The sequence below is a fragment of the Streptomyces spirodelae genome, assembly GCF_017676385.1.
In the GTDB taxonomy this organism is placed as follows: Bacteria; Actinomycetota; Actinomycetes; order Streptomycetales; family Streptomycetaceae; genus Streptomyces; species Streptomyces spirodelae.
Genome location: NZ_JAFFZN010000009.1, coordinates 167530 through 213817 on the forward strand (window position 1 = coordinate 167530; position 46288 = coordinate 213817).

Sequence of the window (46288 nt, forward strand, 5' to 3'; positions counted from 1 at the left end):
CACGTCCGTGTGCACGATGAAGCGCTTGGCGGCGATGCACGACTGGCCGTTGTTCTGGACCCGCGCCGTCACCGCCGTGCGTGCCGCGGCGTCGATGTCAGCGGAAGGCATCACGATGTAGGGGTCGCTGCCGCCGAGTTCGAGCACGGTCTTCTTGACCTCGTCGCCCGCGACCGAGGCGACCGACCGGCCCGCCCCTTCGCTGCCGGTGAGGGTGGCGGCGACCACGCGCGGGTCGCGCAGCACCGACTCGATCGCGCCGGAGGAGACCAGCAGGGTCTGGAAGCAGCCCGGCGCGAAGCCCGCCCGGTGGAACAGGTCGCCGAGGTACAGCGCGGTCTGCGGCACGTTCGAGGCGTGCTTGAGCAGCCCCACGTTGCCCGCCATCAGCGCGGGTGCCGCGAACCTGATCACCTGCCAGAGCGGGAAGTTCCACGGCATCACCGCCAGCACCGGGCCCAGCGGGCGGTAGCGCACCCTGGCCCGTACGGCGCCCGAGTCCTCGACGTCCTCGGCGGCCGGATACTCGGGTGCCAGCAGTTCCTCTGCCCGCTCGGCGTACCAGCGCATCGCCTTGACGCACTTGGCGGCCTCAGCTTCCGCGGCGGCCAGCGTCTTGCCCATCTCCGTCGTGATGACCCGCGCGACCCCGTTCGCCTCCCGCTCCAGCAGGTCGGCGGCCCCGTTCAGCAGCCGGGCACGCTCCTCGAAGGTGGTGGTGCGGTAGGTGCGGAAGGCGGCGTCGGCGTCCGCGAGTCGCTCTTCGATCTCCTGCTCGGACAGCGGGTCGAACGTCTTGAGGGTCTCGCCGTCAGCGGGGTTCACCGTGGCGATCGGCATGGCTTGCGGCCTCTCAGCGGTGGGGGCCGGCCCAAGAGCCGGCCCTCGGGGTCTTCAGGATTCCGTGGCGGGCGGTACGTCCTCGGGGTCGTAGTCGTCCAGACCGGCATCCACCCGCTCCTCCTCCGTGCGCTTGGCCAGCGCCTCGTCGTCGGGCTTCTCCGGCATGCCGCCGTGTATCCGGCGTTCCTCCGGTCCACGGATCTGGTCGGGTTCGCTTCCTGCCTGGTCCGGCTGGCGCTTGGACATATCCAGCTCCTCACCTCAGGTAGGGGTATTCAGATCATGGAAGGTTTTTGAGGTCATTCACGTCTGTCTCGGGTATCCCCTGTTTATCCAGGGAACACCCATTTGCCCGGTCGTACCAAGCGGAGCACGACGCGCTCCACCACCCCCCGCCCCCGTCCCGGCCTGTGGCACGGCCCGGCCTGGGTCCCGACCGGCCTCAGGTGTTCGCCGGGGCCGAGCTGATCTCGCTCAGGGCCGAGTCAGGGTCCCGGTCGACCGCGAGGTCGCCCAGGGCGACCATGCCCACCGCCTCCCCGTTCTCGACGACCGGCAGCTGCCGCAACGAGTGGCGGCGCATGAGCACGGCGGCATCATCGGTACCGTCGCCGGGGGAGACCGTCACCAGCCGGGGGCTGCACACCTCCCGCACCGTCGTATGCAGAGGGTCGCGGCCCTCTGCCAGCACCCGGACCGTCAGGTCACGGTCGGTGACCAGGCCGCGCAGCTCGTCCCGCTCGGTCACCAGCACGGCGCCGATGTCCTCGTCACGCATCCGCTGCGCGACCTCACCGACACCGGTCAGGGTGCCGACCGCCACCGGCGCCGCGGTCATGATGTCGCGGACCCGCTGGGTCATCACCGTCCTCCTTCCCCATCGGTGGCCGGCGGCTCCGGCCGCCGCCGGACGGGCCGTACGTGGCCGGGCCGCCCCTGTGGACCGGGCCGGGTACCCGCGTCGCGGCGTGTCACGCCGTGCGTCCTGGGCTCCCGCGACCGGGTACTAGGGTCACCGATATGACGCAGCTCGCCCCATCTGATCGATCAGGCCCGGACGGCACCGAGCCCTGGCCGCTGCGGGACTACGCCTTCATAGGCGACGGGGAGCGCGGCGCGCTGATCTCACCGCGCGGTGGGCTGGTATGGCTGTGCGCGCCGCGCTGGGACAGCGACGCGGTCTTCTCGCAGCTGATCGGCGGCGCCGGGCAGTACACCGTGAGACCCGCCGACAACTGGCAGGTCAGCGGCGGTTTCTACGAGAACGGCACGCTCGTGCGGGTCAGCAGGTGGGTGACCTCCGGGGCCGTCTTCGTCACCCGGGACGCGCTCGCCCTGCCCGCCGACCCCGAGCGGCTGGTGCTGCTGCGCCAGGTGACCCTCGAGCGCGGCCCCTCGTCCGGCGCGGGGGTGGCACTGGTGCTCGATCCGCGGCCCGGCTTCGGACGCGCCGAGCTGAACGGCTGGCAGCTGTCCCGGGAACCGGTCGGCCCCGGCGGTGCCGCGTCGGACGACGCGGCACCGGTGTGGACGGCCTCCGGCGGCGGGCTGCGGATGCGCTGGGCGGGCGCCCCCGAGGCGCGCCCGGGACCCGACGGCGCGCTGCACGGCACGTTCACCCTGCGCGAAGGCGAGCGGCGCGACCTCGTTCTGGAGATCACCACCGAGCGCGCCGCCGGCACCGGCAGCCTGGAGCCGCACGGGCTGTGGGAGGAGACCCAGCGCCGCTGGCGGCAGGCCGTGCCCGAGTGCGGCAACCTGCTCGCGCCCCGTGACGCCCGCAAGGCGTACGCCGTACTGCACGGGCTGACCAGCGGCGCGGGCGGCATGGTGGCGGCTGCCACCACCTCACTGCCCGAGCACGCGGGCGAGGGCCGCAACTACGACTACCGCTACGCCTGGCTGCGCGACCAGTCCTACGCCGGCATCGCGGTGGCCGCGCACGGGCCGCATCCGCTGCTGGAGAGCGCCTGTGACTTCGTCACCGCGCGCATCCTGGAGGACGGCGACGCGCTGCGCCCCGCCTACACCGTCACCGGCGACCCGGTCCCCGAGGAACGGACCCTGGGCCTGAGCGGCTACCCCGGCGGGAGCGACCGGGTGGGCAACCAGGCGGGCAGGCAGTTCCAGCTCGACACCTTCGGCGAGGTGCTCCAGCTGTACGCGGCGGCCGCCCGCCACGGGCACCTGGAGGACCGCGACGTCCGGCGCGCCGTCGAGGTCGCCATCACCGCCGTGGAGCGCAACTGGGAGCGCCCCGAGGCCGGGATGTGGGAGCTGGAGGAGCGCTGGTGGACGCACTCACGGCTGAGCGTGGTGACCGGACTGCGGGCGCTGGCGGCCCAGTTGCCCGAGCGTGAGGCCGCACGCCCCCGCGCGCTGGCCGAGACGGTGCTGGCCCAGGCCCGCGCCCGCTGTCTGCGCCCCGACGGAGTGTGGGCCCGCGCCGCTGACGACCCCGAGGTGGACGCGGCGGTCCTGCTCCCGCTGGCCCGCGGCTGCCTGCCCATGGACGATCCGAGTACGGCCCGCACAGTCAGGGCCGTCCAGGACGAGCTGGCCGAGGACGGTTTCGTCTACCGCTTCCGGCATGACGGCCGTCCGCTCGCCGCCGCCGAGGGCGCCTTCCTGCTGTGCGGCTTCATGATGTCTCTGGTCACCAACCACCTCGGCGACCGCCCCTCCGCGCTCCGCTGGTTCGAGCGCAACCGCGCCGCGTACGGGCCTCCGGCCCTGTACGCCGAGGAGTTCGACGTCGAGCAGCGCCAACTGCGCGGCAATCTGCCCCAGGCGTTCGTGCACGCGCTGCTGCTGGAGAACGCGGTCCGGCTCGCGGACTGACGGAGGGCTCCCCCGGCAAGAGTGTTTCTCGCCACTTGCGAGCCGGACTCGTGGCGACCGACCGTACCCTCGTGACCAGCCTGTCCCGGCAGGGCAAGGTGGCCGTGCGAGCGACGAGGATGATGTCCGTGGATGCCAGCAGCCGTATCGAAGCGCTGTACGCCGAGGTTCTGCGCCGTAACCCCGGGGAGCCCGAGTTCCACCAAGCGGTACGGGAAGTGCTGCACAGCCTGGAGCCGGTGCTGCGCAAGCGCCCCGAATACGCCGAGGCCCAGCTGGTGGAGCGGCTGGTCGAGCCCGAGCGGCAGCTCCTCTTCCGGGTCCCGTGGACCGACGACGCCGGCGAGGTGCACGTCAACCGCGGCTTCCGGGTGGAGTTCAGCAGCGCGTTGGGACCGTACAAGGGCGGGCTGCGCTTCGTCCCGGATCTGTCGCTGGGCACCGTCAAGTTCCTCGCCTTCGAACAGATCTTCAAGAACGCGCTGACCGGACTGGGCATCGGTGCCGGCAAGGGCGGCGCCGACTTCGACCCCAAGGGCCGCAGCGACGCGGAAGTCATGCGGTTCTGCCAGTCCTTCATGACGGAACTGCACCGCCACCTCGGCGAGCACACCGACGTACCCGCCGGCGACATCGGCGTCGGCTCCCGTGAGATCGGCTTCCTCTTCGGCCAGTACAAGCGGCTGACCAACCGCTACGAGGCGGGCGTCCTCACCGGCAAGGGCACCGGCTGGGGCGGCTCCGAGGCGCGCACGGAGGCCACCGGGTACGGCACCGTGCACTTCGTCCGCGAAATGCTCGCCACCCGCGGCGAGGACCTCGCCGGGCACCGCGTCGTCCTCTCCGGCTCCGGCAACGTGTCCCTGTTCGCCGTCGAGAAGGCCCAGGCGCTCGGCGCGCTGGTCGTCGCCTGCTCCGACTCCTCCGGCTACGTCGTGGACGAGGCGGGGCTCGACCTCGACCTGCTCAAGGAGATCAAGCTGGAGCGGCGCGGTCGGCTCGACACCTACGCCGAGGCCCGCCCCTCGGCCCGGTTCAGCGCCCGCGGCTCCGTCTACGACGTGCCCTGCGACATCGCGCTGCCCTGCGCGACCCAGAACGAGCTGACCGAGGACCACGCCGTCAGCCTCGTCAAGAACGGCGTCAAGGCCGTGGCCGAGGGCGCCAACATGCCCTGCACGCCCGACGCGGTCGGTGTGCTGCGTGAGGCGGGTGTGCTGTACGGGCCGGGCAAGGCGGCGAACGCGGGTGGCGTGGCCACCTCCGCGTTGGAGATGCGGCAGAACGCGGCCCGCGAGTCCTGGACCTTCGCGGAGACCGAGTCCCGGCTGGCCGCGGTGATGCGGGCGATTCACACGGAGTGTGTGACCGCCGCGGAGGAGTACGGGAGCGCTGACGACTATGTGCTCGGCGCGAATGTCGCCGGGTTCCGGCGGGTTGCGGAGGCGATGCGGAGTCAGGGCGTCGTGTAGGGCTGGAGAGGGGCTGCCCCTTGCCCGCCGTCGCAGGCCGCGGGGTCAGGGGATGCGATGCCTCGCGATGTGGCGGGCCGGGAACGTGGTGGGGGCCGCCCGCAATTGGTCGAGGGTGCGGTGCGCGAATGTCACGCCGGACTCGGCGATCTCGTGCAGCGGCGCCAGAAAGCGCACCGCATCATGGCGTTCGGTGCCGGCGGCGACGCGGGCCCGCAACCCCGCCTCGCTCAGTCGCAGAAGCTCGGCCGCGATCTCCCGTACAGGGCGCCCCGCGATCTGGGCGTCCAGCCCGCGGCGGGCGATGTCCCGCAACGCGGCCCGGTGCGCGTCGGGACCGACACCCCGCAGCAGCTCCCAGGCCGCCGCGCGGGACGCCGGATGGTAGCCGAGCCCGGTCCAGAAAGCGGGCACCGCGTAGCGGGCCTCGAACGGCGGGCCGTCCACCGCGCGCAGCTCCAGGGTCTCGCGCAGCCGCACGTCGGAGAAGATCTGCGACAGATGCGCGCGCCAGTCGGCGAGCTGCGGCCTGCTCCCGTCCTCGAACCCGCGCCGCAGCAGGGTGCCGAAGGGGACCCGGGGTGCAGCCTGCCGACCACCGCCGGGTGCCGCGCGGTGGATCATCGGCAGGTTCAGCGCCCAGTCGATGAACATCTCCACATCCACGTCCTCGCGCAGCATCATCGGGATCACACTGGTGCGGGACGGATCGCAGCGGCTGAGGTAGTCCATCCGGCGGGAAAGCTGCCCGCACGGACGGCCGCCCTCCAGCGGCGCGTTGACGAACAGGGCGGCCGCCGGGGTGGAGGCCGCCGCCAGCACCCGTAGCTTCTCGGTCAGATCAGCGGGCGAGGTGAAGTCGAGGGACACCTGCGTCGAGAGGGCCAGCGACATCACCTGCACCCCGCCGGCGCCCGGTCTGCCCAGCCGCTCGAAGTGGCGCCGCATCAGCGGGGTACGTGAGTGCGGTACCCACTCCACTTCCTCGGGCGCGGTGAACGGGTACTGCGCCCCCGGGACCAGCGCGAAGCCGAATCCGCGTGCCGCCGCAGCCACTCGGCGCAGCCCACGATCGGTCACCTCGGCGAGGTCGGCGACGCAGGAGCACGGTGGCGAGGAGTACTCGACCGCGCCGCCGTGCTCCAGCGAGACCGTGCCGCCCTCCGACAGCCGCACCGCGACCAGCGCACCGCGGTCGTACTGGGGTTCGGTGTCCGGCTGGTCGGCGACGAGGTGCTCCAGCAGGGCGCGGACCCCGCGCGGCCCCTCGTACGGCACCGCGGCACCGGTCCGGGGGTCCAGCGCGGCGGTCTCCACCTCGATACCGACCAGTTCGCTGCCGTCGGCGCCCCCCTCGATGACGTCGCGCAGCTCGGCCCGGGAGAGTGACGGTGTGACGGGGGCGAGAGCCATGACGCACCTCGGGGATCGGCCAAGCTGTCGGCGGACGGGAGAAACGGAACCATCCCGCAACCTCATCCGCCGTATACCCCGGCGTACGGCTCCACCAGGTAACCCCTTCAGTGGACACCCGCCGGCCGCTCACACCAGCCAGGCACCCGCCGTGACCAGCCCGGCCGTGGCGCCCGCCGCCGTCTGCGCCACTGTGTGGTACGTCAGCGCGATCCGGGACCAGCACACCGCGACCACCAGCGGCCCGGCAGCCGGCAGCCACCAGGGCGAGTGCACCACGGCGAGCATCGCCACCATGGCGGCCGCCACCGCCGAGTCCACGCTGATCTTCCAGAAGGCGTTGACCGTCAGCAGGACCACCGTCATCGTCCACAGCGCCACCATCGCGATCAGGATGTCCCGCGGCGCCCGGCCCAGCACCATCACCAGCGCGCCCAGCCCCACCGAGCCCAGGATCACCAGGAAGATCGGCAGCCGCTGTGTGCGGTCCACCACGTGCCGGTCGCCCCAGGTGCCGCGCCTGCGCTCCCACTCGATGTAGGAGGCAGGCACGATGCCCGCGCACAGTGCGGCGAACAGCCCCCAGGGCACCCCCGTCCAGTTCCCCGCCGCCGCGACGCCCAGCCCGGTCAGCCCCGCCAGCAGCGCGTTGCGGGGCTGGAGGACATCGGTGACCAGGCGTGCGGCTCTCACTGCGCGGGCTCCTCGGGGGAAGGGCGGACCCGCCGCGGGCGGCGCAGCAGGCGCCACCACGGTAGCCGGGCCCCGCGACCGCCCCTGACGGGGCGCGACCCCCTACGCCGGGTAGGCCATGTACAGCAGGGCCGCCAGGACGCCGCCGAGGAGAGGGCCGACGACCGGCACCCAGGAGTACGCCCAGTCGGCCTTGCCCTTGCCCTTGATCGGCAGGACGAACGCGTAGGCGATGCGGGGCCCCAGGTCGCGGGCCGGGTTGATGGCGTAGCCGGTCGGTCCGCCCAGCGAGGTACCGATCACCAGCACGACGAAGGCGACACCCGCGTACCCCAGCGCGGAGTTGCCGAAGTCGGGAATCTCGCCCTCGCCCTTCCAGGGCCCGGCGACGGGCGAGAACAGCACGAAGGCCACCAGCACGAAGGTGCCGAGCACCTCGGTGACCACGTTCCAGAAGCTGTTGCGGATGGTGGGCGCCGTCGAGAATATGCCGAGCGTGCCCGCGGGGTCGTCGTGGTCGTCGAACTGCAGCTTGTACGTGGCCCAGCACAGCACCGCGCCTATTATGCCGCCGAGCATCTGCCCGAGCAGATACACGGGCACGTCCGACCACGCGGTCTTGTCGGCCACGGCGAGAGCGAGGGTGATGGCCGGGTTGAGGTGCGCGCCGCTGGGCGCCGCCACGCTCGCGCCGGTGAAGACCGCGAAACCCCAGCCGATGTTGATGAACAGCACGCCCCCGCCGTTGCCGTTCGTGCGGCGCAGTACGTGGTTGGCGACAACGCCGGTACCCAGCATGATCAGCACCGTGGTACCGAGTAGTTCCCACAAGAAGATCGAGCCAGCGCTCATCCGCTACCTCCACAACGTCGCGGCTCAACACACCGTTCACTCGACGGCGATGGGCGCGCACCCTACTTGCAGAACAGTGGCCTGCTCCAGCCTGATGACCAACAATTCCGCAAGCAGGGATTGAGCTCGGGGGCGGAAGCGGTCGCCGAACTGCATGCAGTGGGAGGTGAGTTGTGGGCGGCGCACTGTCCTTCCCGGTGGCGGTGCTCACGGCACCCGCCGGCTCCGGTCACGTACCCGGGCCGCGCGCCACCCACAGGTCCACCACGTAGGTCTCTTCCACCAGCTCGTCGGGGAAGAGCGTCTGCAGCCGGGCGTGTTCGGCCGCAACGAACTCCCGGGTGCGCTCCTCGTCCATCACGAGGAAGCCCGAATGGCTGATCAGATTGCCCAGGTGGGTCTCCAGCGACACGGTACGGCTCCACCGCAGGTGGCGACGGACGACGTGGAGCCCTTCGAGCCCGGCCTTCCGTACCGCGCCGGGATGGTCGAGAGGGGTGAGGGAGGGCGAAGTGGCGCCGGTGTGGCGGGTGATGCGCTCCGTCTGCTCGGCGATCCAGGGCACGTCATGCGCTGAGGTGTTCCACCAGATGACGAGCGAACCGCCCGGACGCAGCACGCGCAGCGCTTCGGGAACAGAACGCGTGGTGTCGGTCCAGTGCCAGGACTGGGCGTAGGTGAGCAGATCCCGACTCCCGTCCGCCAGCGGGAGCGCGTTGGCGTCGCCCCGCACCAACGGCGCGTCCGGCAGGGTCTTGCGGAACCGTGCCGCCATGCCCGCGCCCGGCTCGACGGCGACCACGTCGGCACCGCGCTCCAGCAGCTGCGCGGTCGATATGCCCGTGCCGGCCCCGATGTCGCCGACACGCGCACCTGCCAGCGGTATACCGGCCAACTCCTCGATGGCGTAGAAGAGTTCGCCAGGGTAGGACGGTCGGTAGGTTGCGTAGCGGTCTGCCGCCGCATTGAACGATGTCGCACGGGATCGAGAAGTCACCGCCCCATCCTGCCCCGGCCCGCACTCTGTTATCGCCCGGCACGGCACCGGTCGGCTGCCGCGGAGGCGCACGCCGCGTACGGGCGCCACCCCCGGGCGCCCGTACGCCGCCGACCGGGTCCTGTGCGGCGGGGAGGGGGCCCTTGCGGCTCGTTGCGGGGTGCGGGTGTGTCGTGGTTGCGCGCGTGGTTCCCCGCGCCCCGACGGGGCACGCGCAATTCCCCCAGCTACCGCTGTGCGCCGCGCAGGAGCGCGGCCTCATGGGAGGGGAGGAGGCGCAGCGCCTCGTCCCGGCTGAGTCGGCGTGTAGTGGCCGGAAGGTGGGACACGGCGACGTCGGCCGCGAAGAGATGGGTGATCAGGGCGCGGCCGCCGGCGGGGCACCCGGTGCTCTCGACGGCCAGCAGCCGCCCCACGCCGGTCGGCCCGTCTGCCGGGTGGCCCAGTTGGGTGCGCAGGGCGCGGGCCGCGGCCTCGCCGGGTGTCTCGGTCGCCGCCACCGGGGCGCCCGGCAGTCGCCAGACGGAGCCGCCGCCCCATCCGTCGTCGTCCCGCCCGCCCCCGGTGTGCCCCGCGTCCCGCACCAGGACGCGGCCCGTCCCGTCGGTGACCAGTACAGCGGCGGTGACCGCCGGACCGGGCAGCAGGGCGCGGCGGTCCCGGTCGGTGAGGGGCGCCGGATGGCCGTCGAACAGGTGTGCCGTATGGGCGCCGTGTTCGGCGGTGAGCGCGGCGGCGGTGCGGCGGCGCAGCCGCTCCGGGAGCCGGGTCAGGGCCTCGTCCTGGGTGACGAACTCGGCCGCGCGCAGTTCGTCCCGCTGGAGGCGCAGGTCGCGGGCGGTCACCGGGTGCGGCAGGTGGACGGCGTACACACAGGCGGTCAGTGCCCTGCCGTACACGGTGGCGGGCACGTTGTCGACGGCCAGCAGGCGGCCGACGCGGAGCGAGGCGGGCCGCAGCTCCTCGTGGAGCTCCCGTACCAGCCCGTCGACCAGGCCCTCGTCGTCGACCATGCCGCCGGGCAGGTCCCAGCCGGCCTTGTAGACCGGGTCGACGACCAGGAGACGGCCCCGTTGGTCACGGATCACAGCGTCGACGGCGGCGGCGGGTGCCGGGTGCGCCGCGAGGTAGGCGGCCAGCTCGTCCTGGGGGCCCGGCGACGGGACCGTGCCGGGTGTCCGGATGGCCGGAGCGAAGGCGGGTGCGGTGGTGGTGGCAGGCGTACGGGGTGTCGACGTCATGCGGCCCTCCTCGTGTCCGGTGGCGGAGGCGGGCCGGTACGGTGTGCGCGCCTCCTGCGTAAGTCAACTGACCCGCCATGTCATTGGGTACGCCGCTCGTTCGGCTCAGCGGTGGCGCCGCCAACCGTGTTCCCCGGGCTGCTGCACGGAAAGAACGGGCATAGCGTCATCTTTCAGTCGGCATCGGCCGACGCCGACCGGACATCGACGGCACCGACCGGACGACGAGGGGAACGCTACGGTGAGCGAACAAGTCAGCGGGCGGCTCGACGGGGGCGAAGCCCCGGCCGCGGGAACGGCGACGGCACCCCGCCCGCACATCCGCGTACGGCCGGGATGCGTCGCCGGACACGAGGGCCCCGGACACGAGGGCGCTCCCCGGTCCGTACACCCCGTCGTGCAGATCTTCGAGGACGCCGCGCGGGCCGTGCCCGGCTATCCGCTCGCCCCCTTGGTGACCGACGAGTTCTGCATCCTGATCGGCCCCGGCAACGCCGCCACCTTGATCGCCGTCTACTTCGACGACGTGGCCACGCTCTGGGTGGACCAGTACATGTGGAGCGAGTACGAGTGGTCCGACCGGGACACCGGCGAGCTGGGCTTCCTGGCCGAGGCCGTGGCGGCGGTGCAGCGCGGGGACGGGGCCTGGCACTTCCGCCAGGACGACGGGCGCCTCGTCCACCTCGGCGGCAGGATCGGCAGCCAGGTCATCGGCTCCGGTGGCGTCCACCCGCCGCCCCTCACCCTCCCGCTGATCCCCTGGCCCTCCCAGCTGGGTCCGGCGCCGGCCGGTACGGGCTGAGCCGAGCCGGGCGGCGTGAGGCGAGCCGAGCCGAGCGGGGCGGTGCTCCCGGTGCGGATCCGTGTGGTGCGCGAGACAGTGGGAACGCGGCAGATGCCAACGGAACGCGGCACGGAACGTGAGGACCAGGCGTGAGTGGCGACGACGACGCGCTGAAGACTTACCGCGGCAAGCGGCGTTTCGACCGGACCGCGGAACCCGAGGGCGAGCGCACGGAGCGTGGCGACCAGCCGCACTACGTGGTGCAGATCCACGACGCGACGAGCCTGCACTTCGACTTCCGGCTGGAGTGGGACGGCGTGCTCAAGTCGTGGTCGGTGCCCAAAGGGCCCTCGACGGACCCGCACGACAAGCGGCTGGCCATGCCCGTTGAGGACCATCCGCTGGAGTACCGCACCTTCGAGGGCGTCATCCCGGAGGGAGAGTACGGGGCCGGTCCGGTCATCGTGTGGGACGAGGGCACCTATGAACCGCTCTCCCGCGACTTCGGCAAGGCGCTGGAGAAGGGCCACATCTCCTTCCGGATGCACGGCGGCAAGCTGCGCGGCGACTGGGCGCTCTCCCGCTTCCGCAGCGGGGAGGACGGCGAGCGCGAGGCGTGGCTGCTGGTGAAGAAGAACGACAGCCACGCCTCCTCGCGCGGCACCCCCGACCCGTGGCGGGTCCGCTCGGCCCGCAGCGACCGGACCCTCAAACAGGTCGCCGAGCAGTCCACGGAGCGGTGGACCCGCCAGGGCGGGCGGTCGTGAGCGGTCTGCTCGACACGCTGCCCGCCGACCAACGTGCGCTGCTGCGCCGGGCACCGCCCGGTGCGGAGCTCGCTCAAAGGCCCATGCGGGCCGAGCTGAGCGACCGCCGGGAGTTCCCCGAAGGCGGCTGGATCTTCGAACGCAAGCTGGACGGGGTACGGGTACTGGCCGTGCGCGAGGACGGCAGCGAACGGCTGCTGTCCCGCTCGGGGCGGCGCGTCGACGAGACGTACCCCGAGATCGTGGACGCGCTCGCCGCACAGAGCCGCGCCGACTTCACCGTCGACGGCGAGATCGTCGCCTTCGCCAACGGCCGTACCGACTTCGCCCGCCTCCAGCAGCGGATGCAGCTGAGCACCGCACGGCAGGCCAGAGCCAGCGGGGTCGCCATCACCTACTACGTGTTCGACCTGCTCCGGCTCGACGGCATGGAACTGACCCGGCTGCCGCTGCGCATCCGCAAGTCCCTGCTGCGCAGGGCACTGGACTTCGGCTCCCCGCTGCGCTTCACCACCCACCGCAACGAGGGCGGCCCGCAACTGCTGGACGAGGCATGCGCGCACGGGTGGGAAGGGCTCATCGCCAAGCGCGCCGACGGACGCTATCTGCCGCGCCGCTCACCCGACTGGCTCAAGCTCAAGTGCGCGGGCGGCCAGGAACTCGTCATCGGCGGCTTCACCGAACCCGCCGGTACGCGGGTGGGCTTCGGGGCGCTGCTGCTGGGCTACTACGAAGGCGGCGCGCTCCGCTACGCGGGCAAGGTGGGCACCGGCTACGACCGCGCCACGCTGCTGACCCTGCGGCGAGGGCTGGACCAGCTGGAGGTGCCCCGGTCCCCGTTCGCCGACCGGGTCCGCGAGCGCGGCGCGCACTGGGTGGAGCCCCGGCTGGTGGCGCAGATCGGCTTCACCGAGTGGACCCGCGACGGAATGCTGCGGCATCCCCGCTTTCTGGGTCTGCGGGACGACAAGAGGCCCGAGGACGTCGTACGGGAGACCCCTCGCGAGCGCCGGTGAGGGGATACCCTCTTTCCGCGCTTCGCGGACTGGAGGGGCGCCTGTCAGAGGCGCGGGGAACTGCGCGACAAGCCACAAGGGCGCTGCGGCGACTGGTTCCCCTCCGGAGGAGAAGGGCACCCGGTGCGTATGGACCACAACACCGTGCCGGTGCTGGAGGCACTGGCCCGATACCAGGCGGCGGGCGAGCTGTCGTTCACCCCGCCGGGACACAAGCAGGCGAGGGGCGCCGACCCCCGGGTGCGCGTGGTCCTGGGCGATGCCGTCTTCCACGGCGACGTGCTGGCCTCCGGCGGGCTGGACGACCGCCGTACCCGCAGTGCCGTGCTCGGCAAGGCCGAGCAGCTGATGGCGGAGGCCGCGCACCCTCCGCGACCCGACAAGCCCCTCACCCCCAGGAGCCGCCATGCCACGCGCCGCGCTCTTCGACGTCGACGGCACCCTCACCGACACCACCTACCTCCATGTGCACGCCTGGTGGGAGGCGCTGCGGCAGGCGGGGCACAAGGTGCCCATGGCAGAGGTGCACCGGGCCGTCGGGCTCAGCGGCGCCGACCTGCTCGCGCGAGTGCTGGGAGAGAGCAGGGACCCGGCCGGGGACGAGACCGTGGATGCCGCGCACAAGACGCTGTTCGCCACCTGGCACGAGCGGCTCGCGGCGCTGGAGGGCGCCCAGGAGCTGCTGCGTGCGCTGCATCGGAGGGACTGGACGATCGTGCTGGTCACCTCGGCCGTGGGCGGCGAGCTGGCCGCGCTGCGCCGCGCGCTGGACGCCGACGAGGTCATCTCGCACATCGCCAGCGCCTCGGACGTCGCCGAGGGCAAACCGGCGCCGGACTCCGTCGACCAGGCCAGGGAACGGGCGGGAGCGGCACGTGAGCAGACGGTCTTCCTCGGCGACGCCGTGTGGGACATGCGGGCCGCCTCCCGCGCGGGAGTCACGGCCCTCGGCGTCCTCTCCGGCGGCATCCCGCGCGCCGACCTGGAGGGAGCGGGCGCCCAGGAGATCTACGAGGGTCCCGCCGATCTGCTCACCCGTCTGGAGGAGAGCGCCTACGCCCGCCTGGAGCGGGAGAGCTGAGCCGCGCGCCGGACGCCACCGCGGCCGCGTAGCCGCCAGGGCGAACGGGTACCCGGAGGACCCGCACGAGAGGAGGCCACCATGACGGGAGACGGCAGGGACATCCCCGCGGAGGAGGGCGTCACCACCGAGGATGCCGCCGAGATGCAGCCGGGCCCTGTCGAGGGCCGGCAGCCGGACGAACGCCTGGAGCGCGGCCAGTGGCAACCGCCCGTCGATTCCGATCCACCGCCCCGCACGGCCGGCGACGACAGCGGCGGCTTCGACACCTCGTTCCTGACCCCGCAGGCGGAGTCCGACGAGGAGTACGCCGAACCCGCGGACCCCGGGGCCGACCCCGAGGACCAGGGCATCCCCGACCTGCAGGACGGTGCCCCGATGCAGCAGCTGTCCAGCGACCCGCAGCAGGAGCCGGTACCCGGCGACACCCCGACAGCCGTCACCCGCTCCGCGCCCACCCCTGCCGAGATGCGCGAGGGCGAGTCTCTGGACGAGCGGCTCGCCGAGGAGATGCCCGAGGAGTCCGAGCGGGACGCCGTCTCCGGTCCGCCGGACGACCCGGCGGGGGTGCTCCGCGCCGACCCCGAGGCGACCCCGCCCCGCAGGCAGGATGTCTACGGAGAGGAGACGGGCGAGACCGGGGGCGGCCTGTCCCCGGAGGAGCAGGCGCTGCACACGGTGAGCGAGGACGAAGCCACCTCCGGCGAGTAACAGGCGTTCCAGGGGCGGACTCCTGCGTCGGCGGCCGAGTTCCTACGGCAGCGGTTGTACGCGGAACGCCAGCGAGAAGTGGTCGAGCGTGGTGGGCACCGGCGCGGAAGCCCGCAGCCGGGGGTGTGAGGCGAGGGTGTACTGGTGCTGTTCGACCAGCGCCGCAAGCAGCGTGCTGACGGTGGACAGCACCAGGTTCTCGCCAGGGCAGCCGGCCCCGCCCGAACTGAACGGCAGCAGCGCCGGATTGGACCGGGCCTGCCGCCCCGTCTCCTCGGTCCACTGCTGGGGCGCGAAGGTGTCCTCGTACGGTGCGGCGGGCTCGGCGCGGTGCAGGTACGGGGTGTAGACGGCGAAGACGGTTCCGGCGGGCAGGGTGCCGCCCTTCCAGGACGTCCGGGCCGTGCTCTCGCGCAGGATGAGCGGGGTGGTGGGCCACAGCCGTACCGACTCCAGCGCGCAGCCGCGCAGCAGCGGCAGCTCGCGCGGGGCGTCCGGTACCCCGGCGGTCGCCTCCTCGCGGGCCCGTGCCGCCCACCGCGGGTGGGTGGCCAGCACCGCGAGCGCGCGCATCGTGGCCATGCCCGCGGCGTCATAGGCGAAGAGCCAGTGCGGAATCTGGCCCGCACGGTCGGTCCCGGCCGGTGCGGGGGTCCGCGCCACCCGCTCGGCCAGGCTGCCGGGCTCCGGCTGTGCGACGTAGGACCGTACGCGGGCGAGGAACGCGCTCCGCAGCCTTCGGCGGCGCGGGCCGGCCAGCGACCAGTTGGCGGCCGAGCGCAGTGCGCCGAGCTGCGCGGTGAGTGCGGTGTCGTCACGGGCCGCGTCGCCGAGGACGATGCGCCGCACCGTGCGCCACCACGCGGCGTCGAACTCGTCCCACAGCAGCTGCCCCGACCGCTCGGCGCCCGCCAGCAGCACCTCGGCCTCCTCGCGTACGACACGGGTCAGCCGCCCGGCGATGCCGGGCAGCGGTTCGGGGGTCTCCAGCACCTCTTCGACGAACTCCCGGCGCCGCGTCCGTTCCCCGCCGCCCGAGATGAGCACCCCGTGCGGCTGGAACTGCGCCAGCGAGCCGCGCTTCTCCAGGGGGGCCGGGCTGAAGGGGTCCGGTGTCTCGTGCAGCACGCGGTGCGCGTCCCCGGGGTCCAGCACCAGCGCGTATGCCCGCCCCCGTACCGTCAGCGGGAGCGGGCCCGGGCCGTGGCGGTCGCGCAGGGCACGCATCCGTTCGATACCGCGCCGGTCCCAGCCGGTGCGCTCGACCAGCGACATCGCCCGCGGCCTGCGCACGATGACGCCGCTCGCCAGCACCGGCAGCAGGGCGTCGGCCACCACACCCGCCGCTTCCCGCGCGTCCAGCGCCGGCAGGGTGTCCGCCGGGTCCGGCGCTCCCGGTGAGCCGTCCGGTTTCCGTGGCGCTTCCGTGCTGCTCTCGGTCAGTCGCATCTCCACTCCGCTCGCTCCGCACGCCGGATGTGCTCCGGCGGCCGTCGGGTGCGTCGTTCCAAGAGGGTCGCGGTACCCCGGCGCAATCGGACGAAACGACGCGCGAAGAGGGGCCGGATGCCGCCCGGCCGTGGCGCGAAGTGCGCCCCCTCATGCGCCCCCCCATAACACATCGCACACACTCGGTCTCAATGTGTGGCTAAAACTGTGTCCCTCTTCGGGGCGATGAGCTTGTATGTATTGAGCGGCGCCTGTCAGATCAAAGATCGGGCACGTAGGGGGGACTGGGTTGATCCGGGTACTGCTGGTGCACGACGTGCGCATACTCAGATGTGCGCTGGCCGCTCTGGTCGAAAGGGAGCCTGATATGGACATCGAAGCCGCACCCGCGAAGGACGCGGTGCGGCTGGCGCGGACTCGGCCCACCGATGTCTGTGTCATGGACGCCGATGTGACGGCGCGGTCCCGGCTGCACGAACTGGCGGGGCTCTCCAGGAAGGGCGCCGCCCGCACCGCCGGCCCGGCGCCCCGCCTGCTGGTGCTCGTCAGCCAGCACTGCCCGGGGGCGCTGCGCAGAGCGCTCGATGCGGGGGCACGCGGATTCGTGTGCAAGGACGCGCTGCCCGAGCAGTTGGTGACCGGCGTCCGGCAGGTCGCGGCCGGCGAGCGCTTCGTGGACAACGCGCTGGCCGGCACCCTCTTGCAAGCCTCCGAAGTCCCACTGAGCGAACGGGAGCTGACGGTGCTGTCGGCGGCGGCCGAAGGCGCTTCCGTCACCGAGATAGCCCGCCGCCTGGGGCTGTCCACCGGCACGGTACGCAACTACATGTCCGCCATCACCCGTAAGACCGGCGCCCGCAACCGGGTGGACGCCATCCGCATCTCCCAGGGGGCCGGCTGGCTGTGAGCGGGAAGGCCCGGCGAGGGCCGCTTCGAGCGCTCTCGTACATGCTCACACGCGGGACGGCGGAGCCCAGCCCGCCACCAGGTCGCGGTAGAGCGGGGAGCACTCCAGCAGCTCGGCGTGGGTGCCGCAGCGGGTGCGCGGGCCGTCCAGCACCAGGACCCGGTCCGCGCGCAGCGCCGAGCTGATCCGGTGCGCGATCACAACCAGCGCGCCGCCGCGCCGGGCGAACGCCGACTCGGCAAGCTCCTCGGCCGCAGGGTCCAGCCGGCTCCCGGCCTCGTCCAGGACTGCCAGCGGCGCGGGGGAGAGGTAGGCGCGGGCGAAGGCGAGTTGCTGGCGCTCACCGGCCGAGAGCGCCACCGGGTCCACGACCGCCTCCAGCCCGCCGAGCCGCCGCAGCAGCGCCCCGGCACCCACCGCCTCGAAGGCGCCGAGCAGCGCGCTGTCGGGGAGTGCGCTGTCGGGGGGCGCGGTATCGCAGCACAGGTTCTCGCGCACGGTGCCGGTGAACACATACGACTCCTGGGGGATCAGCACCCGTCGCCCCGCCATCCCACGCGGGTCCGGCCGCTGTTCCGGTACGACCGGCGCTCCGTACAGCCTGATCTCACCGGCCGAAGGGCGCAGCAGCCCGGCGGCCAACAGCGCCAGGGTGGACTTGCCCGCACCGCTCGGGCCCACGACAGCCAGCCTGCCGTCCGCCGGAACGGTCAGATCGAGCCCCGACAGCACCGGCGCGGCAGCCGGTCCGTACGCGAAGGTGACGCCCCGCAGTTCGAGCGCCGGTACGCCGGGCCCGCCCTGTCCGGAAGCCGTCGTCTCGCGGGGCAGGGGCAGGGGCGGGGTCATGGGCGCCGTCGCCGCGCACTCTCGCGGCGCTCCCTCCCGGAGCCGGCCGATCACCACGGCGAGCCGGGCGCCGGCGCCGCCCAGCCCGTGCACCAGGCTCTGCAGCGCCGGCAGCAACGCCTGTGTCAGGTAGGTGAGAGCCCCGGCCAGCGCCCCGGCGCTCACCCCGTGCCGCAGCAGCCAGGGAGCGAGCACCAGCAGCAGTACGACGGGCAGTCGGCCGCCGAGCCCGAGCGCCAGCGCCCGGGCCACCCCCCAGCGGGCCAGCGCGTCGGCCGCCCGCCGCTCCGCCGTCACGCGCCGTTCCACGGACCCGCGCACCGCCGCCTGCGCCCCGCAGGCGGTCACATCCCGCAGGGCGCGCACGGCGGTGCCCAACTCGCGCGCCAGCTCCTCATCGGCCACCAGGAAGTCCCGCTGTCTGCGGGCGAGCGCACGCAGAGTTCCCGCGAAGACGGCGAGCCCCGCCGCAAGCGGCGGCACGACCACCACCAGCAGCAGCGGTGCCAGCGCGAAGAGCCCCAGGACCGCGCCCGCCAGGGTGAAGACGAACGAACGCGAGACCATCACCAGCCCGGCGAAGCTGTCCCGGGCGATCTCCACCTGGTGGGTGAGCCGGGAGACGGCACCTGTGCCGGACGCGTCCTGACCCGCGTCCCCCGGCACGCCGACCGCTGCGACGGCGTCGTACAGCCCGCGGCCCACCACCCGGCGCACCAGTTCGTCCCGCAGCGGTTCGGTGAGTGCCGCCACCTGGCGGTAGACCCGCGCGGTGCCCCAGGCACCCACCAGCAGGCCACAGGCCGCGGCGGAGAGCCAGGCCAGGCCCAGCGCGGGGCGTCCGGCCAGGAAACCGTCGTCGAGCGCGCGGGCGAGCGCGAAGCCCAGCGCGAAGGTGTGCGCCGCCTCCAGTACCGACCAGCCCGCGAGTGCCACCAGCACCCTGGGGCGGCGCAGGAGGAACCGCAGCCCCGCACGCGCCGGCCCACGCTGAGCAGGAGCAGGGTGCCGCCCCGCTGCCCTGGCCTGAGCGCGCGCCTCCCCCGGCTCGCTTCTCGCCTCCGCCGCGCCGGTCCCCGCCGCTCCGGTCGCCCCCGTGGTCTCAGCCATCTTCGCCGCTCCCACCGCCGAACAGGGCCCGGTACTCCGGCTGTTCCCACAGCTGCCGGTGCGGCGCCACGGCGCGGACGCGACCGCCGTCGAGCCAGGCGGTCAGGTCGGCGCGGGCGGCCGTCGCGGCGCGGTGCGCCACGACCAGCCGGGTGCGCGCCGCCAAGCTGACGCGTTCCCCCGCGTTCGGTCCCTCCGCGTTCCGGGTGCCCATCAGGGCCTGTGTCACCTTCAGTTCCGTCACCGTGTCCAGGCTGGACGTGGCGTCGTCCAGGATCAGCACCCGGCGGCTCTGCGCGAACGCACGGGCGAGGCCCAGGCGTTGCACCTCACCGCCGGAGAGCGGCGCCTGCGCGCGGGGAGTGTCGTAGCCGTGCGGGAGGGTGCGGACGAACTCATCGGCGCAGGCGGCGCCCGCCGCGGCGCGGACGCACTCCTGGTGCCGGCGCCACCCTTCCGGTCCGGCGGGGAGGCCCGCGGCGAGCGCGTCACCGACCGTGGTGCCGAAGAGGACCGGGCGCTCGAAAGCGAAACCGATCGCCTGCCGCAGCGCCGCCGGGTCCAGCTCGGCCAGGTCGGTACCCTCCAGCAGCACCCGTCCTGCCTCCGGCTCGACGAGCCGCCCGGCGACGGCCGCCAGCAGTGACTTACCGGCGCCGGACCGGCCGACCACCGCGACCGTGGCCCCGCCCGGCACCACGAGATCCACCCCGCGCAGCACCGTTTCACCGCCGTACGAGGCCCGCACACCGCGCAGTTCCAGCCGACCCGCACCGGTGTTCCCCGGGTGGTACGGCACCGTGCGCCGCCCGGTCGCCATGGGGGAGACGGCCAGCACCTCCGCCAGCCGCCGCGCCGCCGTACGGCTGCGCACCAGCGCGTTGAGCTGCCCGACGAGGGTGCCGACGCCGGCCGCCAGCACGGCGTAGCGCGCGGCGGCGACCAGGCCGCCCACACTCAGCTCCCCCTCGCTCAGCAGCAGTCCGCCCACCGCGACCACCGCGATCTGGAGCAGCGGCACCAGCACGGCGGCCTGTGCTGTCGCGCGGCCCTGGACGTGCCACATCCGCTCTCCGTGCGCCGACAGCTCTGCCAGCGGTTCCAGCACCCTGGCGCGTTCGCGTTCCCTGATACCGGCTGCCGCGATGGTGCGAGCCCCGGCCAGCGCCTCGACGAGCCGTCCGGCGAGCCGCGCCTGCGTCTCCTGGTAGCGGGTCACACAGTCGGCCGAGGTGCGGGAGAACGCGCGCAGCAGCAGCACGAGCAGCGGCGTCCCGGCCAGGAAGACGGCGGCGAGCCGCAAGTCGAGGAGCGCGAGCGCCACCAGCGCGCCCACCGGGGTGACAACGGCGGCCAGCACCGAGGCGACACTGCTGGGGCCCGTGCCGGCGTGTGCGGCGTTGCCGGTGCAGCGGGTGACCAGGTCCCCGCCGGAGAAGCGGTCGGCTCGCAGCGGGCCGACCGCCAGCAGTCGGCCGACCAGCCGCGAGCGCAGCCGTGCGGTGGTACGGGAGTTGAGAGTGCCGGTCAGCACGGTGTCGGCCGCGTCAAGCACCACCAGCGCGCACGTCAGGACCGCGCAGACGGCCAGCCAGCGGCCTGCCGGGGCACCGCCGGTCCCGTCGTCGGCCAGCAGCAGGTCGAGGGTGCGGCCGAGCGCCGCGGGCAGCATCAGCCCGGCGCCCGCCGCCGCGGTCGCCGACAGGAACAGGGCGGCCGTACGCCACAGCTGGGCGCGCCCCTCGGCCAGCAGCAGCCGGTCGGCGTCGGCCTGGTCCGCTCCGGCCCGCTGCCCTGGGACAGCGGCCGGCTGCCCGGAGACAGGATGGTGCTCCTGGGCGGGGGCAGGCCCCCGCCCAGGAGCACCGGACGCGTGTGTCACGCGGTCACAGGCAAAGGAGCGTGCTGTGGGAGCTCTGCTTGTCGCACAGGAGGAGGCTGGCGCTGCTGTCGTCGCCGCCGCCGGTGCGCTCCTCGGGCTCCATCGTCTGCAGGTCCAGAAGTGCCATGGTGATTTTCCTTCCCTATCGGGGTGTTGGGTTGTGTGTTGCAGGGACGGTGGTGTTGCGGTACGGCCCCCGTCCCGGAGGCCGGTCTATGAGCCGCCGGACGTCGGCGGCGCCAGGAACGGCAGGCTCGGCACCGTGCCGCCGCCGGGGCGACCCCGGCTGTCGGCGGCAGTGGCGGCGCCCGCGGCGAGCAGACAGCCCGCCGTGCCGGTCGCCAGGTCCATCGACAGCCGCATCATCTGGTCGCCGGGGAAGGCGAGGCCGCCCTGGTAGGCCATGCCGTACCAGGTCAGCCCGGCGAGCTGCGCCTTCCGGTCGGCGCCGGTGACGCCCGGCGTGGTGGTACGGGCCAGGTGCAGCAGCATTCCGGCACGGCCCTGGAAGAGCCCGGGCTGCGCGTAGTAACGCATACGGGCAGCGGGCAGGATGCCCGCCCGTGCTGCGGTGAACCGCTCGTGCCCGGGCCGGTGTGCGAGGAAGTCGTCCAGCACCATGGCGATGCCCACGCTGCCCGCACCCAGGTACGGCATGGTGCGGCTGCCCTCGTCGACCTGCCAGGTGCCCGCCCTGTCCTGGACACAGCGCGCCAGGTCGCGGTCGAGCGCGCGCTCCGCCAGATCGAGCAGCGCGCTCTCGCCGTTCCCTTCGTACAGTCGCAGGAACAGCAGCGCCGCTCCGGTCGCACCGTGCAGCAGCCCCGCTCGGCCGGAGGCCCGGGCCCCGTCGTCCGGCTCGTCCAGGCGGTCGGCGAGCAGTTGCGCGGCCTCGGCGGCGGCCGGGCGCAGCCGTTGCTCTCCGGTCGCGTCCGCGAGCTGTTCCAGGGCGAGGCCGAGGCCGGCGAGGCCGCTGTACAGCGAGCCGCCCAGCCGCTGCCACTTCTCCTCCAGCACCCGTTCGGTCAGCTCGAGCGCCTGCTTGGTGTGCCCGAACCCGGCCAGTACGCAGGCGATCCCGGGCAGCCCGTCGTAGAGCCCCAGCGGGGTGCCGCGCGGCGGCGGATCGGTGTGCCGCAGCAGCCACTCCTCGCCGTCCGGGTACCGGCCGGCGCCCGTCTCGGCGAGCGCGTACAGCACTCCGGCGGCACCGTGCGCCAGCCCGAGCCCGCCGCCGTCACCGAACTGGGCGATGTCGCCGGGGAAGAGACGGTCGTCGCGCTCGGGTGTGGCCGAGGCGAGGATCGCGCGGGTCATCGCCTCGCGCGCCGCTGGACCGCCCTCGGGCGACAGGCGTCGGACGGCGCGGGCCACGGCGTGGGAGGCGGGGCCCGCGCTGGCCGCTGAACGATCCCGGTCCGTGGCGTCCGCCGTACTCGCCGTCCCGTCCTCCGCGATGGTGGCGACCGCCTGGCTGAGGAACTCGTGCGGGATTCCGGGGAACTGCTCGGCGGCGATCTCGGCGAGGTGTGCCGCCTTGCCGCGGTCGACGGCCAGCAGCGTCGTCATCGGGACGAAGAGCGCCAGCCGCAGGCACGCCAGCGCGTACCTGTCGATGTCGTAGCGGGTGCGGTCGGCCGGTGCGATGAAACCGGGGTGGGCGACGATCTGGCGCGGGTCGTTCTCGGCGGGTGCGGCCGCCTCGAAGTCGAGCAGTGCCACGGACTGTTCGTCGGGCGCGACCATGATGTTGAACATGTGCAGGTCGTTGAAGACGATGCCGCGCTGGTGCACCGCTGCGACGGCCTCTTCCACCAGCCGGTGCATCCGCAGCGCCCACTCGGTGTGCCGGGCGATCGCGGCCGGGTCGGGGTCGGCGCTCAGCAGCGGGTGGCGTTTGGCGAAGAAGGAGTTGAGGGTCTGGCCTTCGAGCTCCTCCATCACCAGGAACCGGTGCCCGTCCAGCTCGAACCAGTCGCGCACGGCGGGTACCACCGGCAGTCCGGCGAGCCGGTCGAGCGCGGCCTTCTCGCGCTCCAGCCTGGCCACCGCGTCGGCGCCGTCGGCGGCGAGACCGGCGTGGGGCCTGGCCTCCTTGAGTACGACCCGGCTGCCGTCCCGGGTGTCTGTCCCGCCGTAGACTCCGCCGCCGTTGGAGAAGTGCAGCGCCCGCTCGATGCGGTACGGCAGGTCGGTGACGGTGGCCGCGGCGCGCGCCGCCAGTTGCGGGCGGAGGAACTCGGGCAGCCGAACGCCCTCCGGTACCCGGAAAGAGGGGTCCTTGCGATCGGGCACGAGCCGGCCGCTCGCGTCCTCGACGGCGGGGACGAGGTGGCCCTGTCCGTCGACGCAGAAGCGCGGTGCGAAGCCTCCGTACCGCACATACAGCGGTCCCGTGCGCCAGCGCAGGTCGGTGAGGATGTACGGGCCCGGCCGGCCGTCGAGTATCTCTCCCAATTCGCGCAGAATCGACTCGAGTTGCCTTTCGTCGGCCGGGTAGATGGTGGCGAACTTACCGCTGGTGCCGCGTCCGGCGTATTTGGCGTTGCGCAGATACAGCAGAGTGCGGTGCGGAACGAATTTGAAGGGTATACCCCGTGCCGTGCAGTAGTCCCAAATGGCCGCACCGATCTCGTCCGCGTTCTCCAGGGTGGCCGAAGAGTGGATTTTCCAGCCCTGCAGCGGGAACTCGCCGCCCAGCGGCCGCAGCTCCAGCCAGTCGCCGGACCGGGTCTGTCGCCAGCCGGCGGGCACCGGGCGACGCGCCACGGGGAACTCGCCCGGGTCCGCTGCGCCGTCGGGCGCTGCGGCTTCCCGGCTTTCCGGTGAACCGCCACGCGACGCACTGGATGCGGAATCCGACAAGCGGTCGGGTGTGTCATAGAAATACCGGTCGGCGAGACAGAATATTTCGTACCGCTTGTCCATCGTTCCCCTCCCCTGGGAAGCACGGGATCAAGCGTGCAACACAGGTGGGGGAATGTGTAGTCAGTTCTGTCACGAAAGAGATGTGAGGAACGCACAAGTAGCGCATGCACGAGCGAAAAGCACGCACGAAAGCCCTCACGTTCGCACGCCGAGCCCCAGATCTCCGCTCTCGGGAGCGGCGAAGTGCCGCGCCACCTCCGCTTCGGAGACGGCGTCCAGGGTGGCCGGCGACCAGCGGGGCCTGCGGTCCTTGTCGATGATCTGCGCCCGCACGCCCTCGGCGAAGTCGGGCGAGGAGAGCGTGGCCACAGAGGTGCGGTACTCCTGGTTCAGCGCCTCCTCCAGCCAGGAGAGGCCGCGCGCCCGCCGCAGCGCGGCAAGTGTGACCTTCAGCGAGGTCGGCGACCTGGTCTCGATGGCGGCCGCGGCCTCCTTGGCGGCGGTCCCGCCGTGTTCGCGCAGCCGCCGCAGGATCTCGGTGACGCTGTCGGTGCTGTAGCAGTCGTCGATCCAGGCCCGGTGCCCGGCGAGTTCGCCCGCCGGCGGGGGAGCGGCGTACCGTGCCAGCGCGGCGGCGGGCGGCACGTCGGCCAGCGCGGCCGCGAAGTCCGCGAGCCGGTCGGCGGGCACGAAGTGGTCGGCCAGCCCGCAGAGTATGGCGTCGGCCGCGCCCACCGGGCCCGCCGTCAGCGCCAGATGCGTCCCCAACTCGCCCGGCGCCCGCGACAGCAGCCAGGTGCCGCCGACGTCGGGTACGAAGCCGATCCCGGTCTCCGGCATCGCGACCTTGGCACGCTCGGTGACCACCCGGACGCCGCCGTGCGCCGAGACCCCGACGCCGCCGCCCATCACCACGCCGTCCATCAGCGCGACATAGGGTTTGGAGTAGCGGGCGATGCGGGCGTTGAGGCGGTACTCCGCGGCCCAGAACCGGGCGGACTCGGCTCCGCCGCCCCGCCGGACGTCCTCGTGGATGCCGCGGATGTCGCCGCCCGCGCACAGCCCCCGCTCGCCCGCCCCGCTCAGCACGACGGCCGCGACGCGCTCGTCCCGCTCCCACGCGTCGAGCGCCTCGGAGAGCAGGTCGACCATCTCCCGGTTGAGCGCGTTGAGCGCCTGCGGCCGGTTGAGCACCAGACGGCCGACGCGGCCGTCGGTGCCGACCAGGACGGGTGGTTCGATAGGGGACACGGGCGGTGCTCCTTCGCAGGCGAATGATCTTTCCCGTCACCGTACGCGGAGCCTGCGGCGGCCTGGTGTCTGCTATCTCACAGGTGTGCCGGGCGACCGCCTCGGGCAGATGAAATAATGTCGTACGGCAACAGTTGTCTCCGGAGGGCGTGATGAACTTTCCTGTGGCGCCTCCCCGGGCCACCGCCACCGGCGGTGCGGAATCCGAGTACGGCGAGCAGGAAAAGGAGCTGCGGGACGTGGACGAGTCGCTCTCGCCCACCGAGGCACGTCGGCTCCAGGAGGAGGTGGCACAGCTCAGGCAGGCCATGAAGACCCGCCCGGTGATCGATCAGGCGCGCGGCGTGCTGATGGCGTACTGGCGCTGCAGTCCCGAGACCGCCTGGCGGATTCTCGTGGACATCTCCCAGCACACCAACACCAAGGTCCGGGAGATCTCCGTCCTGCTGACCCAGGCGACCCACGGCCGACCCATGCCCGACTGGCTGCGCAAGGCGGCCCGGGCCTCCTATGCGCGCGTCCTCAGCGCCGCCCGCGAGAACGGCCTCACCGAGGGCTGAGGCGGAGGATCGGGACCGGCGGCAGAGAACGGGGGCCGAAGCCGCCCGGCAGCCGCGCCGCACACCCGGGGGTAGGGGTGCCCGCGCGCCGGCAGGGGCAGCAGTGCCCTCACAGCCTGCAGCCGGCCTCCGGTGCATCGATGTCGCCCGTCTCCGCTTCGGCGCCGGGCTCCAGCGACCACGCGCCCGCCAGCAGCTCGTCCACGAGCTCGTCCAGCTCCAGCCGGCGCTCCACCCGCTCCAGGTCGGGCACTCGGGCCCGGGTGCTCACCTGGCGCGGAGCCAGCAGCGAGCAGCAGTCCTCGTCGGGCAGCGCGGAGACATCGGCGGTGCCCAGAGCGCGCGCCTCGTCGATGATCTCCTGCTTCTCCCAGCCCAGCACCGGCCGCAGCAGCGGCACGGAGGCGGCCTCGTCGACCGCCGCCATGTTGGCCACCGTCTGGCTGGCGACCTGGCCCAGGCTGTCCCCCGTCACCAGCGCCTCGGCGCCCAGTCGCCGCGCGAGTGTGCTCGCCGTCCTGGCCATCAGCCGGCGCTGGGCCACCACCTGGAGCCGCCCGGCGCCCGCGATCGCGAGCTGCTTCTGCGCCTTGCCCAGCGGAACCACCCACAAGGCGCGGTCGGGCTGGAAGCGGTTGAGTTCGCGGGCGAGCGCGTACGCCTTGTAGACGGACGAGGCGTCGGTGTACGGAGCGCCGGTGAAGTGGACGAAGTCGCAGGCCATTCCGCGACGCATGGCCCGATAGGCGGCGACGGGCGAGTCGTACCCGCCGGACAGCAGGGCCAGCGCCCGGCCGCTGGAGCCCACCGGAAGACCGCCCCGGCCCGGCAGCCGGTTCCACGACAGACAGCTGGTGTGCCGGTCCACCTCGATCGCCAGCTCGACGTCCGGTGCGGAGAGGTTCACCCGCGCCCCCGTCTCCAGCCGCACCCGTTCCCCGACCGTGACGGCCAGTTCGGAGGAGGTGAGGGGGAAGGACTTGTCCCGCCGCTTGGGGCGTACGGCGAAGGTGATTTCTGCGCGTCCGCCGCGCTCCTCCCGCGCCCGGCGCAGGGCACGCACCGCGTGGGCCCCGATGTCCTCGACGGTGCTGGGGATGCGCACCGCGGGCTGCACCAGGTTGAAGCCGATCACCCGGCGTACGCACTCCACGAGTTGGTCCAGCGGGGGCTCGCCGCCCACGAGGGTGACACTGCGGCCCTTCTCGACCCACGTGGGGCCGGGGAGTGTTCGCAGCGCGTCCCGCAGATTGCGGTACAGCAGCTCCTCGAAGCGGGCGCGGTTGCGGCCGCGCAGAAAGACCTCGCCGTGCTTGAGCAGGACGCACTCGCGCACCTGCTCCGGCGCGACCTGGCGCGGGAGCGCCGCTTCCTGCGGATGTCCCTCGGGGGCGGGACGGGGCCCTGAGACGGTCACGGAACTCTCCTCCTGGAAACCAGGCTATGCGACCTCGGGCCGGTCCTCGCCACTCCTCCCGGCCGACGACCCGCCGCTCTCAGGTCCGGACGGCGGGTGACCGGGACCACAGGTCGGCTTCGCTGGGACTGATGAGAGGCTTGGCGTGCCAGCAGGGGCCCCGGTCCGAACCCCGCGTACAACCGCGGAACCGTAGGGAGCAGCACATGGCCGAGGTCGTCGAGCTCGTCTCCTACCCCGTCAAGGGGTGCGCCGCCGTCCCGGCCCGCAGCGCGCACCTGGGGCCCGCCGGGCTCGCGCACGACCGGAGCTTCATGGTGGTCACACCTGACGGCGTGGGCCGTACCCAGCGCCGTGACCCGCAACTCGCCGTCATCACGCCCGAGGTGACAGCCGGAGCGGGCGCGGGTGGTGAGCGGTTGATGCTGCGGGCGCCGGGCAGGGAGGCCCTGCACATCGACGTGGATGTGACCGGTGAGCGGCGACCGGTGGACATGCTGGGCCGGCCACTGCGCGGCATCGACCAGGGCCGGGACGCAGCCGCCTGGCTCTCCGACGTCCTCGGTGTCTCCAGCAGGCTGGTCCGGGTGCCGCCCGAGAACGGCAGGGTGACCGACGGGCTGACCCCCGGAACCTCCGGCTTCGCCGACAGTTCGGCCGTCCACCTCCTCTCCCGCGCCGCACTGGACCACTTCAACGCGCGACTCGCCGCCCGCGGTGCCGCACCTGTGCCGATGGCCCGCTTCCGCCCCAACGTGGTGGTCGACGGCTGGGACGAGGAACCGCACGCCGAGGACCGGGCGCGCCTGCTGCGGATCGGCGACGCGGAACTGGGCTTCGCCAAGCTCGCCGTCCGCTGCGCGGTCACCCTGGTCGACCAAGGCTCAGGTGCGAAGGCCGGCCCCGAACCGCTGCGCACCCTGGCCGCCTACCGCCGCTCCCCGGAGGGCGGTGTGACATTCGGCGCCAAGTTCTCGGTGCTGCGGCCGGGGACCCTCTCGGTGGGGGACAAGGTGGAGGTGGCCGCCTGGTCCGCGGCGGCCCCGGAGAGCTGAGCCCGCGCAACACCCGGCAGGGCCGGTGACCGGCAAACGCGCTCCCGTACCCGTCAGCCGACCGCTCGGGCCGGTGCCATCAGCCGCAGCAAGGCCCGCACGTATGCGCTGTGCCGGGCGGGCCGCGCCACCTCGCCCGCGCAGGTCCGCTCCGCGAGGTCCAGTCCGTCCTCCAGGCAGGCGTCGTGCAGAGGCCCCCACAGGACCGGCCAGGTGAGGCGGGCCGCGCCGCGCGCCCGCATGGCCAGGGTGTGCCGCAGCAGCGTGCGGTCGCCGTCCACCGCCAGGACCGCGTACTCGTGGAAGCCGTCGAAGCCCCGGGGCGCGCTGAAGGTGAAGCGCACCCACTTTCCGGGCACATAGGCGGCGACCCGGTAGCGCACCGGGCCGTGGCCTCCGGTGGCGCCTTCCCCCAGCGGCCGGTCGAAGGCCATGGGAGGCCAGCCGCTACCCGGCCACAGCCGGTCCTGCTCGCCCGCCAGCGAGTCGAGCAGGGCGCCGACTTCGTGCGGTGTGCCTGGCAGCTCTCGTTCGTGCACGTTGTAGACGTCCATCGGGCCTCCCGAGGCTCGTAAGCAGTTTTAGAGAGCGCTCTCTAAAACTGGCAGGCTACCCTTCCTGACCATGGCGAGGCCACCCCGGTTCGACACCGAGCAACTCCTGGACGCCGCTGTCCGGCTGGCCGCCGTCTCCGGACCGGCGGGCGTGACCATGGCGGCCGTCGCCAAGGAGGCGGGCGCGCCCAGCGGCTCCCTCTACCACCGCTTCGCCGGGCGACCCGCGCTCCTCGCCGAGGTGTGGGTGCGTACCGTCGAGCGCTTCCAGGACAGCTATCTGCACGCCCTCGCCGCGCACGACGACGCGCGGGAGGCCGGATGCGCCGGCGCCCGGCACGTCGTGGCCTGGAGCCGTGCCCACCCCGAGGAGACGCGCCTGCTGCTCTACGGGCCCGGCGACTTCGGCCGGGAGAGCTGGCCGGCCGCGTACCGCTCCCGTGCCGAACGCGGCAACCGCCGGGTCTTCGGCGAACTGGGAGCGCTGGGTACGCGGTTGGGCGCGGAGGGCCCCGAGGCCGTCGAGCGGATCACCCTCGCCCTGATCGACCTGCCGCTCTCCGTCGTCCGGCGTCATCTGCGCGACGGTGGCAGCCTCCCGCCGCACGCCGAGGCCGTCGTCGAGGACTGCGCGGCCGCCCTCCTCGACACCCTCCCCGCTGCGGGCGGGCGCGTGCCGCACGGGGACTGAGCCGACGCCGGCAAGCGAAGGCGCCCCGTCGGACAGGCGCATGCTGTCCGAGGGGGCGCTCGGGGAGGGGTGCTGTCCGCAGGGCCCGCTCCCGTGCCCGTGCCGGGCTCAGGCGTTCGGCGGCTTGATCCACCCCTTCTCCACCAGTTGGTCGCACAGGTGCTTGGCCCGCGCGTTGCTGGCCTTGTGCTGCTTCTTCACCTCTTTGATGCAGTCGGCGTACGGGAAGGGCGGCTTGTCGGCCCGCGCGTGGCTGTGGGAAGCGGCGGTGGCCTGCGCGGCCGTGAACAGTGCGCTGCTCAGCGCCAGGGTGGCCGCCAGAGCCAGGCTTTTGCGTGCCAAGAGGTCTCCTCTCATCGTTCCGGAACCTGATGCTCCGGATGCGTACTGGCCTCAACGATCAAGCTCGCGATCGGCAACGCACCACGTCCTCCGCCCAGGGCGCCTCGGCTTCCGGGCCGCCACCCCGATGAACAGGCACGTTTCTCCGTTCCGTCGCGCGGCAACCCGCCCCCGGCTGCCGGAGTCGGGCCAGTGCGCCGGCGGCCCCGGGCCCGGCTGCCCGGGACCACCGAAACCGATCGGGTCCACCGAAGACCGATGTGGAGGGCACGTGTCCATATCCGAGAACGCCGCAGACAAAGTCACCAGCAACGTCACCAGGAAGGCAGCCGCGAGCGAACGCGAGACGGCCTCCGGCGAGCGGAAGAACGTCTTCGTCCTGGGAATGGACGACGCCAACCGCACCACCCTGGAGGCGGTACCCGACGCGGCGCACTACCGCTTCCACCCGCTGCTGGACCCCGAGGAGTTGCAGAACGACGAGGTGTCGGTCCCCGAACTGCTGGACCGGGCGCGGGGCGTCCTGGACTCCTTCGACGGCAGCGTGGACGCCGTCGTCGGCTACTGGGACTTCCCCGTCAGCACCATGATCCCGCTGCTGGCCGAGGAGTACGGCACGCGCAGCACCAGCCTGGAATCGGTGGTCAAGTGCGAGCACAAGTACTGGAGCAGGCTGGAGCAGCAGAAGGTCATCGACGAGTTGCCGAGGTTCGGCCAGGTGGACCTGCAGGCCGCGCACCCGGAGCCTCCCGAGGGGGTGAGCTTCCCCATGTGGGTCAAGCCCGCGCTGGCCTCCTCGTCGGAACTGGCGTATGGCGTGGCGGATCTGGCCGAGTTCCGCACGGCCGTCGGCAAGATCCGGGAGGGCATCGCCCGGCTCGGCAGGCCGTTCGCGTACATCCTCGACCAGATCGAGCTCCCGCCCCGGGTGGCCGAGGTCGGCGGCATGGTCTGCCTCGCCGAGGAGAAGATGACCGGCCTCCAGGTCGCGGTGGAGGGCTATGTGCACCGCGGCGCCGTCACCGTCTACGGGGTGCTCGACTCCGTCAACTACCCCGACACGCCGTCCTTCCTGCGGCACCAGTACCCCAGCAGGCTCCCGGAGCCCGTGCAGGAGCGGCTCGCGGCGGCGTCGGAGCGCGTCATCCGGCAGATCGGGATGGACGCCGCCACCTTCAGCATCGAGTTCTTCTACGACCCGGGGAAGGACGAGATCAAGCTGCTGGAGATCAACCCCAGGCACTCCCAGTCACACGCCGAGCTGTTCGACTACGTCGACGGCGTCCCCAACCACCACTGCATGCTCGCCCTCGCCTTCGGCCGCGACCCCGCCCTGCCGCACCGTGCGGGCCCCTATCTGTGTGCGGCCAAGTGGTACCACCGCTGGTTCACCGACGGTGTGGCCCGCCGGGTGCCCTCCGCCGAGGAGATCACCAGGGTGGAGGAGGAGATCCCCGGCGTGCGCATCGATGTGGTGCCCGACGAGGGCCAGCGGCTGCGGAACCTCACCCAGCAGGACAGCTACAGCTACGAGATCGCGCACATCTACACCGGCGGAGCTGACGAGAACGAACTGCGCGAGAAATACGACCGCGCCGTCGCGGCCCTGGGCCTGCACGGCACGGCACCGGCCGGCAGCGGCTCCCGGGTGCCCGAGGAACCTGGGGAACCCGAGGCGCCCGAAGAGGCTGTCCGGCCCGCGTAACCGCGCGTACAGCAGCACGAACGTCGAGCGGAGAACGCGTCCATGCGCACCGTGCACAATCTGCCCTACGAGACCAAGGAAGAACCCGTCACCGTGCCGCTCCCGGACGGCACCCGGCTGTCGGCCCGCGTCTGGCGTCCCGTCTGTTCCGACGCGGAGCCGCTGCCCGCTGTGCTGGAGTACATCCCCTACCGGCAGCGCGATCTGACCGCCGTACGGGACTCCATCCACCATCCCTACCTCGCGGGCCACGGTTACTGTTGCGTCCGCGTCGACCTGAGGGGTACCGGCGACTCCGACGGGGTGCTCGGCGACGAGTACCTTGAGCAGGAGCAGCGGGACGCCGAGGACGTGCTCGAATGGCTCGCCGCGCAACCCTGGTGCGACGGCAGTACCGGAATGATGGGCATCTCCTGGGGCGCCTTCGCCGCACTGCAGGTCGCGGCGCGCCGTCCGGAGAGCCTGCGGGCCATTGTCATCGCCTCGTTCACCGACGACCGGTACGCCGACGACATGCACTACATGGGCGGCACGCTGCTGTCGGACAACCTGGCCGAGGCGGGCACCATGTTCGCGTACAGCACCTGCCCGCCCGACCCCGCCGTGGTGGGGGACCGCTGGCGGCGGATGTGGCAGGAGCGGCTGGGCAAGAGCGAGCCGTGGGTGCTGGAGTGGCTGCGCCACCAGCGGCGCGACGACTACTGGCGGCACGCCGCCGTCTGCGAGGACTACCAGGCCGTACGCTGCCCGGTGCTGGCCTCCAGCGGTTGGGCCGACGGGTACTCCAACGCCGTCACCCGTCTGTTGGCCAACCTGGACGTGCCCCGTAAGGGCCTCATCGGGCCCTGGTCGCACAAGTTCCCGCACCTGGGCGAGCCGGGCCCGGCCATCGGCTACCTCCAGGAGGTCGTCCGCTGGTGGGACCACTGGCTCAAGGGCGTCGACAACGGCGTCATGGACGGCCCCGTGCTCAGCACCTGGATGCAGGACAGCGTGCCCCCGTCCACCTCCTACGAGCAGCGGCCCGGCCGGTGGGTCATCGAGCCCGAGTGGCCCTCGCCGTACGTCACCGAGGTCACCCACCCGCTCTCCCGTTACCGCATCCACCCGCCCAGGAAGCGGGCTGAGGCCCCGTCCCAGCCGGAGCCCGGCTCCGCGCTCACGGTGCGCTCACCGCTGTCGGTCGGCCAGTTCGCGGGCAAGTGGGCCTCCTACAACGCGCCGCCCGACCTGCCCTACGACCAGCGCGAGGAGGACGGCGGCTCGCTGGTCTTCGAGACCGAGCCGCTGACCGAGCGGGTGGAGATCCTGGGCTCGCCCAGCGCGGAGCTGGAGCTGTCGGTCAGCGAGCCGGTGGGACAGGTGGCTGCCCGGCTGTCCGATGTGGCGCCCGACGGCAGCGCCACCCGGGTCACCTACGGCCTGCTCAACCTCACTCATCACGGTGGCACCGACGACCCCGAGCTGTTGGAGCCCGGCCGCCGCTACCGGGCCACCGTGCAGCTCAACGGTGTGGCACAGGCGTTCCCGCCCGGCCATCGCATCCGGCTCTCCCTGTCCACCTCCTACTGGCCGCTGGCCTGGCCGCCGCCGAAGCCGGTGCTGCTGAGCGTCCATGAGAGCTCCAGCACCCTCACGCTGCCGGTCCGGACCCCGCACGAGGACGGTGAGGCCCCGCGCGACCTGTTCGGCGAACCCGAGGGCGCGCCACCGTTGGCCACCACCACGCTCGAACCGCCGGAGGAGCGCTGGGACGTCAAGCGTGATCTGATCGGCTACCACCAGGAGTTGGAGATCGTGAAGGACCGGGGGTTGGAGCATTTGGACCACATCGGGCTGGACGTCGGCCGCCGCGCCTACGAGCGGTACACGGCGGTCGCCGACGACTTCACCTCCGTCGCCGGCGAATCCGCCTGGACCATGACGTTCCGCCGTCCCGGCTGGGAGACGCAGACCGTCACCCGTACGGTGCTGACCTGCACCGAGGGCACCTTCCACGTGCACGCCACGCTTGACGCCTACGAGGACGGCAACCGCGTCTTCTCCCGTACGTGGAACGAAGCGGTACCTCGCGACTGCCTGTGAGACCTACCCGTTGCCCCGAAGTGCTCACCCCTCACGGGACGACGACGATCTTGCGGCCCTTCCCCTCGGCGAACCGTTCCAACGCCTCCGGGTAGGAAGCCAACGGCATCCGGTCCGAGATGAAGACGTCCGGATCGAGAATCCCGCCGGCGAACAACTCGGCGGCCCGCTCATAGCTGTGCAGCACGGCCATCGAGCCGGTGATGGTGATCTCCTGGTTGTAGATGCGGTACGGCTCGATCGTGGCGCGGGTCGCATAGTCGGAGACGCCGAACTGGAGGAACGTGCCCGCCTTGGCGACCCGGCCGAGGCCGTCCTGGATGGCGGCCGCGTTTCCCGTCGCGTCCACCACCAGGTCCCAGCCCTCGGGCCGGTCCAACTCCTCGGCGGTCGCGGCCGCGCCGCTGCATCCCAGGTGGCGTGCGGTGGCCAGCCGGTCGGGGTTGAGGTCGAGCACATCCACACTGGCCGCGCCGGTCCGCTTCGCCAGCTCCAGCATCATCAGCCCCATCGTCCCCGAACCGTAGATCAGCACGTGGGAGCCGAGCTGGCTCTTGAGCACGTCGTAGCCGCGCACCGCGCAGGACAGCGGCTCGATGAGCGCGGCGTCCTGGGTGCGTACGTGTTCGGGCAGCCGGACACAGTTGGCGACCGGCGCCACGGCGTACTCGGCAGCGCCACCCGACCGCGACACACCGATCGCGGCCCACCGGTCGCACAGGTTGTTGTGGCCGCGGCGGCAGTAGCGGCACTCGTGGCAGTACAGCGAGGGGTCGACGGCAACCCGGTCGCCCTCGGCCAGCTCGGTCACCTCGCTGCCCAGCGCCACCACCTCACCGGCGAACTCGTGCCCGGGAATCAGCGGCAGCGAGGGCGCGAACTCACCCTGGAGGATGTGCAGGTCGGTTCCGCACAGCCCGCACGCCGCCACCTTCACCACCACATCGCGGGGCCCGGGGGCCGGGTCGGGAACCTCCGTCAGCGACACCTTGCCCACGGACTCGACGAGTGCGGCCTTCATTTGACAGCTCCTAGCGACAGGCCCTGGACCAGCTTGTCCTGGGCGGCGAACCCCGCGGCGAGCACCGGCAGGGAGATCACGAGAGACGCGGCGCACACCTTCGCCAGGAAGAGCCCCTGACTGGTGATGAAGCCGGTCAGGAAGACGGGCGCGGTCTGTGCCACCACCCCCGTCAGCACCCGCGCGAACAGCATCTCGTTCCAGGAGAAGATGAAGCAGATCAGCGCGGTGGCGGCGATGCCGGGCGCGGCGACCGGTGCCACGACCCGGGTGAGGACGGTGGGCAGCCGTGCCCCGTCGATCTGCGCCGCCTCGATCAGCGCACTCGGAACCTCGGCGAGGAAGGACTGCATCATCCACACGGCGATCGGCAGGTTCATCGACGTGTAGAGGATGACCAGCAGCCAGATGTTGTCGAGGAAATCGGTGTTCTTCGCGAACAGATAGATCGGTAGCAGTCCGGCCACGACCGGCAGCATCTTCGTCGACAGGAAGAAGAACAGCACGTCACGCCACTTGCGCACCGGCCGGATGGACAGCGCGTATGCGGCCGGCAGCGCCAGCACCAGCACGAACAGCGTGGAGAAGACCGAAGCACCCAGCGAGTTCGCCAGCGCGGGCCAGGGGCCTGCGCCGTTGCCCGCGCTGAAGAACTCGCGGTAGCCGTCCAGCGTCAGCGGGGCCGCGAGCGACGGCGGGTTGGTGGCGGCGTCCGACTCCGAGTGCAGCGAGGTCAGCACCATCCAGAGGATCGGCAGGACGAACAGCAGCCCGCACACCCAGGCCAGCAGGCCCAGCGCGGCGTTCTTCCGACGGACGCTCTTCGGCGCGGTCGACGAAGCCTTCGGTGGCGCGGCGGGCGGTGCCGCCTCGGGTGGGCCTGCGGTCAGGGCGCTCATGCGCGGACCTCCTCGCGGAAGAGGGATGAGACCACCCGCAGCGCGAGGGTGGCGATGATCAGGGAGCCGATGACGACGAGCACACCGGCGGCCGACGCCAGCCCGTACTCATGGCCTTGGTAGAAGGTCTGGTAGATGGTGTAGGGCAGGTTCGCCGTGCCCAGTCCGCCGGAGGTGATGGTGAAGACGGCGTCGAAGTTCTGCACGATGTAGATCGACCCCAGCAGCGCCCCCAGTTCGAGGTAGCGGCGCAGATGCGGCAGCGTCAGATAGCGGAAGATCTGCCACGCCCCGGCGCCGTCGATCCGCGCCGCTTCGATGGCGTCGGAGGGACGGCTCTGCAGCCCGGCGAGCAGGATCAGCATCATGAACGGTGTCCACTGCCAGATCAGCGACACCTCGACGGCGGCCAGCGGCATGTCCGACACCCAGTTCGGCTGCGGCGCGTCGTCGCCGAACAGCCAGCTGAGCACCCCGTTGAGCAGGCCGTACTCGGGGTTGAACAGGACGTGCTTCCACAGCAGTGCCGCGGCCACCGGCACCAGCAGGAACGGCGCGATCAGCAGCGTGCGCACCACCCCGCGCCCCCGGAAGCTGCGGTCGAGCAGCAGCGCCAGCAGCAGCCCCAGGACGAGGCTGACCAGGACGACGACGGCGGTCAGCACCGCGGTCGTCACCACCGAGTCGCGCAGCTCGGGATCGCTGAGCACCTCCTTGTAGTTCTCGAAGCCGCCGAAGGACCGGGCTTCGGGGTAGAGCGCGTTCCAGTCGAAGAACGAGACCACCAGCGTGGCCACGAACGGCAGCTGAGTGACAACGATCATGAAGACCAGCGCGGGCAGCAGCGGCGCGCGGGTGACCCAGCCGCGCAGCCGGTTCGGCGGTCCCTTGGGCGCGGCGGTGGCCGGGCGGGAGGTCGGTGGGCGCTGCTCGTCGTGCGCGCCCGGGGCCGGAGTGGTGGTCGGAGTGCTCATCGGCCTCGCCCCTCGTAGTCGTCGGAGACCTCCTGCGCCAGCTTCTGCGCCTTGCGCAGCGCCGTGTCCACCGACTGGCGGCCCGCGATGGCGGCGCTGATCTCGTGCGAGACCTTGGTTCCGAGGTCGGAGAACTCGGGGATGTCCACGAACTGGATGCCGATCGTGGGGCGCTTCTGCACTCCCGGGTCGCGGGGCCTGGCGTTGGTGATGGCCTCGCGGGTGACCTCGTGGAAGGCCCCTGCCGCCTTCTTGTACTCGGGCAGCTCGTAGGTCGAGACCCGCTTGCCGGCCGGCACGTTGGCCCAGCCGAACTTCTCGCCGACCAGCTTCTCGTACTCCTTGCCCGAGGCCCAGGAGATGAACTTCCACGCCTTGTCCGGGTTGCGGCTCGCCTTCTGGATGCCCCAGGCCCAGCTGTAGAGCCAGCCCGAGCTCTTCGTCTTGACGACGGGTGCGGGGACGTAGCCGATCTTGCCCTTCACCTTGGACTTGCCGCTCTCCAGGGAGCCGGCGCCGGCTGTCGCGTCGTACCACATGGCGGTCTTGCCCTGGGTCATGTTGTTCAGGCACTCCGCGTAGCCGGACTGTGCGGCTCCGGACTCGCCGTGCTTGCGTACCAGGTCGACGTAGAACTTCGTCGCCTTGCGGAATGCCGGGTCGTTCAGGCGGGCGTTCCAGTCCTTGTCGAACCAGGTGCCGCCGTAGGTGTTGACGACCGTCGTCAGCGGCGCGATGAGCTCGCCCCAGCCGGGCAGGCCGCGCAGACAGATCCCCTTCATACCGCGCTGGGCGCCGTCCACCTTCGCCGCGAGCTCGGCGACCTGCGGCCAGGTGGGCTTCTCGGGCATCTCGAGGCCCTCCTTCTCGAAGATGTCCTTGCGGTACATCAGGAAGGAGGACTCGCCGTAGAAGGGTTCCGCGTACACCTGGCCGTCCTCGCCGCTGAGCGATTCGCGTACCGGCGGGAGGATGTCCTGCTGGTCGAAGCGCTTGTCCTTGCGGGTGTAGGGGGTCAGCGGGCGCAGCCAGTCGTTCTTGGCGAAGATCGGCGTCTCGTAGTTGCTGAGCGTCGCCACGTCGTACTGTCCGGCCTGGTTGGCGAAGTCCTGGCTGATCTTGTCGCGGACGTCGTTCTCCGGCAGCACGGTGAACTTCACCTTGATGCCGGTCTCCTTGGTGAAGTGCTTCGCGGTGAGCTTCTGCAGGTCGAGCATCTGTGGGTTGTTGACCATCAGGACGTTGATCGTGTCGCCGCCGGAGCCGATGGCGCCCGCCCCCGCACAGCCGGACAGCGCGAACAGCGCGCCCGCCGTGGCGGCCGCGGTGGCCGCCCTGACCGCTTTTGTCCGGTGTGGTCGACTGCGTATCCGGCCCTGCGGACTGCTCTGACAGCGCATATGAACTCCTGGCGAATCGTGACAATACGATCAAATGTGGGCGCACGGTCCCGCCGCCCGTGCCGGGTGGGCGGCGGCGGGCTCAGACCCTGACGACCTGCGGCCCGCGCAACGCGTAGCGGTGGGCCTCGGGCGCGGGCAGGCTCGTGGAGGTGACGAGCGCCTCGAAGTCACCCACCTCGGCGAAGCGGCAGAAGCTCACCGCGCCGAACTTCGTGTGCAGCCCCGCGAAGACCCGCCGCCGCGCGGCCCGCATCGCCTGCGCCTTGACCTCGCTGACCGCCGGATCAGGCGTGGTCAGCCCGTGCTCGCGGGAGATGCCGTTGGCGCCGATGAAGGCCAGATCGATGACGAACCCGGCGAGCATCTGCGTCGTCCAGTGCTCGACGGCCGCCAGCGTTCCGCCCCGCACCCGCCCGCCGAGCAGCAGCACGGTGAAGTCCCCGGCCGCCGCCAGTACGCTCGCCACCGGCAGCGACGCGGTCACCACGGTGAGCTGCCGGTCACGCGGCAGCGCCTCGGCGATGAGCTGCGGGGTGAACCCCTCGTCGATGAAGACCGTCTCCGCGTCCCCGAGCAGCTCGACGGCCGCCGAGGCGATCCGCCGCTTCTCGGGCACATGCATGGTGGTGCGGTAAGCCAGCGTCGTCTCGAACCCGGCGCTCTCCACCGGGTAGGCGCCGCCGTGCGTACGGCGCAGCAGTCCGTGCTCCTCCAGTACGCGAAGATCGCGGCGGACCGTCTCCCTGGCGACGCCCAGTTCCTGGGCGAGCTGCGCCACCTCGACCGAGCCCAGCCGTCGCGCGGTACCGACGATCTGCCGCTGCCGCTCCGCTGCGCTCATGGCTCCGTCGCCCCTCTCCGTTCGGTCACGGGCGTGCCCGTTCCTGCCCGTGTGCAGAGTTCTACAGCCACCGGGCGACTGCGACCAGCCCTTTGACCGAGAAGATCATGACCGTTTCTGCCCGTTCCGTCCTCGGGTTCAAGCGCGCTTGGCCTGCGTCTTTACCTGCAAAGCCGCTCAACGCGCGACCGATCCGGCCGGCCTCCTGCCCGTTCGGTGCCCGTTCCCGCTCCGGGACCGTACGGGCACCTGGCGTGCTCCTCATCTCCCTGGGTGCGGGTTAGCGTTCCGGCAACCGCACCATGGCACCGCTCAGCAGCGGACGGCGCCGCTCAGCAATGGGAGAGGACCCCACGTGGACGACCTGACGCGACTGCCCGCAGAACTGCCCGTACCCGAGGACGACGGCGCCGCAGACCACTTGCCGGGCACCCGGCTGCCCCACCTCGAACTCCCCGCGACCGAGGGAGGGCTGGTCGCGCTGGACCGGCTCGGGCCCGCTCGCACGGTGCTGTATGTGTACCCCCTCACCGGCCGCCACGACCGCGCCCTGCCCACCGGCTGGGACGCCATCCCCGGCGCGCGGGGCTGCACCCCCGAAGCCTGCGGATTCCGCGATCACCACGCCGAACTGGTCACCGCGGGCGCCGCGGGCGTGTTCGGCGCCTCGAGCCAGAGCAGCCCGTACCAGCGCGAAGTCGTCGAGCGCCTGCGGCTGCCCTTCGCGTTGCTCTCCGATCCCGCGCTGACCCTCGCCACCGCACTCGGCCTGCCCACCTTCGAAGCGGACGGGCGGAAGTTCTACCGCCGTCTCACCCTCGTGGTGCGCGACGGCGAGATCGAGCACGTCTTCTACCCGGTCTTCCCTCCTGACCGGCACGCCGGCCAGGTCGTCGAGTGGCTACGGGCCAACGCCGTCTAGGTACCGCCCATCGGGGACGTCCGGTACCTCTGGACGAGTGAAAGATCGGCAAAGCAGAACGGATCGTCGGCCCGGATCGCATCTGACGGAGTTTGCTACGGCCCTGACGGGCTTTCCTCTGACCCCAACAGAGAGTCTTCGGGCTCGACGGTAAGGACTTGATTCAGATGCGTAAGACCAAGATCGCCACCTTCGGCGTCCTCACCGCGGCCGCCGTCGCGGTTCCGGCCGCGCCCGCCTTCGCGCAGGAGGGACAGTCAGCCGACACGCACACGCACACGGAGGCCACGCAGCGTCAGGGCCCCTCGGCCGAGACCTACGAGGTCCGCCCCGGCGACACCCTCTCCGAGGTGGCGCGGAGCCACGGCACGAACTGGCACGAACTCGCCGAGCGCAACGGGCTCGCCGACCCCGATCTGATCTACCCCGGACAACACCTGACCCTCGAGGAGGCCACCCCACAGCCCGCCCCCGCGGCGCCGGACTCCGCGGCCACACCCGGAGCCGAGGGGGAAACCGGCCCCCAGGCCCAGCAACCGGCCCCCCAGCCGCAGGAAACGCCGGAGGGCAACCGCTCCACAGACCAGGCCCCGGGCATCTCGATGGCCGAGAACGCCGCCAAGGCGGAGATCATCCGCCGGGAGTCCAGCGGTAACCCCAACGCGCAGAACGGCAAGTACCACGGGCTGTTCCAGACCGATCAGCCCTGGGGCAGGGGGACGGTCGCCGAGCAGCACGCCGGCGCCGAGCGCTACGTCAAGGAGCGGTACGGCTCCTGGGAGGCGGCGCTCGCCTTCCACAACGCGCACGGCTGGTACTGACCGGCACGCCGGCCCCCGGTCCGCTCACCTTCGGCGGGCCGGGGCCCACTGTGAAAATCGCTCGGCTCGGCCCGAACGGCGTGTTAACGTCCGCGGCGTGTCCGTGCCCGACGGGCCGCGCGACCGTGCCCCGACGGGCGCCCTGCCGAGCGAAGGGGAGATGAGTCGATGACTGCCATGGAGACCGCCGCCACGCGCGGCGCCCGGACAGTTCTCATCCTCCGGGCCCCGGTCCTGAACTGAGCGCGGGGAAGCGCCCACACCCCTGGGTCGCACGCCCGCCCTTCTTTCACCCCACCGGGACCCGCACACAAAGGTGTCCCGTTTTGACGCAATCATCCACATCGGCCTTCATCACCCGTGCCGAAGCGGCCGGCTCCGCAGCCGACGCCGCAGCGATCCGCAGGATCACCCTCGCGGCCTTCCCCACCTCCGAGGAGGCCGCCATCGTCGATGCGCTGCGCGCCGATCCGGCAGCGTGGATCGACGGTCTGAGCATGCTGGCCGAGCACCCAGGAGGCACACCTGTCGGATACGCCCTCCTCACCCGCTGCCAGGTCGCGGGCCACCCGGCGCTCGCGCTGGCTCCGTGCGCGGTGCTCCCCGCTCACCAGCGGACAGGCGCCGGCTCGGCGGCGATCCGCGCGGTGCTCGCGGCGGCCCGGAGCCGGGGCGAGAACCTCGTGCTCGTCCTCGGGCACCCGGACTACTACCCCCGGTTCGGGTTCGTGCCCGCGTCCCGGTTCGGTATCCGCGCCCCGATCGAGGTGCCGGACGAGGCGATGATGGCCCTCACCCTGGACCCGCACGTCGGCCCGGTGCCCTCCGGTGTGATCCGGTACCCGTCGGCGTTCGGCATCTGACAGCGGCAGGGCAGGACGGGAAGGGCCGGGGCTGGGAGGTCGAGGTCAGTCCTCGGCCCAGCCGTGGCTCTTCCCGAACTGCACCAGTCGCCGGCGGATGTCGAGGATCTGCGCCCCGGTCAGCCCGGGTGCCGCTTCCAGCAGCAACTCGGTCACCGCCCTGGTGTACTCGGTGACGCTGAGTACGTCGCACATCGGGTCCTCGCCGTCGTCACCGTCCTCGTGGCGGGAGACCGGGTGCCTGCGCGAGGCGTGGCCGCCGAGCGCGGCCGGCGGCTCGAACGAGGGGGACTCGGGGCGCTCCAGAAGCCGGACGGAGGATGCCTTCAGGCCCCGGTCCCCGTCCTCGATCTCGAACTCGACGGCGACGCCGGTATGGACGAAGGACTCCGGCATCATCAGATCGTTCGCGTGCAGGAAGACGTCCTCGCCCCCGTGGTCCGGGGCGATGAACCCGTAGCCCCGCGCACCGTCGAACCGGACGACTCGGCCAGCAACCATATCCACCCCAACCGCACTCCCCGGGCCCCGTGCCCGGACAACCTGCTCGGATCTTAGCGACCGGGAACCACGAGGGTGACCTGGATAACAGGCCCCAGAAGTTCCCTCGCGCCCCATGCGCAACTCGCGGCGATGCTGACATGACGTCAGTTACCGGAGAGCAAAGGCTCGTTGACAGCAGCAGCCGTGAGGTGGTTTACCGGAGCCGTGGCCGGGCAACCGGCTGGTGCCGGGTCTCTCTTCGCGGACCCGCCCCCTGTGAACGGCTCCCGAACCCGAGGTTGCGGGTGCCGGGGAGAAGGCGCACATGCTCACCACCTTGCTCATCGCCGGTCTCGCCGTGATCCTGGCCGCCGCATCCGGCCTCGCGGTCCGCCTCAGGCGGCGGGCGGCGGCCCTCGAAGGGCAGCGGATGGAGCGCCGCTTCGGCCCGGAGTACGAGCGCGTCCTGGCCGAGCGTGGCGGCGACGCCAGGGCTGCCCGGCGCGAACTGGCCCAGCGGCTCAAGCGGTACGGCACGCTCGAGGTCCTGCCGCTCGCCTCCGGCGCACGCGAGCGCTACCTCGCCCAGTGGGGGGCCGTACAGGAGACCTTCGTCGACTCCCCGGCCAAGGCGCTCGACGAGGCGGAAGCCCTGCTGGCCCGGCTGGCCGAGGAGCGCGGCTACCCGGCGGGGGTGCCGTTCGAGGAGCGGGTGGCCGCCCTCTCCGTGCACCACGCGCGGCGCGTCCACGGCTATCTGCGCGTCCACCGGGCGCGGCGCGACGGCGGCAGCGACGGTACCCGGGCCGCCGCGACGACCGAGGACATGCGGGCCGCGCTGCTCGAAGCACGCGCCCTGTTCGACTCGCTCCTCAACGCGCGGGCCGGCCACGGCAGCGGACAGCAGCGCAGGCGTGCGGAAGAGGCTGCCCGCCCCCGCCTCGGTCTGCCCGGCGTCTTCCCACCCGCCGCCGGGCAGCACCCCCGGGGAACCGCGCGCGGCACCGCGCCACGTACCCACTGAGCAGCCACGCGCGCGGGGCAGCCACGCGTACGGGGCAGCGCACGCTGGGACCGTCCGCTTGTCAGCGCAGGAGAGCCGCGGCCATGTCGCGGGCCTGCCCGAGCCATGCGGCGCGCTGTGCGTCACTGGAGTCGGTGACCGTACGGAAGACCGCGCGCCGTACATCGGTCACTCCCGTGTACGGCAGGACGCAGGAGCCCCAGATGCTGTTCAGCGGGTCGTTGAACTCGCGCTGCTCCCGCTCCGCCGGGGTGTCCGAGGTGTTGAGCACCAGGGCGCGGCTCGCGGACAGCAGGCCGACCGGATCGCCCTCCGCGGTGCCCAGTTTGTAGGCGACACCCGGCACCAGCACACGCTGTACCCAGCCGGTGAGCACGGCGGGCGGCATTCCCCACCAGTTGGGGTGGACGAAGACGAGGGCGTCGGCCTGGCCGACCTCGGCGCGGTGCCGGGCAAGTGCCGCCCCGGCGCTTCCGGGTCCTGCTGTGGCGCCGGCCTCTCCCACGGTCTCCGTCTCCTGCGCGGTCAGCAGCGGATCGAATCCCTCGGCGTACAGGTCGTGTGCCGACACCAGGCACCCGCGCCGCCGGAGTTCGTCGGCGACGGCGTCGAACAGGGCGTGGTTGAAGCTGCCGGGGCGGGGGTGGGCGAGGTAGGCCGCTATGCGCATGGTTGGTCTCCAGCGGGCGGCTGCCGCCCGCGACACGATCGGTGGACGGTGGACGGTGGGGACGTGAACAGGGAACGACGGGCCGTGAAGTGGCGGTGCGCGGCCCGGTGAGGATCGCTTCACCAGCTCGGGTGAGGTCATTATCGGGCATTGCCCACCTGGTCGCGGTGCGGTTCTTCCCGCACACTGCGTGAACGCTGCCCGTAGCGGGCATGACAGACGCCTCGACCGGGCATACGGGGTGTCCAGGGATACGCTTGTCGATGATGGGCGCCGCGTCGAGCCGGTGAAAGCCGCCCCGCACTCCAACCGGCGTCGGCACACGATCGCGGAGCGCAGAGGAGAGGCGGGCGCTGGGCCCAGTCGGCCCGTGCCGCCGATTTGGAAGTGGTACTGATATGGGCGTGAATGCCTCACCTTCCGGTCGAAACGCCCGTGATGCCACACAACGGGCAGGTGAGGTCATCGAACTGCTCGAAGTGCTGTGGGAACGGGGCAGGAACTCAGCCGCGGCAGCGCCGGTCTCTCCCTCGCAACTGCGCGTCATGTACTGCGTCGGCCGCGACGAGGGCATGAATCTGCGGACGCTGGGGGAGGCGCTGGGTTCCGCGCCCTCCTCGGTCAGCCGCCTGTGCGACCGGCTGGAGGCGATCGGGTTCGTCGAGCGCTCCCCGAGCCCCACCAGCAGGCGGGAACTGGAGCTGCGGCTGACCCGTCGGGGCAGGGCGTACCTGCGGGACATGCGCGAGCAGCGCGAGGAGGTCCTGCTGGAGATCCTGACCGCCATGCCGTCCCGGGAACGGGAGGCACTGCTCAAAGGGCTCAAGGGCTTTGTCGCCGCCGCGGAGGGCTCCTCCTGCCCACCGGCAGCCACCTCAGCCGAGACGACGATGCGACCCGCCTGACCGGCCGGATGCCCTTTCCTCCGGTCTGTTCATCGGTGCGGATCACTCCCTAGGGTGGCGTCATCGACTCGAGGGGGAAACATGTCCTACTCCGGACCGCCTTACCAGCCAGGCCCGTACCAGCCTGGACCGCCGCCCGCCAACGACTCCAACACGCTGAGCATCGTCGGCATCGTGCTGGGCGCGGTCGCCTTCATCTTCTGCCCGCCCGGCTTCGGCATCGCGGGAATGATCTGCGGCTTCGTCGCCAAGTCCAAACAGGAGCGGCTCGCCCCCGTGGCGATCGGGGTGTCCATAGCCGGGCTGGTCGTTGGCATGGTGCTCGGGCTGGTGGTCTTCCGTGGTATGTACGGGGGTTGACCAAGGCGGCGGGCATCGTCGGTCCGGGTTTGGAAACCGTTCGCGCGGCTACCCGCAGCGGTATGGCTGACCCGGTGAAGAACTCCAAGGGAAGCGTGACGGAGAGCAAGGCCGAATCCGCCAAGGCGAACGGTGCCAAGAGCGGTGCCAAGGCGGGCGAGGCCGTGAGCGCGGTGGGCGGAGCCGCCAGGAAGAAGGGAGAGGCTGCCAAGGACACGGTGGTATCCGTGGGGTCCAAGGCAGGCACGGCGGCCACCGTCGGGGTCACCGCCGTCAAGGAGCGCAAGAAGATCACCGCCGGTGCGGCCGGCGGCCTGGTCCTCCTGCTGGCGGGAGCGTTCGCGCTCGGGCGCGGCAGCGCCCGCCGGAGCGCCGGTCCGTTGACCCGGCTGACCGACGGCCGCCTCTGAAGCATTCCCGAGACAGATGAGACAGCGACCGGCGCCGCGCCGACGACCGGCGCGGCGCCGCAGCGGAACAGCGAAGGCCGGACGGGCGTCGAACAGCCCGTCCGGCCTTCGTCGTGCGCGCCGCGCCGGCCCGCCTCAGTGGCGGACCGTGCGGCTCCGGCCGAGCCGGCGGACGGTGCGCTGCTGACCGAACCGGCCGGGCAGATGCAGGGATGTCGTCCGGCGCCCCGACGTCCGGCGCGTCCGGCGCGGGCTGTGGCCGCCACCCGTGGTGAAGGACACGGACCGGCGGCGGATGTTCATCCGTACTCCCGGCAGAATCCGGAAGCTCTTCCGGCGAGCGAGCCCCATGATTCCTCCCTTTCGAACTGGTGGGGGCCGCCGGGTACCCGCACGGGATGCGGCCAGTCACGCTCGTTCCAGCCCTGCCGCGTTGCACGCCGTGCCACCATGAGCGACGGCGGGTGCACAGGCGGCATACGCGCGGCGCGCGGCCCGTGCGCGTCGGCGGGGAGGGCGGGTGTGGGTGGTGGCGAAAGCGCTGGTGGTGCAGAACACGGCCAAGGGAGGACCGGGACGGTTCGGCGACTGGCTGGCGGAGGCCGGGGTCGCGGTAGAGACCGTCCGGGCGTACGAAGGCGCCCCGCTGCCGCCCCGGCTGACCCAGGAAGCCCTCGTCGTGCTGGGCGGCGGCTTCATGCCCGACGACGACGCCCGTGCCCCCTGGCTGGCGCCCACTCGCACCCTGCTGGAGCAGGCGCTCGATGAGGAGAAGCCGGTCTTCGGCATCTGCCTCGGCGGCCAACTGCTGGCGCAGGTCGCCGGGGGCCGGGTCGCGGCCGAGCACGGTGAGCCGGAGATCGGCAGCACTCCGCTCACCCTCCGGCCCGAGGCGGGCGACGATCCGCTCTTCCAGGGCCTGCCCGCGCGGGTGACGGCGATCGAGCGGCATGTGGACGCCATCACGGCGCTGCCGCCCGGCGCCGTCTGGCTCGCCGAGAGCGAGCGCTGCCCGTATCAGGCATTCCGTGTCGGCCGGCGCGCCTGGGGCGTGCAGTTCCACCCGGAGACCGACCCGGACCGGGTCCGCACCTGGGACGCGGGACACCTTGCCGCACACGGCCTCGACCGGGCCGAACTCCTCCGCCGGGCGCTGGAGGACGCCGTCACGGCCACCCCGGTGTGGCGGCGACTCGCCCACCGTTTCGCCGCCCAGGCCGTACGACCGGCACCACCTGACGGCCACCGGGGGCACG

General features: G+C 72.2%; 46 protein-coding genes and 1 pseudogene (1 of these 47 cut by a window edge). 22 read left to right on the forward strand and 25 right to left on the reverse strand.

Annotation, left to right across the window (positions count from 1 at the left end):
• From JW592_RS12590 to JW592_RS12600, 3 genes are all read right to left on the reverse strand, one after another.
• Positions 1 to 840, reverse strand: the 5' portion of a protein-coding gene (locus JW592_RS12590; RefSeq protein ID WP_209265103.1) for an NADP-dependent succinic semialdehyde dehydrogenase. Its footprint begins 549 nt before the window's first position; the window shows 840 of its 1389 coding nt (coding positions 1–840); it begins with the start codon at positions 838 to 840; its stop codon lies off the left edge, out of view.
• A 54-nt stretch (positions 841 to 894) separates the two neighbouring features.
• Entirely contained in the window at positions 895 to 1089 is a 195-nt protein-coding gene (locus tag JW592_RS12595; protein ID WP_209265104.1) for a hypothetical protein, read from the reverse strand.
• Positions 1090 to 1285: 196 nt separating this feature from the next.
• Positions 1286 to 1705 carry a CBS domain-containing protein gene (locus JW592_RS12600; RefSeq protein WP_209265105.1) on the reverse strand — a complete coding sequence of 140 codons (420 nt, stop codon included), beginning with the start codon at positions 1703 to 1705 and terminating at the stop codon, positions 1286 to 1288.
• Positions 1706 to 1863: 158 nt separating this feature from the next.
• Here JW592_RS12600 and JW592_RS12605 point away from each other — a divergent pair, with 158 nt between their 5' ends.
• Together JW592_RS12605 and gdhA are read left to right on the forward strand one after the other, a co-directional pair.
• Positions 1864 to 3684, forward strand: coding sequence for a glycoside hydrolase family 15 protein (locus tag JW592_RS12605; RefSeq protein WP_209265106.1), 1821 nt, complete (start codon positions 1864 to 1866; stop codon positions 3682 to 3684).
• Positions 3685 to 3803: 119 nt separating this feature from the next.
• Positions 3804 to 5156: an NADP-specific glutamate dehydrogenase gene (gene gdhA, locus JW592_RS12610; RefSeq protein ID WP_209265165.1), complete on the forward strand. Its 1353-nt coding sequence runs from the start codon at positions 3804 to 3806 to the stop codon at positions 5154 to 5156.
• A 45-nt stretch (positions 5157 to 5201) separates the two neighbouring features.
• Here gdhA and JW592_RS12615 read toward each other — a convergent pair whose 3' ends face one another.
• The 5 genes from JW592_RS12615 to JW592_RS12635 form a co-directional block, all read right to left on the reverse strand.
• Positions 5202 to 6569 carry a glutamate-cysteine ligase family protein gene (locus JW592_RS12615; RefSeq protein WP_209265107.1) on the reverse strand — a complete coding sequence of 456 codons (1368 nt, stop codon included), beginning with the start codon at positions 6567 to 6569 and terminating at the stop codon, positions 5202 to 5204.
• A gap of 129 nt (positions 6570 to 6698) precedes the next feature.
• Positions 6699 to 7262 (reverse strand): hypothetical protein, encoded by a 564-nt coding sequence (locus JW592_RS12620; protein WP_209265108.1) that lies wholly within the window; start codon positions 7260 to 7262, stop codon positions 6699 to 6701.
• Between the two features lie 102 nt (positions 7263 to 7364).
• Positions 7365 to 8114 carry an MIP/aquaporin family protein gene (locus JW592_RS12625; RefSeq protein ID WP_209265109.1) on the reverse strand — a complete coding sequence of 250 codons (750 nt, stop codon included), beginning with the start codon at positions 8112 to 8114 and terminating at the stop codon, positions 7365 to 7367.
• Positions 8115 to 8343: 229 nt separating this feature from the next.
• Positions 8344 to 9111, reverse strand: coding sequence for a class I SAM-dependent methyltransferase (locus tag JW592_RS12630; protein ID WP_209265110.1), 768 nt, complete (start codon positions 9109 to 9111; stop codon positions 8344 to 8346).
• Between the two features lie 227 nt (positions 9112 to 9338).
• Positions 9339 to 10352 carry an NUDIX domain-containing protein gene (locus JW592_RS12635; protein WP_209265111.1) on the reverse strand — a complete coding sequence of 338 codons (1014 nt, stop codon included), beginning with the start codon at positions 10350 to 10352 and terminating at the stop codon, positions 9339 to 9341.
• 241 nt (positions 10353 to 10593) lie between these two features.
• Between JW592_RS12635 and JW592_RS12640 the strand changes: the two genes are divergently transcribed.
• The 6 genes and pseudogenes from JW592_RS12640 to JW592_RS12660 all read left to right on the forward strand — a co-directional run bounded on the left by JW592_RS12640 (position 10594) and on the right by JW592_RS12660 (position 14711).
• Positions 10594 to 11154, forward strand: coding sequence for a hypothetical protein (locus tag JW592_RS12640; RefSeq protein ID WP_209265112.1), 561 nt, complete (start codon positions 10594 to 10596; stop codon positions 11152 to 11154).
• 131 nt (positions 11155 to 11285) lie between these two features.
• Positions 11286 to 11903, forward strand: a complete 618-nt coding sequence (locus tag JW592_RS12645; protein WP_209265113.1) for a DNA polymerase ligase N-terminal domain-containing protein — start codon at positions 11286 to 11288, stop codon at positions 11901 to 11903.
• The gene (ligD, locus tag JW592_RS12650) at positions 11900 to 12919 is read left to right on the forward strand and encodes a non-homologous end-joining DNA ligase (RefSeq protein ID WP_209265114.1); all 1020 of its coding nucleotides are present in this window, start codon (positions 11900 to 11902) and stop codon (positions 12917 to 12919) included. Before JW592_RS12645 ends, ligD begins: the two co-directional genes overlap by 4 nt.
• 129 nt (positions 12920 to 13048) lie before the next feature.
• Positions 13049 to 13285, forward strand: a pseudogene (locus JW592_RS32695) (ornithine decarboxylase); the annotation flags it as partial.
• A gap of 40 nt (positions 13286 to 13325) precedes the next feature.
• Entirely contained in the window at positions 13326 to 14000 is a 675-nt protein-coding gene (locus tag JW592_RS12655; protein ID WP_209265115.1) for an HAD family hydrolase, read from the forward strand.
• Between the two features lie 81 nt (positions 14001 to 14081).
• Positions 14082 to 14711, forward strand: a complete 630-nt coding sequence (locus JW592_RS12660) for a DUF5709 domain-containing protein (protein ID WP_209265116.1) — start codon at positions 14082 to 14084, stop codon at positions 14709 to 14711.
• A 42-nt stretch (positions 14712 to 14753) separates the two neighbouring features.
• On the opposite strand, the gene JW592_RS12665 is transcribed toward JW592_RS12660, so the two are convergent.
• On the reverse strand, positions 14754 to 16160 hold the full coding sequence (locus JW592_RS12665; RefSeq protein WP_209265117.1) for a cytochrome P450: 1407 nt from the start codon (positions 16158 to 16160) through the stop codon (positions 14754 to 14756).
• Between the two features lie 289 nt (positions 16161 to 16449).
• Here JW592_RS12665 and JW592_RS12670 point away from each other — a divergent pair, with 289 nt between their 5' ends.
• A complete protein-coding gene (locus tag JW592_RS12670) occupies positions 16450 to 17067 on the forward strand; it encodes a response regulator transcription factor (RefSeq protein WP_209265118.1) in 618 nt (205 codons plus the stop codon).
• A gap of 45 nt (positions 17068 to 17112) precedes the next feature.
• On the opposite strand, the gene JW592_RS12675 is transcribed toward JW592_RS12670, so the two are convergent.
• The 5 genes from JW592_RS12675 to JW592_RS12695 form a co-directional block, all read right to left on the reverse strand.
• Positions 17113 to 19026 (reverse strand): ATP-binding cassette domain-containing protein, encoded by a 1914-nt coding sequence (locus JW592_RS12675; RefSeq protein ID WP_209265119.1) that lies wholly within the window; start codon positions 19024 to 19026, stop codon positions 17113 to 17115.
• Complete coding sequence (locus JW592_RS12680; protein ID WP_209265120.1) at positions 19019 to 20908, reverse strand: ABC transporter ATP-binding protein; 1890 nt, start codon at positions 20906 to 20908, stop codon at positions 19019 to 19021. Before JW592_RS12680 ends, JW592_RS12675 begins: the two co-directional genes overlap by 8 nt.
• A gap of 4 nt (positions 20909 to 20912) precedes the next feature.
• A complete protein-coding gene (locus JW592_RS12685) occupies positions 20913 to 21035 on the reverse strand; it encodes a SapB/AmfS family lanthipeptide (protein ID WP_209265121.1) in 123 nt (40 codons plus the stop codon).
• Positions 21036 to 21121: 86 nt separating this feature from the next.
• A complete protein-coding gene (gene lanKC / locus JW592_RS12690) occupies positions 21122 to 23836 on the reverse strand; it encodes a class III lanthionine synthetase LanKC (protein ID WP_209265122.1) in 2715 nt (904 codons plus the stop codon).
• A 135-nt stretch (positions 23837 to 23971) separates the two neighbouring features.
• Positions 23972 to 25027, reverse strand: coding sequence for an enoyl-CoA hydratase/isomerase family protein (locus tag JW592_RS12695; protein ID WP_209265123.1), 1056 nt, complete (start codon positions 25025 to 25027; stop codon positions 23972 to 23974).
• A gap of 152 nt (positions 25028 to 25179) precedes the next feature.
• Here JW592_RS12695 and JW592_RS12700 point away from each other — a divergent pair, with 152 nt between their 5' ends.
• On the forward strand, positions 25180 to 25587 hold the full coding sequence (locus tag JW592_RS12700; RefSeq protein ID WP_209265124.1) for an ANTAR domain-containing protein: 408 nt from the start codon (positions 25180 to 25182) through the stop codon (positions 25585 to 25587).
• Positions 25588 to 25696: 109 nt separating this feature from the next.
• Here the strand turns inward: JW592_RS12700 and thiI are convergent, their stop codons facing one another.
• The gene (thiI, locus tag JW592_RS12705) at positions 25697 to 27004 is read right to left on the reverse strand and encodes a tRNA uracil 4-sulfurtransferase ThiI (protein WP_372446500.1); all 1308 of its coding nucleotides are present in this window, start codon (positions 27002 to 27004) and stop codon (positions 25697 to 25699) included.
• 206 nt (positions 27005 to 27210) lie between these two features.
• Here thiI and JW592_RS12710 point away from each other — a divergent pair, with 206 nt between their 5' ends.
• Positions 27211 to 28059 carry an MOSC domain-containing protein gene (locus JW592_RS12710; RefSeq protein ID WP_209265125.1) on the forward strand — a complete coding sequence of 283 codons (849 nt, stop codon included), beginning with the start codon at positions 27211 to 27213 and terminating at the stop codon, positions 28057 to 28059.
• Positions 28060 to 28112: 53 nt separating this feature from the next.
• Here the strand turns inward: JW592_RS12710 and JW592_RS12715 are convergent, their stop codons facing one another.
• Complete coding sequence (locus tag JW592_RS12715; RefSeq protein ID WP_209265126.1) at positions 28113 to 28613, reverse strand: SRPBCC family protein; 501 nt, start codon at positions 28611 to 28613, stop codon at positions 28113 to 28115.
• Between the two features lie 70 nt (positions 28614 to 28683).
• Here JW592_RS12715 and JW592_RS12720 point away from each other — a divergent pair, with 70 nt between their 5' ends.
• Positions 28684 to 29304, forward strand: a complete 621-nt coding sequence (locus tag JW592_RS12720) for a TetR/AcrR family transcriptional regulator (protein WP_209265127.1) — start codon at positions 28684 to 28686, stop codon at positions 29302 to 29304.
• Between the two features lie 108 nt (positions 29305 to 29412).
• On the opposite strand, the gene JW592_RS12725 is transcribed toward JW592_RS12720, so the two are convergent.
• Complete coding sequence (locus JW592_RS12725) at positions 29413 to 29646, reverse strand: hypothetical protein (RefSeq protein ID WP_209265128.1); 234 nt, start codon at positions 29644 to 29646, stop codon at positions 29413 to 29415.
• 385 nt (positions 29647 to 30031) lie between these two features.
• Between JW592_RS12725 and JW592_RS12730 the strand changes: the two genes are divergently transcribed.
• Together JW592_RS12730 and JW592_RS12735 are read left to right on the forward strand one after the other, a co-directional pair.
• Positions 30032 to 31351, forward strand: coding sequence for an ATP-grasp domain-containing protein (locus tag JW592_RS12730; protein ID WP_209265167.1), 1320 nt, complete (start codon positions 30032 to 30034; stop codon positions 31349 to 31351).
• A gap of 42 nt (positions 31352 to 31393) precedes the next feature.
• Complete coding sequence (locus JW592_RS12735; protein WP_209265129.1) at positions 31394 to 33436, forward strand: CocE/NonD family hydrolase; 2043 nt, start codon at positions 31394 to 31396, stop codon at positions 33434 to 33436.
• A 31-nt stretch (positions 33437 to 33467) separates the two neighbouring features.
• Here the strand turns inward: JW592_RS12735 and JW592_RS12740 are convergent, their stop codons facing one another.
• The 5 genes from JW592_RS12740 to JW592_RS12760 all read right to left on the reverse strand — a co-directional run bounded on the left by JW592_RS12740 (position 33468) and on the right by JW592_RS12760 (position 38574).
• Entirely contained in the window at positions 33468 to 34457 is a 990-nt protein-coding gene (locus tag JW592_RS12740; RefSeq protein WP_209265130.1) for a zinc-dependent alcohol dehydrogenase family protein, read from the reverse strand.
• The gene (locus JW592_RS12745; protein ID WP_209265131.1) at positions 34454 to 35356 is read right to left on the reverse strand and encodes a carbohydrate ABC transporter permease; all 903 of its coding nucleotides are present in this window, start codon (positions 35354 to 35356) and stop codon (positions 34454 to 34456) included. The genes JW592_RS12740 and JW592_RS12745 overlap by 4 nt, the downstream gene beginning before the upstream one ends.
• Positions 35353 to 36330: a carbohydrate ABC transporter permease gene (locus JW592_RS12750; RefSeq protein ID WP_209265132.1), complete on the reverse strand. Its 978-nt coding sequence runs from the start codon at positions 36328 to 36330 to the stop codon at positions 35353 to 35355. The genes JW592_RS12745 and JW592_RS12750 overlap by 4 nt, the downstream gene beginning before the upstream one ends.
• Complete coding sequence (locus tag JW592_RS12755) at positions 36327 to 37730, reverse strand: ABC transporter substrate-binding protein (protein WP_229375817.1); 1404 nt, start codon at positions 37728 to 37730, stop codon at positions 36327 to 36329. The genes JW592_RS12750 and JW592_RS12755 overlap by 4 nt, the downstream gene beginning before the upstream one ends.
• An 82-nt stretch (positions 37731 to 37812) precedes the next feature.
• Complete coding sequence (locus JW592_RS12760; RefSeq protein ID WP_209265133.1) at positions 37813 to 38574, reverse strand: DeoR/GlpR family DNA-binding transcription regulator; 762 nt, start codon at positions 38572 to 38574, stop codon at positions 37813 to 37815.
• A 355-nt stretch (positions 38575 to 38929) separates the two neighbouring features.
• On the opposite strand from JW592_RS12760, the gene JW592_RS32700 reads away from it, so the two are divergent.
• The 3 genes from JW592_RS32700 to JW592_RS12775 all read left to right on the forward strand — a co-directional run bounded on the left by JW592_RS32700 (position 38930) and on the right by JW592_RS12775 (position 41180).
• Positions 38930 to 39496 carry a peroxiredoxin gene (locus tag JW592_RS32700; protein ID WP_307805391.1) on the forward strand — a complete coding sequence of 189 codons (567 nt, stop codon included), beginning with the start codon at positions 38930 to 38932 and terminating at the stop codon, positions 39494 to 39496.
• Positions 39497 to 39663: 167 nt separating this feature from the next.
• Positions 39664 to 40317: a LysM peptidoglycan-binding domain-containing protein gene (locus tag JW592_RS12770; protein ID WP_209265135.1), complete on the forward strand. Its 654-nt coding sequence runs from the start codon at positions 39664 to 39666 to the stop codon at positions 40315 to 40317.
• 326 nt (positions 40318 to 40643) lie between these two features.
• Positions 40644 to 41180 (forward strand): GNAT family N-acetyltransferase, encoded by a 537-nt coding sequence (locus JW592_RS12775; RefSeq protein ID WP_209265136.1) that lies wholly within the window; start codon positions 40644 to 40646, stop codon positions 41178 to 41180.
• A gap of 45 nt (positions 41181 to 41225) precedes the next feature.
• Here JW592_RS12775 and JW592_RS12780 read toward each other — a convergent pair whose 3' ends face one another.
• Positions 41226 to 41681 (reverse strand): cold-shock protein, encoded by a 456-nt coding sequence (locus JW592_RS12780; RefSeq protein WP_209265137.1) that lies wholly within the window; start codon positions 41679 to 41681, stop codon positions 41226 to 41228.
• A gap of 307 nt (positions 41682 to 41988) precedes the next feature.
• On the opposite strand from JW592_RS12780, the gene JW592_RS12785 reads away from it, so the two are divergent.
• Positions 41989 to 42687, forward strand: a complete 699-nt coding sequence (locus JW592_RS12785; protein ID WP_229375819.1) for a hypothetical protein — start codon at positions 41989 to 41991, stop codon at positions 42685 to 42687.
• A 61-nt stretch (positions 42688 to 42748) separates the two neighbouring features.
• On the opposite strand, the gene JW592_RS12790 is transcribed toward JW592_RS12785, so the two are convergent.
• Positions 42749 to 43357 carry an NAD(P)H-dependent oxidoreductase gene (locus JW592_RS12790; RefSeq protein ID WP_209265138.1) on the reverse strand — a complete coding sequence of 203 codons (609 nt, stop codon included), beginning with the start codon at positions 43355 to 43357 and terminating at the stop codon, positions 42749 to 42751.
• Positions 43358 to 43755: 398 nt separating this feature from the next.
• Here JW592_RS12790 and JW592_RS12795 point away from each other — a divergent pair, with 398 nt between their 5' ends.
• The 3 genes from JW592_RS12795 (at position 43756) to JW592_RS12805 (ending at position 45032) form a co-directional block, all read left to right on the forward strand.
• Positions 43756 to 44262, forward strand: a complete 507-nt coding sequence (locus JW592_RS12795; RefSeq protein ID WP_209265139.1) for a MarR family winged helix-turn-helix transcriptional regulator — start codon at positions 43756 to 43758, stop codon at positions 44260 to 44262.
• A gap of 81 nt (positions 44263 to 44343) precedes the next feature.
• Complete coding sequence (locus JW592_RS12800) at positions 44344 to 44622, forward strand: hypothetical protein (protein WP_229375820.1); 279 nt, start codon at positions 44344 to 44346, stop codon at positions 44620 to 44622.
• A gap of 62 nt (positions 44623 to 44684) precedes the next feature.
• Positions 44685 to 45032, forward strand: coding sequence for a hypothetical protein (locus JW592_RS12805; RefSeq protein ID WP_209265140.1), 348 nt, complete (start codon positions 44685 to 44687; stop codon positions 45030 to 45032).
• A gap of 135 nt (positions 45033 to 45167) precedes the next feature.
• On the opposite strand, the gene JW592_RS12810 is transcribed toward JW592_RS12805, so the two are convergent.
• Positions 45168 to 45383, reverse strand: coding sequence for a DUF4236 domain-containing protein (locus tag JW592_RS12810; protein WP_209265141.1), 216 nt, complete (start codon positions 45381 to 45383; stop codon positions 45168 to 45170).
• Between the two features lie 178 nt (positions 45384 to 45561).
• On the opposite strand from JW592_RS12810, the gene JW592_RS12815 reads away from it, so the two are divergent.
• Positions 45562 to 46288 (forward strand): type 1 glutamine amidotransferase (locus tag JW592_RS12815; protein ID WP_209265142.1); only part of this gene is annotated, 727 nt, incomplete at its 3' end.

What these genes read in the sequence shown, in the direction of transcription:
- JW592_RS12750 (WP_209265132.1), bottom strand. Translation starts at nt 36,330, where the DNA reads ATGAGCACTCCGACCACCACTCCGGCCCCGGGCGCGCACGACGAGCAG.
- JW592_RS12800 (WP_229375820.1), top strand. Translation starts at nt 44,344, where the DNA reads ATGTCCTACTCCGGACCGCCTTACCAGCCAGGCCCGTACCAGCCTGGA.
- JW592_RS12685 (WP_209265121.1), bottom strand. Translation starts at nt 21,035, where the DNA reads ATGGCACTTCTGGACCTGCAGACGATGGAGCCCGAGGAGCGCACCGGC.
- JW592_RS12780 (WP_209265137.1), bottom strand. Translation starts at nt 41,681, where the DNA reads ATGGTTGCTGGCCGAGTCGTCCGGTTCGACGGTGCGCGGGGCTACGGG.
- JW592_RS12660 (WP_209265116.1), top strand. Translation starts at nt 14,082, where the DNA reads ATGACGGGAGACGGCAGGGACATCCCCGCGGAGGAGGGCGTCACCACC.
- JW592_RS12805 (WP_209265140.1), top strand. Translation starts at nt 44,685, where the DNA reads ATGGCTGACCCGGTGAAGAACTCCAAGGGAAGCGTGACGGAGAGCAAG.
- JW592_RS12730 (WP_209265167.1), top strand. Translation starts at nt 30,032, where the DNA reads ATGGACGACGCCAACCGCACCACCCTGGAGGCGGTACCCGACGCGGCG.
- JW592_RS12790 (WP_209265138.1), bottom strand. Translation starts at nt 43,357, where the DNA reads ATGCGCATAGCGGCCTACCTCGCCCACCCCCGCCCCGGCAGCTTCAAC.
- JW592_RS12735 (WP_209265129.1), top strand. Translation starts at nt 31,394, where the DNA reads ATGCGCACCGTGCACAATCTGCCCTACGAGACCAAGGAAGAACCCGTC.
- JW592_RS12600 (WP_209265105.1), bottom strand. Translation starts at nt 1,705, where the DNA reads ATGACCCAGCGGGTCCGCGACATCATGACCGCGGCGCCGGTGGCGGTC.
- JW592_RS12770 (WP_209265135.1), top strand. Translation starts at nt 39,664, where the DNA reads ATGCGTAAGACCAAGATCGCCACCTTCGGCGTCCTCACCGCGGCCGCC.
- JW592_RS12665 (WP_209265117.1), bottom strand. Translation starts at nt 16,160, where the DNA reads ATGCGACTGACCGAGAGCAGCACGGAAGCGCCACGGAAACCGGACGGC.
- JW592_RS12655 (WP_209265115.1), top strand. Translation starts at nt 13,326, where the DNA reads ATGCCACGCGCCGCGCTCTTCGACGTCGACGGCACCCTCACCGACACC.
- JW592_RS12635 (WP_209265111.1), bottom strand. Translation starts at nt 10,352, where the DNA reads ATGACGTCGACACCCCGTACGCCTGCCACCACCACCGCACCCGCCTTC.
- JW592_RS12700 (WP_209265124.1), top strand. Translation starts at nt 25,180, where the DNA reads ATGAACTTTCCTGTGGCGCCTCCCCGGGCCACCGCCACCGGCGGTGCG.
- JW592_RS12595 (WP_209265104.1), bottom strand. Translation starts at nt 1,089, where the DNA reads ATGTCCAAGCGCCAGCCGGACCAGGCAGGAAGCGAACCCGACCAGATC.
- JW592_RS12760 (WP_209265133.1), bottom strand. Translation starts at nt 38,574, where the DNA reads ATGAGCGCAGCGGAGCGGCAGCGGCAGATCGTCGGTACCGCGCGACGG.
- JW592_RS12675 (WP_209265119.1), bottom strand. Translation starts at nt 19,026, where the DNA reads ATGGCTGAGACCACGGGGGCGACCGGAGCGGCGGGGACCGGCGCGGCG.
- lanKC (WP_209265122.1), bottom strand. Translation starts at nt 23,836, where the DNA reads ATGGACAAGCGGTACGAAATATTCTGTCTCGCCGACCGGTATTTCTAT.
- JW592_RS12720 (WP_209265127.1), top strand. Translation starts at nt 28,684, where the DNA reads ATGGCGAGGCCACCCCGGTTCGACACCGAGCAACTCCTGGACGCCGCT.
- JW592_RS12625 (WP_209265109.1), bottom strand. Translation starts at nt 8,114, where the DNA reads ATGAGCGCTGGCTCGATCTTCTTGTGGGAACTACTCGGTACCACGGTG.
- JW592_RS12810 (WP_209265141.1), bottom strand. Translation starts at nt 45,383, where the DNA reads ATGGGGCTCGCTCGCCGGAAGAGCTTCCGGATTCTGCCGGGAGTACGG.
- JW592_RS12785 (WP_229375819.1), top strand. Translation starts at nt 41,989, where the DNA reads ATGCTCACCACCTTGCTCATCGCCGGTCTCGCCGTGATCCTGGCCGCC.
- JW592_RS12740 (WP_209265130.1), bottom strand. Translation starts at nt 34,457, where the DNA reads ATGAAGGCCGCACTCGTCGAGTCCGTGGGCAAGGTGTCGCTGACGGAG.
- JW592_RS12710 (WP_209265125.1), top strand. Translation starts at nt 27,211, where the DNA reads ATGGCCGAGGTCGTCGAGCTCGTCTCCTACCCCGTCAAGGGGTGCGCC.
- gdhA (WP_209265165.1), top strand. Translation starts at nt 3,804, where the DNA reads ATGATGTCCGTGGATGCCAGCAGCCGTATCGAAGCGCTGTACGCCGAG.
- JW592_RS12755 (WP_229375817.1), bottom strand. Translation starts at nt 37,730, where the DNA reads ATGCGCTGTCAGAGCAGTCCGCAGGGCCGGATACGCAGTCGACCACAC.
- JW592_RS12745 (WP_209265131.1), bottom strand. Translation starts at nt 35,356, where the DNA reads ATGAGCGCCCTGACCGCAGGCCCACCCGAGGCGGCACCGCCCGCCGCG.
- JW592_RS12615 (WP_209265107.1), bottom strand. Translation starts at nt 6,569, where the DNA reads ATGGCTCTCGCCCCCGTCACACCGTCACTCTCCCGGGCCGAGCTGCGC.
- JW592_RS12715 (WP_209265126.1), bottom strand. Translation starts at nt 28,613, where the DNA reads ATGGACGTCTACAACGTGCACGAACGAGAGCTGCCAGGCACACCGCAC.
- JW592_RS12795 (WP_209265139.1), top strand. Translation starts at nt 43,756, where the DNA reads ATGGGCGTGAATGCCTCACCTTCCGGTCGAAACGCCCGTGATGCCACA.
- JW592_RS12605 (WP_209265106.1), top strand. Translation starts at nt 1,864, where the DNA reads ATGACGCAGCTCGCCCCATCTGATCGATCAGGCCCGGACGGCACCGAG.